A 57144-nucleotide genomic window follows, 5' to 3' on the forward strand; every position below is an offset into this window, starting at 1 on the left:
TTCCGGCGATGCTGACCCAGGGTTGGACGTATCTCCATCGGAGATGCCATAGGAGACTTCGACGGCGTCGACAACCACGAAACCCTCCGCCCAGCCCTGCTTGCATGTGGTGATCGGCATCGGGGCGCCAGTGGATGTGAAACTTGGTGGTGTCGAGGTCGGCTAGTTTTCGCTCCGGAGCGCCCGGCTTGGGAGTCGGCCGAAACTCGACTGGCGCCGGGTTTTGTTGTGACGCTTAATTTTTCTCCAAATTGCCCACGTGTAGGTCTGTTCGGGCGTGGTGTCGTAGTGCTCGATCATGGCCTGCCAGCGCTGCGGAAAGGTCATCGCGGAGCCCAGCGAATTTCTCTTCGCGTGGACACCGCAGGTGGCCGGACCGCCGAGCAGGCGAATACAGTAGATGATCCAACTGACAACGGTTCCTGGTCTATGACTCGTCCGACAGACAGGTGCCCTGACCGAGCCCGTCCACGACCGCAGACGGCGACCCCATCGCGACGGGACGATGTGACGGAGATCGGGAATGACCGCGACATACAATCGCGGTCAGAGCGAAGCGCCAGGCCGAGATTCCGGCACCGAGGTGAGGGAGGGGCAGGATGTTCGGTTGGAAGAAGAAGCGCCACGATTCGAAGATGACGCTCGACGATGTGATGTCAAAGCTCCGGCCTGACCTGAGTCGGGAATCGCTCGGCGTCGGGCCCGACTTTCCTGGCGTCGCCCCGAACCCGCTCATGAGCAGTGATGCACGCAAGCGCAATGCGGAACTACGTACGGGGGCGCTTGCGCTCGGCGTTCTCGTCGACTGGCGGGAGGTCAACAGCAATCCACGCGCGGTCCTGATGTTCGACGTGGAGACCTCCGACGGCATCTCGTTCCGCGGTATCGCAGACGAAGACCTCACGATCACCGAACTGACACGACTCGCCCCGGGACAGACGTTGCCCGTGCGCTACCGGCCGGCCGTCATGGATCACTACGTCGCCCTTGCCAGGGACGCGGACCCCGTCCACGTGCAGCAGCTCTCCGACGAGATCGCGAGCCGCAAGCGGACCCCTGCCAGCCATGCGACAAACGCGTGAATTCAGCTACGGCTGGAAGAGATTCCGGACGAAGGAGAGGCTTTCGGGGAGCGCTGCCCGCATCGTCTCGATATGACCGGTCGGATATGTGCGGAATGTGACTGGCTGGCGGTTGGCGGCGAGTTCGGCCGCGAGTTTCAAAGCCAGCGGTGCCGGCACCATCTCGTCCGTCAGCCCCTGCCCGAGGAACACTGGCCGGTCGTACCCGGTCGTCGGGATCTCCAGCATGCCGCGAGCAGCAGCCAGCACCGCAGGATCGTCGAGGGGCCGGTTCACCAGATCGCCGATCGTGAGGTCGCCGAGGCCCGATGCCATGTCCTGGTAGCAGTCGGTTTCGGCTCGGGCAAGGGCATCCGTGCCGCGTGGTGTCAGGTAGCGATCGATGTCGAGATCGGGTCGCGCCGCCCGGAGTCCGGCCAAGAGGTACGAGACGAACACGGTGCTGCCGGTCAGTGGCAAGCGGGGAAAGTCCGGCCCCACGAGTGGTGCAAGGTTCTCCAGATTGGACGGCGCCCCGGTCGCGACCGCGCCCCGGTAGTCCAATTCGGGTGCGTACCGTGTGGCCATCGCTGCCGTGACCATAGCGGCCTGCCCGCCCTGAGACTGTCCGAGTGCCAACCACCGCGGTGAGAGCGACGGTTCGACCGCACGCGCGGCACGCACCATGTCGATCACGCTGTGCGCCGCCGACGGTCCGTCCAGGTACGCGTGGATTCCCGGCGTGCCGAGCCCCACGTAGTCGGTCGCGACGATCGCGTAGCCCTGCGAGAGCCAGTTCGTGAGGTATGGACTGCCGACGGTCCCGGTCACGGTGGGAGCGCACTGGTCGGAAATACCTACAGTGCCGTGAGCCCACGAGATGACCGGCCAGCCGCCTTCGGGTGGATCGCCGGGGGGCAGGAAGAGCGCGCCCGTACTCAACGCGGGCTGGTTCAGCGGTCCTGTGGACCAGTACGTGAGCTTTGAGGCGTTGGCGGCGCCGGGAATCCAGAAGGAGTGCGGCAGGGAAGTTGCCGCGGTCACTGCGCCCGGCGTCGTGATTGGCGACGGTTCCTGCGCGTGGACGGGCGTGGTCGAGACGGCCGCGGAGGCGAGCGCGATCACCATCAATGCTTGGCCGAGCCGTCGTCGGATCATCGCATCGCTCCCGTGGTTCGTCGGTGTCTGCGCCGACTTCCATTCTGCGCGAACCGGCGGCGCCGGCGTACTGGTTCGACCATCTTCGGGTGCCGCTCCTGCAGTCGAGGGGCCAGCGGACCGTGCACGACGAAGAACTTACAGCCGAGGTCAGCCGTGCATACCGAGAACTATTCGGTCTACGGCGCCGCACAAGGTGTGGCTGGAAATGCGTGGTGAGGGCAATGATGTGGCACGGTGCACGATTGATGGTTGTCTTCGGGCTCGAATGCGCACGAAGAGGCATGCCCAAGGGCTACCTCGAGCATGATCGGTCCGTCGACGTTGAGCCAGTGAGGTGGGACTTTGATGCGAGGGTGCTCGAGGCTGCGGTTGGCGAGCGCTTCGCGGCGTTCGAGGCAGGGCAGGTGGTCGTCGACGTGCCGTCGATGTCGAGCTACCTACCGATTCGTTCGACGCGCCACGGGGGGATATCCCGCCGCGGCCTGACCTTGATCGCACGAAATTTGTATCCGTCCTGGTCGATGACCGGCTCCCATTCGAAGTCGACCTGCTCTCCGACGACGAGAGCGCTGATCCCTCCGCCGATGCTGAAACTGTCGCCCGGCCGAGCGTTGATGACTTCGTCGGGGTGTAGGGCGCTGTAGAAGGTCCAACAACCGCCCGGAGTGTCCGCGGAGTCGATGACTCCCCAGCCTTCCTCACCATTCCACGTGGTGACGACACCGATCGCTGGGGTGCCGATCGGGGGCGCGATCGTATCGTCGAGGTCGGTGATGTCTAGATCGGTGACCTCGTGAACGGTGCCGTCAGGATCGATATCCCAAGCCCTGAAACCGGGCGGTCCCGGCGGCGTGTGGTCCTCGCCGACTGGCCACGCCTGCACGGTGTGAAAGTCGTAACCGTCTGCCGCCTCGTCGAGTTGATTCCATTCGAACTCGACTTCCTGACCTTCGACCAAACCCGGGAACCCGTGGACCACTACAGATGTCCATGAGGTCCAGCTACCGCCCGGAGTGTCTGCGGAGTCGATCACGCCCTGCATACCCCCCACGTCCCAACTACGTACCACTCCTCGGCTCGTCATGACCTCAGTATGTCCAAGACCACGGTGGCTAATGAGCGGAACCCGAAAGCCTGTCCAGAACGGGCGGAACTGGGGTAACGAATCTGTGGGGCACTTGATCACCTATGCAACCCGGGCCCAAAATTGTTTTCCTGCAACACTTCTGAACTTCTTAACGCGGTTCTTTTCGGGAAGTTCGAGGGGGTGATCACGTTGGGTATAAGCATTTTTTCGATGCACGCGATCATCGAAAAATCCGAACGCGTGAACGACCAGGAAGGCGAATAGACATTCACCAACAAAGGCCCGAGGCAGTGGCGAGCATGTTGACCACGACCAGTGTCGACGATACGACCGACAGTGTCGCGAGCACGGCCGCAGTCACGGTGCGGAGACGAAGCGCGCACACGACGAATGCCCCAGACCATACGGACAACGTCGCGATCACCAGCCATCCGCCACCGGCCATGTCGCGTTCCGCAGGCCCGTCACAGCTCGTGTCGATTGAATCCCACAGACCGAACAACACCAAGGCCGCCGCCACGAGCGTCCAGACCAATGCAAGGAACAACACGCCGATCTTCCGCCAGATGGTCACATCCTGAGCCTGCACGCGCAGCGACACCCGCGAATCCGTACAACTACTCAACGTCGACCGCGGAACTGGTCTCTGCGCACTTTTTCGCAGCGAGCGCCCTATTAACGACCTTGGTGTTCGTTTTGAGCTTGCTGGTGATGGCGAGCCCGAGCGAGCAAAGCGCCTAGCTGGATACGGGCCGGCCAGAGAAGAAAGTCAGTCACGATCGGGTCTTTTCCCTCCAAGGGGTCCCGGTCTGGAGCCTCGCCGGTGGGGCTCCTGCGTTGTGTGGGTCAGCTCGTTACGCCGCGTTAAGAACCTGAAAACTCGGTGAGCAAACCTTCCTTTCCCAGGTGAAGCGGCGGATTATCGAAATGGTCGCGCATCTGGTTACCGCGCGGCATGTCGAGCGCGCCTGAAGGCACAACGGGCCGGGAGGTCACATGCTGCTACATCAATCGATCGGGTTGGAGCGCTTCAACGAACTACCGCGACAGAAGGCGGTTCACGCATTGTTCGAGTGCTGCTGCTCTCTGACGTGGGCCGGGTGGGTCAGCGACGGACGTCCGTTCGCCGATCACGCGGAGATCCTCTCGCGCGCCGAGGACGCGATTCTCAACCTCTCGGACGTCGACGTCGAGCGAGCATTGCAATGCCATCCACCGGTCGGCGTCCGTAGGAACAGCGTGCCGTCCCACCTCGAGCAATGCTCGATCTGGGTTCCGGACGACGCCGTCATGGCAACCATCTATCGCGCCGGCGAGGAGTACGAGCGGAACTTCGGCTTCCGGTATCTGTGGTGTTCGCACGGCCACGACGCCGACGACCTGCTCGAGAACATCGGCCAGCGCATGTCCAACGAGCGGTCCGTCGAGCGCAAGGTCTGCGTCGACGAGCTCGCCAAGATCACGCGGACGAGGATCGAGCGCATGCTGGGACCCGAGGACGGTTATCCCGAGTACTGAAAAGAAAAGCGGGTGCGGCGCTTTCGCGCCGCACCCGCTTTCATGCTCTGAATCGATCAGAGATCGAACTCGGCCGGAGAGATTCCGACTGCAAAACACATGTCGCGTACGACGCCGCGCTCGTGCTCGTCGAAGTTTCCGTCTGCGCCGCCGATGATGATGCCGATCTGGATGACCGCCCGGGCCTGATCCTGCTTCGACTTGAGCTTCGCGATGGTCGCGGTTGCCTCGACCTTGCCGAACTCGTAGTCCGAGGACAGCTTGCTGCAGTACCAGTCGAACTGCTCACGAAGCTCGTCCGGCGGGAAGACCGCGAGCGACTCGTTGCTCATGATCAGCGCGGCGGTCTTCTGACGCTCCGACGGATCGATCGAACCGTCTGCGGCGGCGATCAACGCGCACATTGCCATGCTCGCGTTCTTGAATTCCTTGTTCTGGAACTGGCTGGTCTTTGTCTTGAGCTGGCCGTTCATCTCCTGAGCCTTAGCCTTCAACTGATCCCAGAATGCCATGAGTCTCCTCGAGTATTGCCGCCACACACCGCGCGTGGTCGTACCACCACTCTGCCTGTGCGCTCGGCAATCCGCCATCGGCCACTAGGTGCGGTCGAACACTGCCAGAATTCGCGACTCGGAGATCGGGTCGAGCACGTCCGGGGTGAAGTGCCATTGCGTGCGGGTCCACGGATCGTGAACCTCCGTCTGCCCTGCTGCCGAAAGATGTTGGCACCCCTCGGACAGCGCGGCGACGGATTCTTCCGCGAAGTTCGACTCGTCCTCTCCGACAATCAGTATGGACAAACCGATTGCCGGCCCGCGTTCGGCGAGGAACATGATGGTCTGTGCGTCTTCGGCGGAGTATCCGTGCGGGAAATCGCTGAGGATCAACAGGCGCAGGGAACTCGGGCCATCTGCGACACCACTCATTCGCGCGAGCTCGCCCATGTCGACGGCCTCGGCCAGTGCCCGCAAGCGCGCCGAGATCTCGGTGTGAGCGGTGATGACCGGCCCCGCGAGCATCGGTGCCAGTCTGTCGGTCAGTGGCGTCAGCGAGCCGGTCAGATCGACGACGTCGAGTAGCGGCATCGGACCGGCGGCCATGACGCGCACGGTGACGGCACTGATCAGACCGAGCGCTGCTTTGCTCGACGTACTGTCCACCCAGATGGGCCGACGCAGTGGGAGCGGGACGCAGTAGGGAACGGTGAGCGTGCCGCGGTCCGGAGCCGAAAGCTCGCCCAGACGCATTCCGTCGCTGACGGCTGTGATCTGGGCCGGATCGGTTGTACCCGCCCACGACACCGACTTCCACGACGCCATCGACCGTGGGAGCACGCCGTCGATCACGCCGAGTTCGTGCGCAAGCTGAGCGCTGTCGCGGGCGTGATTGTCCCGCGCGAGTGAGACGAGGTCGTCGTGACGCTTCTGTGCGGCATCGCGCGCCGCCACTCCCGCTGCCGAGTTCCGCAACGACGGATCTGCGACGGCTGCGGTCAGATCCTCGTCCAAACGGGCAAGCGCGTACTCACTGCTGGAGACGAAGGAAGCGGCAGATCGCGAGGCGTCCTCGAAGATCATCCACGCACGCTCGAGGCCGCGGCCCACCTCCAACGGCTCCACCGCGGAGTCCCACGCGGGCGCAGCCGTCGGGGCTGGTTGTGCCGGCTCGTCGTCCACCTCGACGCCGTGCACCGAGATCAGTTCCGCCAGACCACCCGCATAGCCCTGCCCTACGGCCCGAATCTTCCAGGCACCGGACTTTCGGTACAGCTCCCAGCAGATGACCGCTGTCTCGGTGCCTGCGGTGGGGATCGCGAATTCGGCCAGGACCGAACCGGATTGATCGCTCAGGGTGGCGGAGAGCCCGGCCGTGCGAAAGGCTCCCGCGGCCGTCGCTGCCGGATCCACGCTGACGATGCACAACACTGCTGCGGCATCGGGGTGAAGTCGATCGAGTTCCACCCGGATGCCGCTCTGGTCGAGTTGCACTCCAGCGGTGGATGGTTGGTTGTAGAACACGAAGTCCGCGGACGTCAATGCCCGCAGGTTCGCGTCCGCTACCAGCGCCGACACGTCGAACGGCGTCTGGCTCTCGGCTCGAAACGTCACCACGGGCGCCTGCAGCGGCGCGTTCTGTCCGGGAACAAAAGTCATACCCACAGCAGCGAACTATGCCATGACCGGGCTCTCTCGGTCAGCCTTGCAGGTCCGCCACCACTAGATCGGCCACTGCGGTCATCCCGGCGTCCGTGAAGTGCAAGCGCTGCGCCGTCGACTCCGAGAACAGGCCTTCGAACCAACGCTGATCTGCACTCGCGCACGCGTCGTGCCCGCCGGCGATGCTCGCCGCCGCAATGTCGACAGTGCGCACACCGTGGGCGTGGGCGACCTCGTCGAACTTCGTGTTGTAGCGAGCGAAGTAGTCCATGAACCAGGATGCGTCGGCGTCTGAGAACGGGATGTTCGGCCAGCATCCGCGAGAGGAGATCATGCCGCCCTCTCCGATCAGGTAGATGCGAGCGTTAGGCGCGCGCTGCGTGACCGCGGTCAGGATGCGATCCAATTCTCCGGCAGCCCGGTCGATTCCGGACTGGGCGACGGAATTCGCGAGCGGGTCGTACCGACATCCACGATCGGTTCCCGGTCCCGGAGCGACGCACAGGGGGCCGAGGAAGATGCTGTTGGAGTCGTTGCCGCCGATCGAAATGGTAATCAGGTCGGTGTCCGGGTGAACAGCATCGAGCTGGACGGGCCAGTAGTTCGGAATCAGCTGTGGGGTGTCGATGATGTTCTCGGCGCGTGCCGCGCTGCAAGAGACGTCGGCGAACTCGGTCACGTCGAGCGCCCGCGAGATCTTGCCCGCGAAGTTCTCGTACGAACGCGAGCAGGCGTCGGGGTACATCGGTTCCAGCCTTGGACCGGAGGCGCGGGAGTCACCGAGGGCGACGTACTTGATCCCGGTCTCGGAAAAACCTGCCGGCGGTGCCGACTGGGGCACCGAAGCCTGCGCGATTCCGGTGCTCACGAGCGCCAGCACAACGCCTGCGACGGCCGCCGCCCGACCGAGAAGTTTCCCTCGAGTGATCATCTACTGTGCCAAGTCCTCTCGCGCACGGCCGCTCGACTGACGGCTCGACATGCCGCATGAGGTTAACGCACGGAGGGGACAACGATGTCCGGTTCGGCGGACGGCGATCGAAACCACCTACCGCCGAACCGGATTCATCTCGACTATGCAGTCTCGACTCAAGCAGTGAGGAAACGGCCCAGCTGCGGCGCAGCTTCTCCTGCGTGCTTGGCCTGGATACCTTCACCGATGGCCTGCAGCTTCCATTCGCCATTCGCGCGGTACACCTTTGCCATCACCATTCCGGTGAAAGCCATGCCGCCCTGGAGCGTGTATCGAGCGAGCTCGGAGTTGGTGGTGCTGTCCACGAGACGGCAGAAAGCGTTGGAGACCTGCTCGAACGTGTGTCCGCGGTACGAGGTCACCGTGAAGATCACGGTGGTCACGTGAGCCGGGACCCGCTGCAGATCGACGAGCATGACCTCGTCGTCGCCGTCTCCGTCGCCGGTGAGGTTGTCACCCATGTGACGGACCGAGCCGTCCTTGGACGTCAGCTGACCGTAGTAGCAGACGTCGACGAGGTTGCCGTCCGCGTACAGGAGCGCCGAAGCGTCGAGGTCGACGTCGGCGGTACGGCTTCCGAACAGGCCGCTCTTCTTGATCGGATCCCAACCCAGACCCATCTGGATCATGGTGAGCGCGACGCCGCCCTCCTTTCGGAGCGTGACCTTCTGGCCCTTGGTCAGGCTGACGGGGCGTCCCTTGACCAGGCTCACCTCGGGCTGCTGCGCCGGCGGCTGGTTCTGCACGGGAGGCGCCGGGGGTGCCTGGTTGTACGTCGGCTGCTGGTTGTACGCAGGCTGCTGCGCCGGCGGGTAGGCCGGCGGCGTCGGTCCCTGGTTGTAGGCGGGCGGCTGGTTGTATGCGGGCGGGGCCGGCGGAACCGGCGGCGCGTTGTACGAAGGCTGCTGCTGCGGCGGCTGGTTGTACGCCGGCGGAGTAGGAGCGACGGACGAGGGCGGGGTGATCGGAGCCGGAGCCGCGACCGGAGTGGGCGGCGGCGGCGCGGGCGCATCGTCGACGGACACACCGTGATCGGTGACCAGCGCGGCAAATCCACCCGCGTACCCCTGGCCGACGGCGCGCACCTTCCACGCACCCTGGCGTCGGTACACCTCGAGCGCGATGACGATGGACTCGGTGGTGAGACCGTCGATCACGTACTCGTACAACACGTTCCCGGCCGCGTCGGAGACCCGAGCGGTGGGTGCAGCGCTGCGCCCGAAGTTCGACGAAGCGTCGTCGAGCGTGATGACGGCGCGAACCTGCTCGATATCGGCAGGGACGCCGGCGAGCGAGACTCGGAGTGAGGCAATGCCACCCGGGTTGGGCACCAATTGCACGCCGGGTCCGGTCGGCTGGTTGAAGAAGACGAAGTCGGCGTCGGAACGAACTTTTCCGTTGCTCGTCACGAGGAGTGCAGACAGGTCAGCGGCTGCAGCCAGCTGAACCGACACAACTACATCCGAGACGTCCAGCGGGCCGTTCTGCCCTTTGGCAAGCGATACAGACAACTAAATCCCCTTCATAGAGAGCGTGTATTACCCGAGCGCGGAAGAGAACCACCGCAATATCTCCGCGCTCGCTGCGATACCGGACCTTTCTGTCACAGTAACGGTCGGCCGTTGCCAATTCAGTTCTTCCAGCTCACCGTGCCTCGGCCGGATCGCGAAATCGGAGTATTCGAGCATGTCCGCATCCAATGCGCCGTCACCTGCCGAGATCACGACTGCGGATTGATCCAGATCCCCCGACTCGACCAGTCTGCGGCGCACCTCTGCCAGCGCTCGTGACTTCGAGACCGCGTCGGGCATCGTGTAGATCTTCCGGCCTTGACGCGAAACGTTCCAGCCCCGCGTCACGCACCAGTGATTCCATTCGGTTTCGAATTCACTCGGCATCACGGCCAGATCGACGACCAGGTACGGAAACAGGTCGTCGGCAACACGAATGGAACTGACCCAGCTCGAGTCGATCCGCGATTCCAGTTCGGCCTGAACCTGCGGCAACTCGGCGCCGGACTTGCTGGTCCAACGGTCGATCTCGTTTCGCCACTCGCGATCGGCTTCGCCGTCCACCAGGATGTTTCCGCCGTTGCTCGTAATGGCGTACTTCCACGGTCCGCCGGGAAGATCGATCCGCTGGAACTGTGCGATGGTCCGGGTGGTTGTCGGAATCACCGGAACCCGCGAGCTCAACGCGGTCAGCAGTTCGATCGATTCGACGCTCATGTGCGAGAGCGGACCGCCGTTGTAGTACTCGACGCACAACGGGCTCGGCGCCGAATCCAGGTCGGAGCCACTGGGATCGCCGCCGATCGCGGCCTGCGAATAGATCATCGTGCGGTCCAGATCCGTAGCGATCAGGACCTGGGACGCAGCGGTGTCCGCACGGCTCACGTGATGTCCTTGATCAGCCCGACACACGAGTAGGCGAGGTCGGGTACCACCTCGACCGGAACCCCGCGGGCCTGCGCCAACAACCGGATGTGTGCATGCTCCGGGGCGTCGAGTTCACGCACCAGAACCTTCCAGGGGAGCCGGCGCAGCAACACCCTGGTTGTTTCTCCGACACCTGGTTTGACGAAGTTGACCGTCGAGATCCTGTACTCGGCTTGCACCTTCTCCACCGACTCCCAGCCGGCCCAGGTCGGCGTCCGATCGGAATCGAGCACTGCAGCAAGAGAATCCGCTGCGTCGCCGCGAACGGAGTCGAACTCGGCCGAGACCACGTCGAGCAACCTGTTGGAGACGTCGACGTCGGCGAGGTCGGCGTAGAACTTGGCGCCGTGGAAATCGCCGGGCCCGATAAGGGTGTCGTTGAGGACTGTTCGTGAGACCAAGCCGGACACCGTCGAATTGAGGCACGCCGACGCGATCAGGAAGTCGTCGCGGGTTCCGTACGTTCGCACGCAGTGCCCGGGGTCGGCGAGAACAGCCAGATCGGAGTCGAACTTGGCTCCACCCGCCTCGTGGTACTCCGTCAACGCTGCGTCGAGTTCGCGGGCGATAGCGCCCTTACCTGTCCAGCCGTCGACGAAGACGACGTTCTCCGAGTCGTGATGGTGCGCAAGATAATCGAGTGCGACGGAATCGATGCCCTTGCCGCGGACGATGGACACCGCGTAGTGCGGCAACGTCAGCCCGCGGGTCTGCTGGGCCCAGCGCCGCATCAGAATCCCGATCGGTGTTCCGGCCCGGGCGAGTGAGACCAGCGTGATGTCACTCCCCCGCTCGGCCAGCACCAGGTCCATCACGGTTCCGACAGCGCGCGCCAACCGTGGAGCACTCTCGGCGAGCACTGTCTCGAACAGATCCCGGTATGCCTGATCGGGTTGGTACTCGATGGGAAGAGACTCGGCATAGTGCGCCTCACCCGATTGAATACGCTTCTCGCGCACGGATACATCCGCTTCGAGATCCACGTGCGAAAGATCCTTGAGCAGCCACTTCACTTCGCCCGGCGCGTACGAACCGAATTCGGGCCCGACCAATGGTTCGTTCATGACGAGCCTCCTGCTCTGGATTCTCGCAGCGCCGACGGATCGGCCCCGCGAACGGTGGCGACCAGGACGTCGGTGCCGGAGTTCCGTAACACCTCGATCACCCCGTCCATCGCCGTCAACCGATCGGTATCGGCGGGCTCGTCCACGACGAGCAAGGCAAGGGCGTCGACCGCCGCGTCAGGCCACTGCGCGTTGTAGACGTATCGGGGTTCGTTCTCGCCCAGTTCCGGTGCCGGAAAGGTGAACCCGCGACGCAGCGGGTATCCCGGCACGTCGACGACGTAGGCGGGTGAACGCGTCGTGGTCTGGTACCGAACCGCTCGCCCAGAGCTTTCCAAGCCCGCGGCGATGCGCAGTGGCAGGTACATCAACTCCTCGTGACCGATCACGATCACAGCACGCGACGCGTCGATCGACGATCCGAGAATGGACACCGCTGCCTCGACGGCTGACTCGAATGCCGCGGTGTCGCCATCGAGAAAACCGTGCCGGCCTCCGTCGGGGACTTGCGCGGGCCACGGCAGATCCATCCGAGACAGCGTGCCGCGGCGATCACCGATCGGGTTGAGGTCTGGAGCATCCAGCGCCGTGACGCGCTCGGTCAGGCCGTCGGGCAGGACCGTCGAACCCGAAGCGAGAGAGACGTAGTCGATTCGTACACCCAGTTCCGTGGCAGCGGCTTCGCTGGCGGCTCGGTGTTCCTCGGTTCTCATGTCCACCAGCGAGGCCACGACATAGCGGCTGCGCGGGCATTGCCCGTGCAGTGCCCGGATGGCATCGATCGCGGTGGCGCCGGTGGAGATCTCGTCGTCGACGAGGACCAGTGGCAGGTCGTTCTCGAACAGCTCGGCTGACGTCGGCTGCATCAGATGGCTCGTGGCGTGCGAGTGTCCCTCCTCGAACCCGGCGAGCGTCGTAGCCCCGGGTACGTCGCGACGAGTCGAGTGCAGGTAGCAGTGAGCGCGCAGACGGGCCGCAACGCAATGACCCAAACCTGTTGCGGTTTCGGCAAACCCGAGAACGACGACGTCGACACCCTCACCGAGGGTTGTCCGCACCAGATCGCCGAGGTCGTCGGCAGCACCGATGACCACGGACGGCTCGGTGGGCACGTGCTTTCCCAGCACAGTGGACACCAGCAGGTGAGCGCGACGCGGATTCCGCCGAAGTCCCGGGATCACCAGATCGGGCACCGAATGCCCGAGCGACGAATCACCGTGAACGAGGTCCAAGCCGAATTCTGCTGTAGCCCAGGGAACGTCCCGGGACTGGACAACCTCTGTCATCGATCGACCAACGCCGTCAGCAACTCGACGAACGTGATGCCCTTGTTGGTCACACCGAACACGTGAGCGCGGAGCGCAGTCTGATGGGCCCAATTGCGATGCGGCTTCATCTCGTTCATCTTGTTCCGGTAGCCGGAGGCCTGAACTCCCCCGGCGTCGGCACCGAGAATGTCGAGGGCATCGTGATATTCCTCGTGCGTGACAGCGGACAATGCATTGACCGCTGCGACGTGCGACGGATGGATGACCGTCTTGCCCTGGATTCCGTTGGCTCGGTCCAGCGCGATCTCACGGAGCAGACCGTCGAGGTCGCGGCTGACGAGATGCTGACGGAACCGGACGGCGTCGTGTTCCTCGAACGGGGTGGCGCGCAGCATCGGCCGGAACATGCGTTCGTGATCGGCGAAGTACTCCCACACCGGCCCGGTGATGACAAAACCTGAACCGTCGGCACGCCCGAGGTAGTTGACGATGTCGGCGATGACATCGACCACCACGCGCACGTCGTAGATGGTCAGATCGCGGTCGCGGCGGATACCGAAGGTGCTGCACATGTCGGTGGCGCCGATACGGACGGCAAGGATGCGCTCGCGGTGTTGCGCGAGAATCCCACTGATGGTGCGCAATTCGAGATCACGTGTATCGCGGTGAACCAGCGCGGGTGATTCGAGTACCGGCATCGCGTAGAGATGCTTACCCAGCAGCTCGGATGCGTCCGCGACGGCGTCGAGAAACACGGGGCCGGACTCGCTGCCGAACTTCGGGATGACGAACCCGGTGAGCGCGGCGCGCCCCTCGGTCAACGACGCGGCGACCTTGTGGATGTCCGCGACTTCACGAACCCGCACGAACAGCAGCATGCCGACGGCGTCGGTGGACGCGATCTTGTCGAGAGCGTCAACCGCGTTCGCTCGCGCTGACTCCACCTCGTGATCCGCGACGGCGTCCTCGAGATCGAGCACCATCGAGCTGACGCCCTCGGACGCACGCTTGACCACGATGTCGGCCAGCCCGGCTCGGGTGGCAGGAACGTAGAGAGTTGCACCCAGAGCAATCGCGAGCAGATCCCTCTCGTCGGAATCCGCGAACGATCGAGGCGCATGCAGGAACAGTTGCTCCCGCACGTCGTCCTCGAGATGTTGAAAGTGCTGCATTTCTCTTCTCTCTGTAACCGCAATCAAGTCCATGAAACGACCCCCTGTGACAACGCGTCGAGCAACTCCGATCCCCCGATCGGCCCGACCATTCAGTTTTTGCCGGCTCGCGCCCGCATCTTCTCGACAACTTCGGTGATGAACGTCGATACCGAGTCCAGCTGTAATACATACGACCAGTAGTCCGGATGAGTTCCCGACAGTGACGCACTCGCTCGCTCGATCCTTGCTAGTTGAGCATCGAGTACGGAGCCCCACTCCGCCACCAACCCTTGGTTAACAGCGAACATCTGGGCGTCTTTCAGCCGGAAACGAACCTCACGTTCCTTTTCGCTCGGATCTGCCCGAACTGCACGCAGAGTAGCGAGACGGTCCGTCACGGCATCGGCGCACGCTTCGGCGTCGGCGAGGTGAACACGTGCTTCGGCCATCAAAGCCAGTGCGTGTTCGGGGTTTCCCGCAGCCAACGACTGCTTCGCTTCCTTGAGATCGATGTCGGCCTGATCGATATGCGCTCGGCTGCGACTGCTGTTGTCGACGAGGTCAGCTGAACTCGCGGCGTTGAACTCGCGCAGCAATGCGGAGTACGCCGGATCCAGCCGGTCCACTCGTGTGCGCACTGCCGACAACCTGGTCGAGACCGAGGAGATCGTCATCTCGGCACGGTGCTGGGTCGACGGGGCGTCTGCCAATGCTTCCTCGAGCGCCGATACCGCTTCGCGGACACTCTCGGCCCGCGTGCGGACTGCGTCGGCGCGACCGGAGGATCGCGCATTGTCGAGCGCTGCAACCGCGTCGTCGAGGTGTTCGGAGGCCGTCACCACCGACGGGTACTCGCGATAGCGCTGATCAGTGGCAGCAAGTTTCTCCCGGACGGCATGTGCCAGGGTTCGGGCCTGTTGGCCGAGAACGGGAATGGCGGACATCGTGACCGTCGCCTGCTCGAGATGCGCTCGATGTCCGTTGTAGAAGGCGTCGACGCCCTGCGCTGCCTCGACAAGTGCAGCTACCGACTTCTCGAACGCCACCCGAGCACCGTTCGGGTTCTGGTGAAGTACCTGATCGTTGCCATAGCGCTCGGAGGTGTCGAGGTAGTCCGACGCAGCCTGGAAGCACCGATCTCGAACGGGTTCCCACGCGGCGCGCAGCCCGCGCTCGGGGTACAGCTCGGCGGAAGCGTCGACTGCTGCCGACGCGATGGTCTGCCGCTTGTCCATGTCGAGGAACGCCGAAACCATGGCCGTCTGCGCCTCCCGCGCACGACTGACCGACTCCCCCACTCTTGCCCCCCGATTGAAGCGCTCCGACCATCTTCCCACCACGATTGAATCCTACGGGTCCAGCACTTCGCTTCTCGGTTCGTAATTCTGCTGTTACGGCGAACACACCGGAACTGCGGTTAGGGTGGTGGAGGTAAACACACTCCCAAGACGACTTCGCGTCGTAGTGGGCCTTGTCTCTCCTCTTGAAAGGACCCCTGAATGGGCGTCAGCTTGACCAAAGGCGGCAATGTCTCTCTCACGAAGGAGGCCCCGAACCTGACTGCAGTGGTCGTCGGCCTGGGCTGGGACGCGCGTTCCACCACCGGAGCTGCTTTCGACCTCGACGCCAGCGCAATCGGCGCAGGCTCGAACAAGAAGGTCCTCTCCGACCAGCACTTCATCTTCTTCAACAACCTCCGCTCGCCCGACGGCTCGATCGAGCACAAGGGTGACAACACGGACGGCGAAGGCGAAGGCGACGACGAGCAGATCGACGTGAACCTCGCTGCGGTTCCCGCCGAGATCGAAAGCGTTGTCTTCCCCGTCTCGATCTACGACGCAGAGGCTCGCTCGCAGTCCTTCGGCCAGGTCCGCAACGCGTACATCCGCGTCGTCGACAAGGCGAACGGCAACGAGCTCGCTCGCTACGACCTCTCCGAGGACGCTTCCACCGAAACCGCCATGGTCTTCGGTGAGCTGTACCGCAACGGTGCAGAGTGGAAGTTCCGCGCAATCGGCCAGGGTTACGCATCCGGCCTGTCCGGCATCGCGCGCGATTACGGCGTCAACGTCTGATCTTCGCTCTCGACGAGCTGACTCGGGGAAGGTTCCGCAGTAGTCTGTGGAACCCTCCCCGTTTTCACGTTCGGATGCGGTGAGAGACCGCTTGCAGTAACCACTCTGCATTGACCAACTAGAAAGGGCCACGCTCCGTGGTACTGCGAATATTCGGTTTATCCATCGCGATCTCCATCATCGCGATGATCGTCGCGTTCATCTACGGCGGACCCGAGGCACTGTTCCTCGTCATCATCCTGTCGATTCTGGAAATCTCGCTTTCCTTCGACAACGCCGTCATCAATGCCACCGTTCTGCGAAGAATGAGTGACTTCTGGCAGAAGATCTTCCTTACCATCGGCATTGTCATCGCCGTCTTCGGTATGCGTCTGGTGTTCCCGCTCGTGATCGTCTGGGCTGCTTCCGGGCTCGGACCTGTAGCTGCGCTCGACCTCGCGCTCAACCCGCCTGCAGACGACGCCGCTTACTTCGCCAACGGCGAGCCGAGCTACGAAACCATCCTCACCGACGCTCACCCGCAGATCGCTGCCTTCGGTGGCATGTTCTTGCTGATGCTCTTCCTCGGCTTCATCTTCGAAGAGCGTGAGATTACCTGGCTGTCCTGGCTGGAGAAGCCCCTCGCTCGCATCGGCAAGCTCGATCAGCTCTCCGTCGTCGTAGCCGGCATCGTCCTGGTTCTCAGTGGTTCTTTCCTCGCCGCTGACGACAAGGTCTCCACCGTCATGATCTCGGGCGTTCTGGGCATGATCACCTACATCGCGGTCAACGGATTGGGTGAACTGTTCAACTTGCCGGAAGAAGGCGAAGAAGAGGAGACCACCAAGTCCGGTGGTCCCACCGAATTCGCGAAGGCAACCGGCAAGGCCGGCTTCTTCCTGTTCCTCTACCTCGAAGTCCTCGACGCGTCCTTCTCCTTCGACGGCGTCATCGGCGCATTCGCCATCACTGCAGACCCGATCATCATCGCCCTCGGCCTCGGCTTCGTCGGCGCGATGTTCGTCCGTTCCATCACGGTCTTCCTGGTCCGCAAGGGCACGCTCTCCGATTACGTCTACCTCGAACACGGTGCGCACTGGGCCATCGGCGCTCTGGCCGTCATCTTGATGGTGTCCATCGGCATTCACATCAACGAGATCATCACCGGCCTGGTCGGTGTCTTCTTGATCGGCGCTGCTTTCATCAGCAGCCTCATTCGCAACAAGCGAATCGCGAACGAAGATCCGAAGTTGGACGAGAACACTCCGGCAACTGTCTGACGTTCTTTTTCGAAACGCCCGCGACCAATTGGTTGCGGGCGTTTTGTTTGTAATGCCTGAATTGAAACTCTCTGCATTCACAGCCGCGCGCCAATTGTTCAGCCGCGCGCCAAATTCAGCCTGCGGGTGAACAATTGCCCTGCGGGTGCGAAGAACCTATTTGTAAGGGAAACCATGAACGAGATAGTCATAGAGCGCGCAACGGACGAGGACGCCGCGGAAACCCTTGTTCTACAACGCTGTTGCTGGGTCTCGGAAGCAATCTCCAACAACAGCATGGACATACCCCCGCTCCACGAGGACCTACCCACGGTCCGAGCCTGGGTTCAGGAGTCGACTGTCTGGACCGCACGACGCGGCGGCCGACTCGTCGGGGCCGTCCGCGGCACAGCCGACGGAACCGCATGGCAGATAGGGCGCCTCATGGTGGCACCGGACTTGGCGGGCAACGGCCTCGGCCGACGCCTCTTGCAGCACGTGGAACAGAACGCTCCGGAGCACACCACAAGTTTCGAGCTGTTCACCGGAAGCAAGAGCGTGCGGAACATTCGCGTGTACACCCGAGCGGGCTACTCCCAATTGCCGCCGGACCCCAGCCACATCCCCGGAGTCGTCTACCTGTCCAAGCCGAACGCCATCAACTCCGACTGAACGGCGATACTGACTTCTGTGGTGAACATTCGCGTCGCAGCGCAGACAGACTTGCCGTTCTTACGTGAGCACGACTCACACATCGCAGCCGAGGAACTCGCGTCAGTGATCCAACGCGGCCGGATACTCGTCGCCGAGGACAGCGGGAAACCAATCGGATGGCTGCGCTGGGGCTTGTTCTGGGACGAGATTCCGTTCATGAACATGCTGACCGTCCTGTCTTCGAACCGCGGCCAAGGCATCGGGCGCGCTTTGGTCACAGATTGGGAAAAACGCATGAGCCGCGCGGGACACTCGCAGGTCCTCACCTCCACACTCGCCGACGAATCAGCCCAGAACTTCTATCGCGCAATGGGATACACCGACGCGGGAGTTCTGTTACTCCCAGGCGAGCCCTCCGAAATCTTCCTACGCCGAGACCTCGAGCCTGCGCCCGATCTGACCGATCCCCACATTACCCGCGAGTAATATATGGTGGTCGTCACACCGCGATCTCAGGGTGGGGCGTGGCACACCAATGTGGAGGACGAGTATGTCGTCAAGGGTCTTATCTCGCACAGTTGTCGGAGTACTCGCGGTTGCACTGACAGGCGTCGGTGCACCGGCAGCACTCGCGCAGCCGGCTCTTGCCCAGTCCCCTGATGACAGTTTCTACAGCTACGAGGGCGCGGCGCCTCTCTCGTCGTACGCTCCAGGCGCGGTCCTCGAGACTCGCACCGTGCCGTACACCATTCTCAACATCCCGACCCCGATACAGGCAGTGCAGGTTCTCTACCGATCAACCGACGCCCTCGGTCAGCCGTCGGCCAACGTCACCTCGATCCTGCGCCCGGCCAACGCTCAACCGGACAAAGTTGTTTCGTACCAATCCTTTTACGATTCACTGAACCCCGACGACAGTCCGTCGCGGGCTATCGCGGGCAACACCCCGATCGGAGATTGGACGCCGAGTGGGCGTAATTTCAACGTCGGCGGAACCTTCACGTCCATCGAGGCAGCCTTGTTCGGGCCGCTCTTCGCCCTCGGCTACACGATCGTCGTCCCGGACACCGAAGGCCCGGATGCAAACTTCGCTGCCGGACCCGAATACGGGATGATGACGCTCGACGCTCTGCGTGCGGCCAAAGATGTCCCGGAAACCGGAATCACCGACGACGCAGAGATCGCGCTGATGGGGTACTCCGGCGGAGCGATCGCCACCAACTGGGCTTCGATCCTCGCTCCCGCGTACGCACCGGAGATCAACGACAACTTGATCGGTGCCGCGCAGGGCGGCGTGCTGGTCAATCCGGCTAACAACCTTCGCTACGCGAGCGGAAGCATCGGGTGGGGCGGCGTCGTCGGCATGGCAATCGTCGGCGTTGCGCGTTCGTACGACATCGATTTCGGAAAGTATCTCAGTGACCGTGGACGCGACGTCATGGCTCGACTCGAAGACGCGTCCATCGGCAATGTGCTGGCACAGTACCCCGGTCTGACCTGGCAGGAACTGGTCAAGCCCGAGTACGCCGATCCCAATACGGTTCCCGAGTACGTCGATGTCGTGAACAAGATCAACATGGGCACCGCAGCCACACCGACGATTCCGATGTTCATCGCCCAGGCAGCCAACGGCACTATCGAGGGCACCCAACCCGGTGGCCCCGGCGTCGGAGCAGGCGACGGCGTCATGATCACGGGCGACGTCCGTACCCTCGCACGCAAGTATTGCGACGCCGGCCTGCCGATTCAGTACGACCAGTACGACACCATCAGCCACTTCCTCGGCGCCATGCTCTGGCTCCCCGGTGCGCTCACCTGGATCGACGACCGATTCACCGGCAAGCCTGCTCCGTCGAACTGCGCGAATATCGCACCGGGGAACTCTCTTGCGCCGCAGGAACATGCACGCTAGCTGACCGAGACCTCGAATCTACTTCGACGGCTCCACCTCCCAGCGAACGTGAGTTACCAACGGTTCCAAGCTCAGCCGGCTGACGGCGGATTCCAGGAGTCCGTCGTCACGCTCCGCTGCGGCCAATTCCGCGACCACTCGTACGCGGTCGCTGTCCGGGATGTCGAAGGACTGCACTGACCGGAGCTGGAACTCCGGCCTCGAAATGGACTGCACGGTAAGCCCTCTGATGTGAGCTTCGGCGTCACCGTGGCAGGTCACCTCGAAGGTGTAGTCAGCCGGCGGTTCCTCGCGTCCGGTGCGGGCAGGCTGGTGATCCATCATCCGGCCCAACGGCCTCAACAACGTATTCGCCAACATGATTGCACCGGCACCGAACACCGCCACCCAGTACATTCCGCCGCCCGCCAGCGCGCCGACGGCGGCCGTGGCCCACAAGGTTGCGGCGGTGTTCAGGCCGGTGACGGAGGCTCCCTGCTTCATGATCACCCCGGCACCGAGGAAGCCGATCCCCGAGACGATCTGCGCTGCGACGCGCGTCGGATCAGCGTCCGGCCCCTGAAACCCGTACGCGCCCATGATGACGAAGAGCGTCGCACCCAAGCTCACCAACGCGTTGGTTCGCAAACCCGCCATCCTTGCGCGCCATTGCCTTTCGATCCCGACGGCAGCGCCGAGGACGAGTCCGAGCGCTATCCGCACAAGGATGACGTGGATTTCCACGGTGAACTCCTAGAGCCAAGTCGCGAATCGACGGATGAACATTCCCTTGGCCACCTGCGTGACGACGCAGTAAGCCGCGAGAGTGAGGACCAACCACGGGAAGTAGTTCCACGGCAGTGAAACCAACCCGAGGGAATGGCCCCAGGACGTGAACGGGAACACCAGCGCGAAGACGCAGGCGGCGCCCGTGCTGAGCAGTACCGGAAGCGAAGCACGCGACTGGATGAACGGGATCTTGCGGGTGCGGATCATGTGAACGATCAGCGTCTGCGAGATCAACGACTCGATGAACCAACCCGATTGGAACAGCGCTGCATGCTCGGGAGAGTTGGCAGCGAACACGAACCACATCAGCGCGAAGGTCGAGATGTCGAAGATCGAACTGATCGGGCCGATGAACACCATGAACCGGCGAAGGCTCTTGGTCTCCCACTTGCGGGGCTTCGCGAGGAAGTCGTCGTCGACGCGGTCCCACGGGATCGTGAGCATCGAGAGATCGTAGATCAGGTTCTGCAACAACAGAACTACGGGAATCATGGGGATGAACGGCAGCAAGGCACTGGCGACGAGCACCGAGAAGACGTTCCCGAAGTTCGACGACGCAGTCATCTTGATGTACTTCTGGATGTTTCCGAAGGTACGACGCCCTTCGATGACTCCTTGTTCGAGTACGCCGAGGTCCTTCTCCAGCAAGATGATGTCCGCGGATTCGCGGGCGATGTCCGCCGCTGTGTCGACGGAGATGCCGACGTCCGCCGCCCGAAGTGCGGGTGCGTCGTTGACACCGTCACCAAGGAAACCAACCGTGTGGCCGACCCGGCGCAGCGATTCGACAATGCGTGCCTTCTGCATCGGATCCGTCTTCGCGAAGACGGTTGTCCGCTGCACCAACTCGTCGAGGGCGTCGTCGTTCAACGCTTCGATCTCGGCGCCGGATACAACAGTTCCCACGTCGATACCGACTTTGCCGCAGACGGTTTCGGCGACCAGTTCGTTGTCACCCGTCACTACCTTGACCGCGACTCCGTGGCTCGCGAGGGCTTCGATCGCCCCGGCCGCAGATTCCTTCGGCGGGTCGAGGAAGGCCAGCAGTCCGACCAGGGTCATACCCTCTTCGTCGGCCGTCGAGTACTCACGGCGCTGCTCTTCGACGACTGTCTTGGTTGCCACCGCAAGCACTCGCTTGCCCTGACCGTTCAGTTCCGCGACCAGACGGTCGACTCGGGCCAGCCATCCCGGCGTCAATTGGTGGGTCACCCCGTCCAGTTCCACCGATTCACAGACCGAAAGGAGCTCTTCCACTGCACCTTTGGTGACGATCAGATCGGCGTCGCCGTGGTCGACCACCACGGAGAGTCGACGGCGCTTGAAGTCGAAGGGAATCTCGTCCACCAACCCGTGCCGACGCGAGATCTCCTCGACCACTTCGGGACCGGCGGCCTCGATCACCGCGTCGTCGAGAAGACTGCGCAATCCGGTCTGATTCACGGAATTGACTGCCGCTAGCCGCAATACGTCCTCGGACTTGCGTCCGGCAGTATCGAGATGCTCACCGAGAACGATGCGGTCCTCGGTGAGAGTTCCGGTCTTGTCCGTGCACAGAACGTCCATGGCGCCGAAGTTCTGAATCGCGTTGATCTGCTTGACGATCACCTTCTTGCGCGACATGTGGAGCGCACCCTTGGCCAGGTTCGCAGTCACGATGAGCGGCAACATTTCGGGGGTCAACCCCACTGCGGTGGCGACGCCGAAGAGTAGTGCTTGGCTCCAGTCCTTGGTCAGTCCGTTGATGATGAACACCGCGGGAACCATGATCAGCATGAACTTGATCAGCAGGTAGCTGACACTGCGCACCCCGACGTCGAAGCTGGTTTCGGGTCGCTTGGACGCCAATTGTGCTGTCATGGCGCCGAAGTAAGTCCGCTTGCCGGTGTGCACCGCGACGGCGGTGCCGCTGCCCGACACGACGGAAGTACCCATGAACCCGATGTTCTCGGCCTCGAGCAGCCGATCGACGTCGATCCCCGTCGACGGTTCCGCCGACTTCTCGGCCGGCATCGACTCACCGCTGAGCATTGACTGATTGACCTGTAGATCCTTGGCCCGGATGATGCGGACATCGGCCGGGATCATGTCGCCTGCGGCAAGCTGGACTACATCACCTGGCAGTAGCTGCTCGATCGGAATCTCAGCCGTGACCACGGTGTTGTTGATCTTGCGGGTGGCCGCGACAGTTGTCGTGACCATGGCCTTGAGTGCCTCGGCAGCCCGAGTCGAACGGTATTCCTGCCAGAACCTCAGGGACACACTGACAAAGATCATCAGCCCGAGGGTGATGATGCCCTCGTAGGAGGGACCGTCTTCCGGGTCTGCCCACACCACGTCGGTCCCGACCATGATCAGGGCGAGGAACACCAGGATCAAGATGAACGGATTCTTGAAAGCTTGCGCGAACTGCACGATCGCCGGTGCCGGGCGGTCGTGGCGGACATCGTTGCGCCCGTATCGCCGACGAAGATCGTTGATCTGATCGTCACGAAGGCCGTTGGCCGTCGTAGTCAGATCTGCGAGAACGGTGCGCGTGTCCGAGGCCGAGTAGTCGACCAATTCCTGTGCGCTTTCTTTTGCCAGGACCGTTGAAGGTGTTTGTTGTGCACTGTTTCTCGTGGGCCGTGGCCGCAATGCGAGAACGGAAAATGACATGACGAATCTCCTCGACTGCCAGCGTGCACGGGACAGCGCCAGTGCATGAGGGCAGCAGAATGCGCTGAACGACAACGGAAGTCGTCAGCGGACGCGACAAAGCCGCGCAGATGAAACCGAGGGTGCGAAGGTCAGAGACTGACGAGCAAAGTGCCGGGGTGAGCACCGTCGGTAAGAACAGAAGGATGGGTCGAATATCGACTCGGCGGGTCGTCCACGATGGTCACCTCCTGAAAGTTCGGGGCGTCCTATGACGCCACACAAGTACATGCGCACAGCACACGCCAGGAGAACCGAATATCGACGTACTCTCGCCTTCGCCGGAAGAAACCGGCATCAAGCTGCGAAAACACCTCCACGTCCGAGTTTTGGCACTGCACGACGTGTCCCGATCAAGACCGGGAAGCCACTTTGGATCACCCCTTAAGCCGGGGAGATCTGTCCTAACCTTGGGCGTCTCTCGACGTCGTGAGATCAGTGGCCTGTGTTCGTGCAGAAGCCTCACCTAACGAGGTACTGCACCCAGAGGGTAGTTCTCAAATCTGTTGCCTGTCAACCGAGCAACTCAGACGGCGGGCAATCCTGCCCGTGCGACGGCGCCGGCGAAGAGTGCCGTCACGGCGGCACCCATGACGCTCTGATCAACTTCTTCCGGATCCACCGAGTGCTCGAGAACGAGCCCGGATATCAAGGCCATCAACGAGATTGCAGTGGTCCGCACATCGAAGGAATCGTCCACTCCCCATTCACGGGCACGTTCGCCGATCAACTCCACGAGTTGACTGCGCAAGTGGCGACGCTCACGTAAGTACGCCTGAGCGATCTGCGGATCACGTCCGGCGAGCACTCCGAATTCGAGGACGAGCAGTGACCACCCCGGGTCGTCGACCATCCACGTTGCAATGGCCTCGCCACCTTTGCCTGCCGCGTCGGCCGGGTTCATCCCGGCGATCTCGGCAAGCACACGGCCGGCCAGTTCGAGAGACCGTTGCGCGAACAGTTCGGCGAACAGATCCTGTTTCGACTCGAAGTTGGAGTAGACAGCCCCCTTGGTGAAGCCCGCTCGGCGAGCAACTTCAGTGAGACGTGCAGCACTGAATCCGCGCTCCGCAAACTCTTCCGCCGCAGCGTCGAGCAGTCTTTGCCGCACCACGTCACGTCCGGGGCGGGTTACCGGCGTCCAGTCCGGTTGACGAGATTCAGTCACGATACCTAGAGTATTCAATACCTCGGGTATTGACAAGCTCTTTACTTTCGACAAGATCAGGACTCTTTCGTGACCACTACGCATCCGGCACACGCCGCACCAGACAACAGCTCCACCCACGACGAACACCACCACGACAATCTGCTGGTGAAATACGGCGCACCCAAGGTGATGGCCGCGCTGTTCGTCGGCGTGCTCCTGCTGCAGATGGGCTTCATCCTCAGCTACGTCGCCGCCTTCCATCAGCCGACTCCGCGAGACATCGAAATCGCGGTCATCGCCGATCAGGGCACACCGGACGGCATGGATCAGCAGATCGCCGACAAACTCAACGCCATCGACGGCAGCCCGCTCGACGCTCAGGTGGTCGACAGCACGGCGACCGCTCGCCGCATGATCAACGACCGCGAGATCCAGGGCGCGTTTGTCATCAACCCGGCCGGACCGGACACCCTGATCACCGCGAGCGCGGGAGGCAGCTCCATCGCGACATCACTCGAAGCGGTGTTCACGAAGGTCGAGGCGACGCAGGACCGACAGTTCGTCGTCCGCGACGAGATCCCCGTCGGAGCACACGACAACCGCGGACTCTCCGGCTTCTACCTCTCGGTCGGCTGGGTCGTCGGCGGCTATCTCCTTGCGGCAGCCATCGGACTGTTCATCGGTGCGCCGAAGACCCTCCGCCAGGCAAGCGCACACACGGGCGTGATCGCGATCTACTCGATCATCTCGGGAGCCCTCGGCGCACTCATCACCTCACACGTGCTCGGAACTTTCGCGGGCCACTGGTTCCCACTCTGGATCCTGGGAACAGCCGTGGTGTTCGGCACCGCCATGTTCACACTCGGATTGCGCGCTGCCATCGGCGTTCTGGCAGTCCCGCTGGCTATCGCCGTCTTCGTGATTCTCGGCAATCCCAGTGCGGGAGGCGCATTCGGCTCCAACGTGATTCCCTCGTTCTATGCCGCCATCGGCCGATGGATCACACCCGGCGCCGGCACCGAAGGCGTGCGGAGCATCGTCTACTTCAACAACGTCGGCGTCGGCCAGCCTGCTCTGACGCTTTTCCTGTACGCGCTGATCGGTGCGGTCATGCTGTTCGGCTTCACGATCCGTCGCAACCGAAAGTCCACCGACACGACGCCGACTCCAGCTGTGGCGAACGCCGACTAGTCCTAGTCTGAACTCATGACGAGCCTCCTCCACCCCAACGCCTCGCACGTCGCCGAAACACTGATCTCACGGGGTCACCACGGCGTCATCGTCACGCAGCCCGAAGCCACGCACACCGCGGCCGAGGCAGCGGCGGCCGTCGGGGTGGAGGTAGGCGCGATCACCAAGTCGCTCGTGTTCCTTCTCGACGACGATCCGGTCCTGCTGCTGGTCTCCGGCGCACATCAGGTCAATCTGAAAGCCACCGGCGAACGCCTCGAAGGCAAGCTCACGCGGGCGCCGCTGGAAATGGCGAAGTCGGCAACGGGCCAGCCGATCGGTGGGGTCGCTCCGCTCGGGCATCCCACCAACCTGCCCACCTACATCGATACCGCCCTCGAGCAGTACCCCGAATTGTGGGCTGCTGCCGGGCACCCGAACACGGTCTTTCGCACGACGTACTCCGAACTCCTTCGAATCACGGCCGGCCTCGCCGTCGACATGGACTGACGCACTTCAGCCAACCCGGTCCGAACCCACTCAGACGTGCGTCCACCTATAGTTGGACGCACCATGTGCACTGCAACCAGGACCCCGGCCGGTAACCACTGGCGTCGACGACACGTAGATCTGTGCCGCACCGACGCATGTCTGTGTATGCCGAGCGCAGTCACCTCGACCACACCGCACACCTCGAGTTCCAGCCGGAGAGTTCCCGTTGTCTGACAAGCCGAATGCCGTTTCCAGCCACACCACCCCCGACGTCCCCGAAGTAGCAGCGACGCCCGAGTTGTCCACCGGCATCTGCGCCGGTGACTACCGTGCAGCGCTTCGCCGCCACCCCGCAGGTGTCACCGTCGTGACCCTCGATTCGGGTACCGGCCCGGTGGGTTTCACCGCCACCTCGTTCTCGTCCGTCTCCCTCGAGCCGCCGCTCGTCTCGTTCAACATCGCGGAGACGTCGTCGAGCATCAATGCGCTCAAGGCAGCCGAGTCCTTGGTGATCCACCTTCTCGGCGAACATCAGCATCATCTGGCCCAGCGCTTTGCGCGTAGCGCCGATCAGCGTTTTGCAGACGAGTCACTGTGGGCAGTGCTCGACACCGGGGAGCCGGTTCTGCACGGCACCCCCAGCTGGATGCGCGTCAAGGTCGACCAGTTGATCCCTGTCGGCGACCACACGCTGGTCATCGGACTCGTCACGCGGGTGCACGCCGAAGAGGACGACGAATCCGCTGCCGCACCGCTGCTCTACCACGAGGGCAAGTACTACCGCCCCACTCCGTTAGGTCAATAGACAACTGTGCGCCTTTATTAACCGCCCGCGGTTAATAAAGGCGCACAGCAAGTTACAGCGCTACGTACTTGGTATCGAGATACTCGTCGATACCCTCGGTTCCGCCTTCACGGCCGAAGCCCGATTCCTTCACGCCACCGAACGGCGCCGCAGCATCGGAGATCGCGCCCCGATTGACGCCGACCATGCCGGTGTCCAGCTTGGCCGAGACGCGCATCGCCCGGTCGATGTCGCGGGTGTAGAAGTACGCCACGAGGCCGTACTCGGTGTTGTTCGCAGCCGCGATCGCTTCGTCTTCGGTGTCGAAACCGACCACTGCCGCAACGGGTCCGAAGATCTCTTCCTTCAGCAGGCGCGCATCGGCGGGCACCTGATCCAGAACGGTCGGGGTGAAGAAGAAGCCAGCTCCTTCGGGCGCCGATCCACCGGTGCGAACGCGAGCGCCCTTGGACACGGCGTCGTCGACGAGTCCGGTGACGGTTGCGAGCTGCTTGGTGTTGATCAGCGGGCCGATGTTGGTGCCCTCGGCGTCACCGGCGCCCACCTTCAAGGCCGCAACCTTGGCGGTGAACTTGTCGGTGAACTCCTCGCGCACCGAGTTGGCGACGTAGATGCGGTTGGCCGCGGTGCAGGCCTCGCCGCCGTTACGCATCTTCGCGAGCATTGCGCCGTCGACAGCTGCGTCGATGTCGGCGTCGTCGAAGACGATGAACGGTGCATTGCCACCGAGTTCCATCGACGTACGGAGCAGCTTGTCAGCAGCGTTGCGCACCAACAACTTTCCGACGCCAGTGGAGCCGGTGAAGGTGACCTTGCGCAGACGCGCATCTTCCATCAGCGGTCCACTGATGGAGGCCGCGTCGGACGTCGGGAGGATCGAGAGCACACCGTCGGGCAGACCGGCATCGGCGAACACCTGACCGAGGAGCTGCATGGTCAGCGGCGTGTCCTCGGCGGGCTTGACGATGATGGTGCAACCGGCAGCCAGCGCCGGTCCGATCTTGCGTGTGCCCATGGCGAGCGGGAAGTTCCACGGGGTGATCGCAAGGACCGGTCCGACGGCTTCCTTGGTGACCAGGATGCGACCGTTGCCGGCCGGAGCCTGCGTGAAACGTCCGCCGATGCGTACTGCTTCCTCGCTGAACCAGCGCAGGAATTCGCCGCCGTAGTTGACCTCACCGCGGCTCTCTGCCAACGACTTACCCATTTCCAGGGTCATCATCAGCGCGAAGTCCTCGGCGCGGGCGTGCAGCAATTCGAAGGCGGTGCGCAGGATCTCGCCGCGTACACGTGCCGGCGTGGTCGCCCAGTCTTCCTGCGCCGCAGCGGCGAGGTCGAGCGCACGGATACCGTCGGCAGCGGTGGCGTCGGCTACCTGGGCGAGTTCCTCACCCGTTGCCGGGTTGTAGACCGCAAAGGTCTTCTCGGCCGGGACGAGCTTGCCGCCGAGCCAGAGACCCTTGGGTACCGAGTCGAGAAGATCCGAGACGTTGGACATGTCAGTTCCCCTGTGCTGCAGTGCGAATAGCGGTCTCGAGGACGGTCAACGCGTCGTCGAGCAGCTCTTCGGAGATGACCAGCGGCGGGAGCAGACGGATGACGTTGCCGTAGGTACCGCAGGTGAGGATCACGACGCCGGCAGCGAGGCATTCGGCGGCGATCTTCTTGGTGATATCGGCGTCCGGCTCCTGCCCACCGGGCTTGACCAGCTCGATGGCGAGCATGGCGCCGCGACCGCGAACGTCACCGATGACGTCGAGTTCCTTTGCCAGTGCGTTCATTCGGCCGACGACGGTCGACTCGATGGTGCGTGCGCGGCCACAGAGGTCGAGCTCGCGCATCTGGTCGATGGACGCCAATGCAGCGGCGCAGGCGACGGGGTTACCGCCGTAGGTGCCACCGAGGCCGCCGGGGTGGACGGCGTCGATGAGCTCGGCGCGGCCCGTGACAGCGGCGAGCGGCATGCCGCCTGCGATGCCCTTGGCGAGAGTGACCAGGTCGGGGACGATGCCCTCGTGATCGCTGGCGAACCAGGCGCCGGTACGAGCGAAGCCTGCCTGAACCTCGTCGGCGATGAAGACGACGCCGTTCTCCTTGGCCCACGCGACGAGCGTCGGGAGGAATCCTTCTGCGGGAACGATGAATCCGCCCTCGCCCTGAATGGGCTCGATGAGGATGGCGGCCGTGTTGGCAGCACCGACCTGCTTCTCGATCATCGTGATGGCGCGCTGTGCGGCCTGCTCACCCGTGATCTTGGAGCCGTCGACGTTGAGGCCCTCGCGGTACGGGTAGGACATCGGGACGCGGTAGACCTCGGGGGCGAACGGACCGAAGCCGCTCTTGTACGGCATGGACTTCGATGTCAGTGCCATCGTGAGGTTGGTGCGGCCGTGGTACGCGTGGTCGAAGACGACGACTGCGTCGCGACCGGTTGCGTGACGGGCGATCTTGACGGCGTTCTCGACGGCTTCTGCGCCGGAGTTGAACAGCACGGAACGCTTCTCGTGGTCACCGGGGGTGAGCTCGGCGAGACGCTCGGCGACCTCGACGTAGCCCTCGTACGGAGCGACCATGAAACAGGTGTGGGTGAAGTGCGCGACCTGATCCTGAACTGCGGACACGACGGCCGGGTTGGAAGCACCGACGCTGGTCACCGCGATACCGGCACCGAGGTCGATCAGCGAGTTGCCGTCGACGTCGACGATGACTCCGCCGTCTGCGTCGGCGACGTAGACCGGGAGGGTGGATGCGACGCCGGCGCCGACGACCTTCTTACGGCGTTCGGCGAGCGCAGCCGAGCGCGGGCCCGGGAACTCCGTGACGATGCGACGCTCCTGCGGAAGCCGGTATTCGATTGCACTCATGTGACCACCCTCTCGGTTGTGTATTGCATTCGAGTATGCGACGCGCGAAGCATCGCAAGCACTGCCGAAATGGATACCCGAAGCTCCAGGGCTACTCCATATCGGCAACGACAGCTAGCCTTGATCAGGTGACGGTTCCGATCTCGTGGCTCTTGCGCCAGAAACACCTCTCGCTGGCTCTGCTCACCGACCGAGCAGCTGCCACCCACCCCGTCACGTTTGCGCAGGCCACAGAGCTGACGGACCCCACCCCGTGGCTTTCCGGCGGCGAATTGGTGCTCACCACCGGGCTGGCACTGGTGGGCGCGGACGCCACCGACTACAGCGAGTACATCGACCGTCTGGCCGCCGCAGAAGTATCGGCTCTGGGTTTCGGGACCGGCCTTTCCCACGAGAGTGTGCCCGCAGACCTGATTGCCGCCGCCCGCAGTCGCGGGCTCCCCCTGCTGGAAGTGCCGTTCACGACCCCGTTCGCGGCGGTCACGCGCGCGGTGATGACCCGTCTGAGCCAGCAGGAATACGAATCGGTACTCCGCGCGGCAGAAGTACAGACACGCATCACCCGCGTTGCGCTGCGCGGAGGCGTGTCTGCCATCGTGCGTGAACTGGCCACGGCCACAAAAACTTCGGTGGCGTTTGTCGGAGATCGGATCACCGCGGTGCATCCGGCAAACCAGAAGTCGTTGATCACCGAGGTTCGCGCGGTCGCGGCGACCACCCGCGATCCCAACGCTCCGGCGTCGATCTCGCAGAGCACACCCGAACGGACGCTGACACTGTCCCCCGTCGGCGTCACCGACAGCTGGCACGGCTACCTCGCCATGGCGGGCGCCGGGCCCCTGAGCAATATCGACAGAGTGTTGCTCGGGCATGCGGTCTCGCTGCTCACTCTCGAACTCGAGAAACCGGTTCGACTACGGGCCGAGCGAACTCGACTCAACGCCATGGCTTTCGGGCTCTTACTCGACGGCCGAATCCCCGAGGACGGTGTGCCGTCGTACTTGGACGAAGCGAGCGATACGCACGGCAACGTCCGTGTCGTCCACGTTCGCGGATCCGGACTCGGCCCTGTTCTTCGCGAACTCGACAACGCTCTCGCGCGAGCAGGCCGGCCGTTGTTCGCGCAATCCGAGGACGGTTCGCTGACCGTCCTCCTTCGCGGAACCGACACAATCGACACTGCCAAAACACTACTGGCGCAGCTCTCCCCCACCGAGGCGAAGACGGTGCGGGCCGGAATCAGCACCCCTCACCGTCTTCTGGACGCACCGCGCGCACTCGTCCAGGCCCGCGCCGCGGCCAATCTCACGACGGCCACTGCCCGCATTCTCGAGTTCGACGCTCTGAGTGGTTCGACGATTCTGGCATCCGAGCCTGCCCGTGAGGCACTGATCGCAATGGCAGCGGACACCATCCCGGTGCTGACCGAACACGACCAGGCACACGGGACCGCACTGGTCGCGTCATTGCGCGCCTATCTCGAGGCAAACGGCCAATGGGAATCGGCCGCAGCCGAACTCGGTGTTCATCGGCACACCCTCCGAGGTCGCATCGCACGCATCGAGGAACTGCTGCAATGCGACCTCGGACAGGCCAGAGTCAGAGCCGAACTGCTGCTATCGCTACTCGCCTGGGAGGGTCGCTGAACGCTCCGCGGCGTGCACCGAAGCGATACCGGACGCACCGCGAACGAGTAGTTCGAGTTCGGCGTCGACCGTGCAGAGACGGGCGGTGTCCAGCGCTCCACTGCGGCTCACGCTCGACATCAAAGCCGTGAACCGGCGCACCGCTTGCGGATTGGCGGCGGTCCACAACTCGACGACCTCCGGAATACCTTCTCCGAGCGCTCCGGACACGAGGTCCGCGAAACGCGCCGTCAACCTGGCGTGGACGGCAGCGCTGCCCATGACCTCCCAATGCGAGGCACCGACGGCAACGTCGACGCCCCCGAGAACGTCGCCCAGATCGAGGGTGTCGGAGAGTTCCCGGTAGATCGCAGCCGCGGCCTGAACCGTCGTATTCTCCTGCAACGCAATGTCAGCCAGGGCGAGCGCCCCGAAAGACGCCTCGATGCGGTCGCTGGCCGACAGCCCTTCGGTGAGAGCCCGCACCGGCGCGGCCCATCGATCGATGTCGGCTCGCGGGTTCACGGTGAACCGGCCGGCTGCTCCCGGACGACGCAACACCCAGCTCATCTCGGATTCCAACAACTGCTGCAAGCGATCGAGAGCCTGCAACTGCTCGGTGGCGCGAAGCTCCGAGTTCAAGATCTCGCGCCGAAGTTCCTCGGTGCCGAGCACTTCGCTGACCACTGCGTAGGCCAGAGCCGCTTCCGGACTGTGGACTCCGAGGTGTTCCTCCAGCCGGAACAGCACGCCGGGGCCGACGCGGTTGACCAGTTCGTCGACCACCGAGGTGATGATGATGTCGCGGCCCAACCGATGTGCGCGGACCGCGTCCGGTGCTGCCTCGACGACGGAGAGCGGGAAGTACTGCGGGAGACGATCGGCGAAGATCTGATTGTCCGGGACGGTCGACGCCCCCAATTCCGCCGTCAGCACGTTCTTCGACTGCGCCACCAGCACAGCAAGTTCCGGACGGAGTAGGCCCTGCCCGGCTCGCGCCCTGACCGCCAGCGCCTTGGCGTCCGGCAATGATTCTTCGAGGCGCTTCATCGCGCCCGCCGAGACCAGGTTCTCGATCAACCGTTCGTGCTGATCGAGTAGGGCGGGAGCGCGGTGCTCGGCCAGGCTGATCGCGAGGGTCTGATCTTCGCTGGCCTCGAGTACCGATGCGGCTACCTCGTCCTGGGCCGCCGCAAGTAGTTCATTGCGCGAGGTCGCGTCCAACTCTGCGAGTGCGATCTTGATGTTGACCTCACGGTCCGAGGTAGCCACGCCGGCCGCGTTGTCGATGAAGTCGGCGTTGATTCGTCCTCCGCCAGCGGCATATTCGATGCGGGCACGCTGGGTGAAACCCAGGTTGCCGCCCTCACCCACCACGGTTGCACGCAACTCGTCAGCGCTGACGCGAACTGCGTCGTTGGACGGATCGGCCGCGTCGACGTTGCTTTCGGTCGACGCCTTCACGTAGGTACCTACGCCGCCATTCCACAACAGGTCCACCGGAGCGCACAGGATCGCTCGGATCAGTTCCTGCGGAGTCAGCTTCTCCTCGGTGATACCGAGAACCTGACGCGCTTCGAGCGGAAGACGGATCGACTTCGCGCTACGTGGCCAGACGCCACCGCCAGGCGACATCACGGTGCGGTCGAAGTCGTCCCAGGACGAGCGCGGCACGGTGAAGAGACGAGCGCGTTCGGCAAACGTCGTCTCGGTGTCGGGGTTCGGGTCGATGAAGATGTGGCGGTGATCGAATGCCGCGACCAAACGGATCTTGTGCGAGAGCAACATTCCGTTACCGAACACATCGCCGGACATGTCACCGATGCCCGCGACGGTGAACGGATCGGTGTCGACGTCGAGGTCACGCTCGGCGAAGTGGCGTCGAACCGCTACCCAGGCGCCGCGAGCGGTGATGCCCATCGCCTTGTGGTCGTAGCCGGCCGAACCGCCGGAAGCAAAAGCGTCGCCGAGCCAGAAACCACGTTCGACGGCGATGCCGTTCGCGACGTCGGAGAACCGTGCGGTCCCCTTGTCCGCCGCCACGACGAGGTAGGAGTCTTCACCGTCGTACTCGATTACTTCTGCCGGGTGCACCGCTGCGCCGTCGACGATGTTGTCCACCACGTCCAGCAAGCCGCGGATAAAGGTGCTGTACGACTCCTGCACCTGCGACGGGGTCGGTGACGACGTGCCCCGAACCACGAACGCACCCTTGGCTCCCGAGGGAACGATCGGCGAATTTTTCACGCTCTGGGTCTTCATCAGACTCAGAGCCTCGGTGCGGAAGTCCTCGTATCGATCCGACCAACGCAGGCCACCACGGGCGACGGAGGAGCTACGCAAATGCACGCCTTCGACATTGGGTGCGCTGACGTAGATCTCGCGGAAAGGAACTGTCTTCTGCGGGGTGGAGAGCAACTGCGAGTCGATCTTGAACGACGCGTACGGCAGCGGCTCGCCGGCCTCACCGCGCAGGTACCAGTTGGTGCGCAGAGTCGCCTGCAAGAATGAACGCACACCGCGCAAGACGCGATCCTCGTCGAGAGTGTCTGCACCGTCGACTGATTCGTCGATGGCCGCCGCCGCGGTGGCCACGGCCGTCTCACGCGAACCTGCTACTGCGGGATCGAAACGCGCGGTGAAGAGTTCGATTGCCTGCCGTACGAAGAGCGGCTTCGCTGCCAATACTCCGACGATGTAGCTCTCGGACAACCCGATACGAGCCTGAGCGAGGAAACGGCACGCAGCGCGCAGCAACTCTGCGTCGCGCCACGTGATGTCTGCTCGTCCGATCAGACTGGAGAATGCGTCCATCCGGGTCTGTCCGGCGATGACGGCTTCGAAGGCGTCCGCCATCTTCTCCAGCGCACTGCCGTCGAAGGTGCTCGGCTCGAAGGTGAAGTAGTGTGCCGAACCCAGAACGGTCGGAAGCGGGCGGTGCGTCGAAACTCGGAGTCCGAGGGACTCGAAGTTCTCGCACAGATCGGAGAGGGAGGGCTCTCCGGACGGCCACAGCACCACACAGGTCAGATCGTCACTGTTCAGGGCATCGCTGTTCAAGTCGTCGCTGTTCAAGTCGTCGCCCTGACGGAAGACGAGTCGCTGGCCCGCTGCTGCCAATTCGGCGACCAGTTCGAGCGCCGGGTCACCGGATCGATCACCGCCCGCGGGTCTCGATTCTGCAGCTGCGGTCTTGGTCGCCGATGATGTGCTCGCCATTGAACACCCTCCTGGAAATTATTGGATCCGAACACTTTCCAGTGTTGCGTGGATCACCGGAAAGCGGTCGTGCCCGATAGGAGTACCAACCCCTATCGGGCACGACATTTCGGCAGTTGCGGTGAGCTCAGTCGCCCAACCTGATCGGAGCGAGCTCCTCGAACACGTCGCCGGGTCCGGGATTCTCGGTAGGTGCAGCGCCGCCGAGATGGTTGACGACGCCCCATACCGCGTTGATCGCGGTCTGGATCGCGCCCTCGGCCCAGCCGGCAGTCCACGACACGTCGTCTCCGGCGAGGAAGATTCCCCGATGACGCGGTTCGAGATCATTCTGCACGAAGTGAGAGAACAGGCGCTCCTGGTACCGGTAGTGCCCCGGAAGGTTCGCCTTGAATGCACCCATGAAGTCTCGCTCGGTTTCCCACGACAGCGTCACCGGGCTCGAGATGATGTGGCTGCGGAAGTCCACGCCTGGGTAGATCTCTTCGAGCGAACGCAGCATGATGTTCATGCGCTCGGTGGCGTCGAGCGCCAGCAGCTTCAGCGAATCGTCCGACCAGGTGTACGACAAGCAGATCAGGCCTGGCTTGCCCTCGCCCTGATCGAGCAGGTAGGTGCCGCGACTCATACGGTCGGTCAGTGTCATCGACACCGAATCACGGCCGGTCACGGGGTCCTTGTCCTTCCAGAACGGGCGGTCGACGAGAACGAACACCTTGGTCGAACCCATGTAGTGAGTTCGCTCGATCGCAGTCCAGTGGTCGATCGGGAACAGATCGTCGTCACACCTGATGTTGTTCAGCAGCATCCAACTCTGCACTGTTACAACGGCACTCGCATACGTGCGAATGAAACCTTCGGAGTCCGTCACCGTGATGTTGCCGGGCTCGGTACGCCGGAGTTCGGTGACGCGGGGACGCGTCTCGCCGTCGTTGAGCGAAGCGACCGTCGTACCGGCAGGCCAATGCGCCATGTGCTCCGGGGCGCGGTTCCACAACCGCATCGGCAGTTGCTGCGATCCACCCACGATGCCGCGGTGGTCGTCGTCGGCGGCCGTGATGACCACACGAAGGATTTCGAGGATCGAGTTGGGGTAGTCGGTATCCCAACCACCCGTACCGAATCCGACCTGCCCGAACACTTCCCGCATATGGAAGGACTTGAAGTGCTTCGACGCGGCGAGGAATCCGTAGAACGTCTGGTCGTCGTAGCGCACCACGAGGTCGTTCCAGATCCGCTTGATCTCTGCGGTGTCGCGGTCACGAATGGCCTGCTGCAACGGAATCAGATCGGCGTGCTCTTCGAGAGTGCGCTGCCAGGCCTGCGCCACCTCGGTGTAGATCGGAGGCAGATCCTCGAGAGTGTGCGCGTAGTGGCTCTCACCCTTGAGATCGATGACCGTGCTCGGCGTGACCTCGGCAAGGGGATTCGGGAACTCCTCGGTCTGCAGACCCAGTTCGTTCAGGTAGTGGAACAACGTCGTCGACGACGGTGGGAAACGCATTGCGCCCATCTCGGCGACAACCCCGGGGTGCCCGTCGAACTCGACCGACCGCATCCGGCCACCGATCTGATCAGCTTCGTAGACAATCGGTTTGAGACCGACCTTGAGCAACTCGTAGGCCGCGATCATGCCGGAGAGTCCACCACCGATCACGGCAACTTCTGTACCCAGTGCCAGATCGGGCACCGAGCCGAGTCCCGCCGGACTGGAAACGTAGTCGTCGTACGGGAACGGAAAATCCGGTCCGAACATCGTGAGGGGCGGCTGCTTGCCGGGTTCCGAGGAACTGTCCGGAGCTACTGGGATGGTCATCTACGGTTCTCCTTGGAGACAGTCGTGACAGAAAGGTCTGGATACAGATCGAGGCGTCGATCGTCGAGATGCGTGTTGAGGGTGCGCGATTGCGAGACGGTGGCGGCGGCGATATCCGCGAAGAGTAATTCCTGGCCGCCCCCGGCCCGCGCCAACTCGGCACCGTCGGGTGCGATGGCGCACGAGAGACCGCAGTAGGTCAGCTCGGTTTCGGCGCCGCAGCGGTTGACGTAGGTGACAAACATCTGACTCTCGTATGCGCGGGCCGGAACCACTTGCTGCGCAATGTGTTCGTACGGAGTCATCAACCCCGTCGGCACGATGAGCCATTCGGTACCGGCGTCGGCATGGGCCCGAACCGCTTCCGGAAATTCCACGTCGTAGCAGATCAACAATCCGCAGCGGATGCCCTCGAAATCGAACCCGACCACCAGGGTCTCACCTGGCCGGAAATGTTCGCGGTCGAGCGTGCCGAACAGGTGCGTCTTGCGGTAGTGCGCAAGCGAAGTGCCATCGCGGTCCACCACCTGCACGCTGTTGTAGACGTCTCCCCCGTCGAGTTCGGGGTAGCCGTAGACGACGGCGATGCCTGCACTTCGAGCAATCTCGGCGACGGAATCGAAGATAGGGCCGTCGGCCGGTTCCGCGCGCAGCGACACCAGTTCGCCGATGTCGTAGCCGGTTGCGGACATCTCCGGCGTCAGCAGGATCTTCGCACCGGATGCCGCAGCCTCGCGGGCAGCGGTGTCGATTGCAGCGAGGTTGAACTCCACCGACGCAAAGGTGTCCGGGGTGGTGAGCGGACCTTGGAACAGGCCAACTCGAACTGAATCGACATGCATGGTGCGCTCCTTCAGGAGTTCCGTGACGCCAATTTTCGACGGTGTGTGTGACGGGGACAACTACCAGCGTGACGGGTGCCGCCAATCATGTCAACTCTTGTTTCCTAAGAATCAACATTCACAGATTCGGGTCTCACGAAGGCGACGCGCGTGGCCCTTCCGGCAATGCCGGATTCAAGACCCACAGAACCTTCGCCAGAACCGAGCCTTCGGCCTGAAAACTATGGTTGTGCGTCGGCGTGAATGTGAAGGAATCGCCCGCCGCAAGCACGACGTCCTCGGCATCGACGGCCTCACCGTTCGGATCCGTCCGACCGCCCTCGAACGAGACCCGCAAGCCGCCCTCCAGCACGTGCACGAAGTTCACGTCGATCGGCAGACTGTAGAACTCCTGACCACTTCCGCCGCCTGGTTCCAGCTCGCCGAGCAGCACCTGAATTCGACGCTCGTTGGTAGGCGTGAGCAGGTACTCCGTCATCTTTTCGCCACCGAAGCTGATTTGCGGCATGGCGTCGGCGCGGACTACTTCACCGGCGGACGCATTCTCGAACAGGGATCCGACGGGGATCTCGAGCACCGCGCACACCTTGATCAGGGTCGCCACCGACGCGTTGACGTGATCGCGCTCGAGTTTCGAAAGATACCCCTTGGTCACACCACAGGCCTCGGCCAGGTCGTCGAGGGTCAACCGCTTCGATTGACGTGCCGCCTTGAGCCTCGCCCCGATGCGCGGTCCGACCGGCTCGACCGCTTCCTTCGCCTTGGCCACTGAACCCACTCCTTCACGACCGCCGTGTCCCTTTCAGGAAACAGGGGTTGACAACCGAGCCTCTTGAAGAAACCATACTTGCTCAGAGAGCTACATCACTGAAGGGCGCCCGGTGTGCGCCGAATCGAGAGCAGGGACCTCTGCACATGGCTACCAACAACCCCGGATCGTTCATCGGACCCGTCGACGCCACGCGCGTCCCCCGCTACGCCGAGCCGACCACTTTTGCGCGTCTGCCGCGCCTCGATGAGGTCTCGCGCGCCGACGTGACAATCCTCGGCATCCCCTTCGATTCGGGTGTCAGCTACCGACCCGGCGCTCGGTTCGGTCCGGGGCACATCCGCGCTGCGTCGAAGCTGCTGCGTCCGTACAACCCCGCGCTCAAGGTCTCGCCCTTCGCCAACCAGCAGGTAGCCGATTTCGGCGACATCGGCGTCAACCCCTTCGACATTCAGGAAGCTCTCACGACGGTTCAGTCCGCCGTCACCGACCTGCGCGCCGACGGTTCCTCCGTGCTCACGCTCGGCGGCGACCACACCATCGCACTTCCGATCCTGCGCTCACTGGCCCGCGATCACGGCCCGATCGCCGTCCTGCACTTCGACGCTCACCTCGACACCTGGGACACCTACTTCGGTCAGCCTTTCACTCACGGCACCCCCTTCCGTCGCGCCAGCGAAGAAGGCCTGATCGACATGGAGCGTTCCCAGCACATCGGTATCCGTGGACCGCTCTACAGCGAGAAAGACCTCGAAGACGACCGCGTCCTCGGCTTCCAGGTGATCCGCAGTGACGACTACGAGGTCGACGGCGTCGCCAGCATCGTCGAGCGCATGCGTAAGCGCCTCGACGGTGGCCCGGTGTACGTCTCCGTCGACATCGACGTGCTCGATCCCGCCCACGCTCCGGGTACCGGAACACCCGAAGCGGGCGGCATGACCTCTCGCGAATTGTTGAACACACTGCGCGGGTTGGTGGGACTCAACGTGGTCGGCGCCGACATCGTCGAGGTAGCGCCGGCGTACGACCACGCCGAGATCACCGGTATCGCAGCGGCTCACGTCGCTTACGAGTTGCTGTCGGTGCTCGCACTCAATCGCTGAAGCAGCACAACGGTATCCGTCGTGTGATGCATCTCGGGGTTCGCGGGAAGATCACGTTCCCGCGACTCCGAGACCAACACCTTCCAACCATCGGTGAACAGCGACTCCACGTATTCGGGTGTATGGAGCATGGCCCGATGGTGCTCGGTCGGCGACTCGTGGGGCGAGTGGCCCACGATCAGCAAATGCCCGCCGGGCGCGACCAGATCTCCGAGAGCACGGAACAATTCCCCGCGCGCGGGTTCGAGCATGTGGAAGAACTGCGCGGACACCAGATCGAACGAGCGCCCCTGCGGATCCCACTTCGTCAGGTCGGCTTCCAGCCATTCGATCTCGACGCCCTCGCCCTCGACGTGAGCCTGGGCGCGGCTGAGCGCAACCGACGATATGTCGGTGCCGGTGACCTTCCACCCGCGACGTGCCAACCACAAAGCGTCGGCGCCTTCGCCGCAACCGACGTCGAGTGCAGTGCCCGGTTCGAGGTCGGAGGCTTCGGCAATCAACTGTGGGTTGGGATTTCCGCTCCAGCGCGCGGGACGTTCCTCGTACAGCGAGTTCCAGAACTGTGCGTCCGCCTTGGCGTACGGATTCTCGGTGGTTTCAGAGTTTTCGTGGTGATTGTGGTGTTCGTGGCTCATGCACCCAGGATGAACGACCTTCCACAATTCACGCAACCATCTTTGCCGAAACAGCAACTTCTCCATTTCGACGCTCTGCTAACGTCACGCTTCGTGGCAGGTGGATTTCCCGTGTTTCGTCTCTACTGCAACTCAGAGGGCTCGCACGTTTTGTGTTGTGCGCATTTCCCCGAGTTCAGCGGTTCGAACGCGGACGAAGAGTTCACCACCCAGCAGAGTTTCGACCGCACAGTCGAGAAGATGCTGCGCGAGGCGTCCTTCGAACCGACAACCCTGACGTTGGTGGGCGAGCAACAGGGATATCCAGTCGGAGCCCACCTGTTCGATGCGACGGTTCCGCGAACCGGCAGCGTCTCCTTTGCCTTTCAAGAAGCCGGACCGCCGTGGATCGTTCTCGGCCTCGATGTTTCTTCTGAAGAATTCTGGTCCGAGATCGACGAAGACGAAGATCTCCTCGCCCTCGGCCCGATCTCTCCGTTGACGTCGGTCCCTGCCGTTGTACTCACTGCAACCGGGTGGCCACGGCAAAATGACCTCGACTCACCGTGACCTGAACTGGTTCATCACCCCGGTTCTCGTGAGATCGAACAAAAATCGGCATGATTTTCGTGAAGATCGACCGAGATGCCCGTCACGTCCTACGCCAAGATTTAGCGGTCACACTCGACCGCGCCCTCTCGAACTTCGCTCGGGCCCTGGCTCCTTCACGGAGGCACAATGAAACACCGCTCTTATCCGGCACTTGCAACGGCCGCGGGGCTCGCACTCGTGTTGTCGGCTTGCAGCTCGGGAGGCACGTCCTCGGGCTCCGACGGCGGTGAACCTCTGACAGACGGAACCTTCCGTTATGCGTTGCAAGCCGATCCGGGTGCACTCAACCCGATCATGTCCGGCTCCGCGGCAACCGCTGACATCTCGAGGCTGGCCTACGACTCCCTGGTCTACCAGGATCCGGACACCAGTGAATTCAAACCGTGGTTGGCAGAGAAATGGGAAGAGACGCCGACCTCCGCATCCTTCACCATCCGCGAGGGAGTGACCTGTACCGACGGGTCGACGCTGAACGCGCAGACCGTCGCGAACAACATCAACTTCGTGGCCGATCCGGCCAACGGTTCACAACAACGCGGCACTACGGTCCCCGTAGGCGCTTCGGCCACTGCCGATCCCGCGACCCGCACCATCACGGTCACCACTCCGGCGCCGAGCCCCTTCCTCCTCCTCACGGTCAGTCGCCTCCCGATCATGTGCGACGCCGGACTCGCGGACCCGACCGCCTCGAACAAGAAGTCTCTCGGTTCCGGGATGTTCGAAGTCACCGAAGTCGCCGCCAACGACCACTACACGTTCGAGCGTCGTGACGGCTACAACTGGGGCCCCGACGACACCACCTCCGACACACCAGGTGTCCCCAAGACCGTCATCGCTGTCATGGCACCCAATGTCAGCACCGCCGCAAACCAGCTTCTCTCCGGCGAACTCAACGCATCTCCGATCGCCGGTCCGGACAAGGACCGGATCGAAGCCGCCAATTTCGCCTCGATCAATCGCCCGATGCCGTCCGGTCAGATGTACTTCAACCAGATCGCGAACAATCCCACCAGCGATCCCGCCGTTCGCAAAGCACTCATCCAGGGAGTCAATCTCGACGATCTGGCAGAAGTTATCACTGCCGGCCAGGGCACCCGCGCAACAAGTCTCGTCGGTGTAGAGCCCCGCGCCTGCGTGTACGACTCCGTCACCGGCAACATTCCGGACTACGACGTCAGCGCAGCGAAGGCAACCTTGGACGCGGCCGGCTGGACCGCCGGGTCGGACGGAAAACGAAGCAAAGACGGAAACCCGTTGACACTCCGCCTCTTCTACGCAGGAGGCGAAGAGGCTCGCAGCGCAGCAGCCGAACTCGCTCAATCTGCATGGTCGGATCTCGGCGCAAACGTCGAGGTAACGGGAGCCGACCAGACCAAAGTTGTCGACGTCATGCTCAGCGGTAAAGACAACAATCAGTGGGACATCGCATGGATCCAGATCAACAATTCGATTCCCAGCGGGTTCACCCCGTTCTTCACCGGACCTGCTCCGGCAGCCGGTAAGAATTTCTCTTCGATCAACAACCCCGCCTACGAAGCAGCGGTGGCCAAGGCTTCCGGGTTGACCGGCGACGCAGCGTGCGCAGAGTGGGCAGACGCCGAGTCGCAGATCACCAAGACGGTGTCCGCGGTGCCGTTCGCGAATACGAACATGAGCTTCTACTTCAACAAGGCCGGGCTCGCATTCGGTAAGTCCTTCATCGGGTCTGCACTGCGTCTCTACCAGTAGTCCGATCGATCGAAACCCCTGTGGCAACGAGATATGTCAGATCAGTGCGATCTGACGTATCTCGTTGCCACACCTATCGTCTCGTTGTCCAGCTCGACGTAGGTCAGCTGAGGAATCGTGGACGCAAGTTCCGTGAAAGACCACTTCGCAACATTCTCGAATGACGGACGGAAATCGAAAATCTCCGGCCAGACACCGCTCGCCAATCGCTCGGCGCACCGATCGACGGACTCGTCCAGAGCGTCCGTGTCGACAAACCATCCACGTTCTCCGAGTTGGTCGTCCTCGAACGAGAACGCCACTCGCATCGTCACGCGAAAACCCTCGGCAGGCATCAGCGGCGGCAAGTTTTTCGCGTCCCGCACCGGTGCCGGAAGCCCCTGCCTCACAGCGAATGTACGACGGATCTCGATACTGAACATGCGCACCAAGGTATCAACATTCATCACAATTCTATGAGCGGACCAATCGCGCAATCGCCTCGTTCGCTTCTTTGATCTTCGCGTCCGCCTCGGGCCCACCGGCAACAGCGGCTTTGACGACGCAGTGGCCGATGTGGTCCTCGAGCAGGCCCATGGCCACCGCCTGGAGGCCCTTGGTCATCGCCGACACCTGCGTCAGGATGTCGATACAGTACTTGTCCTCGTCGACCATGCGCTGCAGGCCGCGAGCTTGACCTTCAATGCGACGCAGACGCGCCAGGTAGTCGCCCTTGGCGGTGATGTAGCCGTGCGAATCTCCCGTGCAGCACACATCGCCGGTCGCATCACTGCCTTGGGCACTGTTTGGAGCACTGCTTGGCGCACTGCCCACTTCTGTCGCTTCCGACATTCGATGTCCTCCTGTTCGTCAACGCGTGACTTCGCAACAATTCTCGTTACCGGGGCGATGTGCGGATACTCTTCGACTTCCGTTGTCTTGCAGAGCAATCACTGCGCACATCGCCACGCATTTCGCTACGGCACGAACAGATGGATGCATGGCGATTGCCCATGCCCGTTTTCCCGTTGCTGCGAAACTCATTCGGTCTCAGTGCCCGTGGTGCGCGTGGCTCGAGTGTTCGGCCCCAGGCGTGGTCGCATTGTCGGCAGTCAGAGTGAATTCCGCCGTACGCACCACTTCGCCATGTTTGAAGTCCAGGAACAACCGGTAGTCCTCAGCGCTCGGCATGTTGGCGTAGAAGATGATTGCCGGTCCAGCCGGCGTGACACCGTCACCCGGATGACCATCCGGATGCACATGGAGATAGGCGAGGTCGGAGGCACGCAACGCGACCAGATGCCCGTACGCGGCAAGGTAGGGCTGCAAGTCTGTGACCGGGATTCCGTCACGACTGACCGAGAGCGTGAGCTTCGATGTCTGGCCGGCATGGGCCGCGCCTTCGAGAGAGACGGTATAGCCGTCGACCGTCGTGACGGCAGCAGCGGCGGGCAACGGCCGAGGATCATAGGACCCGGCGACGCGTACATCCGCACTCAGCGTCATTCCGTCACCCCCGTCCAGGGTGAAGTCAGCGAAGACTCGGTAGTCTCCCGCGTGATCGAAATCGACTGACACACGCCAGTTTCCGTTCTCGTCCAATTCGGGATGCACGTGCTGGAATCCGGTCAGGTCCAGACCGACCACGATCAGATGCAACTGCTTGTCGTGGGTGTCGGTGTACCTGGTCAACGGAGTTCCAACCGAATCCAGGATCCGGAACTGCAAGGGGACATGGCTGCCGACGGCCGCCTCCGACGTTGCCAATTCCAGTGTGTAGCCGTTGCCGCTGAACATCTTGCCCTCCAAAGTTTGGGTCGGCAGCACTTCCGTTGCCGTCTGCGTCGGGTTCGACACTCCTTGAATTCGAACCTGTTGCAATTTGTACCATACCCCCCTAGGGTATGCAACGAACTACTCGAACACCATGAATTCACTCGAAGGAGATCCGATGCGCATCTACGCAGAGCGCCGGCCGAATGAGTTCCAAGAACAGCATTTCCCCGCGCACCTCAACGAAGCGCTGCGCCGATGTCGCCCAGGCTCGCTTTCGACACCCCCTGACCACACGAGCATCACCTATACCCCGTAGAGGTAAGGAACTCAGAATGTCCACACAACCGAAATCCACCCGTAAGTGGTGGGCGTTGGCGTTGATCGCCGCCGCTCAGTTCATGGTCATCATGGACACCTCGATCATCGGTGTCGCTCTCCCCCAGATGCAGAGCGATCTCGGCTTTTCCCAGGAAGGCCTGACCTGGGTCTTCAATGCGTACGTCATCGCATTCGGCGGGCTACTCCTCCTCGGCGGCCGCCTGTCCGACCTGTTCGGCGCCCGCAGAGTGTTCTCCGCTGGTTGGCTGATCCTGCTGATCGGTTCCGTTGTCGCCGGTGCCGCCGGTAACGTTGCCGTCGAACTTGCGGGCCGCGCCGTTCAGGGTGCCGGTGCCGCACTCATCGCACCATCGGCGCTCACCTTGCTGATGATGCTGTTCGGCAGCACGCAGAAAGAGATGACCAAGGCGCTGTCCATCTACGGCGCTGCCGCCCCGGCAGGCGGTACGGCCGGAGTGTTCCTCGGCGGCGTCATCACCGAATACACCAGCTGGCCTTGGGTGTTTTACCTCAACATTCCCATCGCCGTCATCGCGCTGATCGCTACTCCCCTCCTGATGCCGAACGCACCGGCACGTACCGGGTCGATCGACTTCCTCGGCGCACTCGCTGTCACCGCAGGTCTTGCTGTCGGAGTCTTCGGCATCGTCAGAGCACCTGATGTCGGATGGGGATCCGGGCAGACGTGGCTGGCGCTCGCCGTTTCGGCCGCTCTGTTGGGTGCATTCGTGTTGATCCAGTCCAAGCGTCGGGAACCTCTGGTGCGTCTGGGAATCTTCAAGGCGCCCAACCTCGGTGCCGCGAACATCGCTCAGCTCGTCCTCGGCGCTGCCTGGATACCGATGTGGTTCTTCCTGAACCTGTACCTGCAGCAAGTGCTCGGATACAGCGCCTTCCCGGCCGGTGCGGCGCTGCTGCCGATGACGATCTTCGTCATGCTCGGCATGGTCGTCGTGGCACCACGGGCCATGGCACGCTTCGGTGCAAAAGCGATGATCGTGACCGGATTGCTGGTACTGGGAATCGGTTTGGGTTGGATGTCGTTGATCCGGCCCACCGGCAACTTCTGGGTCGACGTACTGCCAGCGTCGCTCGTGGCTGCGGCAGGTATGACGCTGGCGTTCATTCCCTCACTCGGTACGGCGATTTCGGCTGCACGCCCGGAAGAGGGCGGATTGGCTTCCGGCATCGTCAACGTCAGCTACCAGGTCGGCTCGGCTGTCGGCCTCGCGGTGATGACCGCGATCGCAGCAGTGTTCGGCGCTGATCAACTCGGTGACCTGACGGAGTTGACGAACGGTTTCTCCGCCGTGTTCCTGGGAGCAGCCGCCATCGCAGTGGTGGGCGCAGCAATCACCGCGGTCGTGATGCGGTCGACCAAGGTCGACGATCCTCGAACCGTTCAATCCACCGTCAATTCTTGACCAACTCCGGTGGTGGGTTCGGCCGGCTGTCACCAGCCGAACCCACCACCGGCGGAACCACTTAGGACTCGTTATGTCGCGCCTTGCATCTCTCACACCCGCCACCGCTGTCGGTGCATCGAAAGACCTTCTCGCCGAACTCGTCAACCGTCATGGACAGGTCGGTGACATGGTCGCGGCGATGGCTCATTCGCCCGCCGTACTGGGTGGCTATCTGCAACTCAGCCGGGCAATGAAGCGAGCGAAACTGAGCCGCAAGATCACCGAGCGAATCTCGATCGCCGTGCAGGTCCAGCAAGGTTGCGCTGTTTGCCTCGAAGCCCACGTTGCCGCCGCGCACGCCAACGGCGTCGAGGCGGACGAGATCGAGCGTGCCCGCGCGGGCACGTCCGCCGATCCCGCCATCGCGGCAATGATCGACCTCGGACTTCGCGTCTATCGGGAGCCTGCCTCGATTTCAGACGAACACATCGCGGGCCTTCGAGCGCACGGCTACGGTGATCGCGAGATCGCTGACGTCGTCGGAATCGTCGCCCTCAATGTCCTGACCGGAGCTTTCAATCTTGTCGCGGGAGTGAAACCAGATGAACCGGACCGCTAGGACCGCACCGGAACGGAACAGCATGCGTCTGTTCTTGATTCGCGACTATCGCCTGCTCTTCAGCGCCCAGATCATCGCGCTGTTCGGCACCGGATTGGCGACGGTTGCGCTGGGTCTACTCGCCTACGAACTCGCTGGGCCGAGCGCCGGAGCTGTGCTGGCCACCGCGCTGACGATCAAGATGTCCCTGTACGTCGTGATCGCTCCACTCGCGGCGGCGTACGTCGACCGGTTGCCGAGACGGGCTTTCCTCGTTGCCCTCGACGCCCTTCGTGCAGCGGTCGTGATCGCATTGCCCTTCGTCAGCGAGATCTGGCACATCTACGTGCTGGTAGGCGTTCTCCAAGCTGCGTCGGCAGCGTTCACTCCCACGTTCCAAGCGGTCATCCCTGACATCGTGACCGACGAGGCCGATTTCACCCGCGCACTGTCTGCATCGCAGGTCGCTTACACTATGGAAAGCCTGCTCAGCCCTGTTCTTGCCGCAGTCGCACTGTCCTTCATGACATTCAACCTGTTGTTCGTCGCCACCTCCGTGGGCTTTGCGGTCTCGGCACTGCTCGTGCTGGCCACCCGAATCCCCAACGCTCGCCGGAGTACTCACCGCAAGGCGTGGGATCGGATCGCGTCGGGGGTGCGAATCTTCGTGACCACACCGCGACTGCGCGGCATCATGGCACTCAATCTCGTGGTGGCAGCAGCCGGTTCGATCGTCGTGGTCAACACCGTCAACTACGTCCGCGACGAGCTCGGTGGAACCCAATCCGACGTGGCGTGGATGCTTGCCGCGTCAGGCACCGGCACGTTGGTGACCGCGCTGCTTCTTCCACGCGTTCTCGACAGAACCGCTGAACGCACTGTGATGACAGCAGGTTCCGTTGTCCTGGTCGTCAGTGCCAGCGCGGCAGCAGCCCTCGCCGTGGTCGGTGTATTCACGTGGATGCTCACTGCCGCAGTGTGGGCACTCGTCGGCGCCGGGATGGCCATGATCGTCACGCCGACCGGAAAAGTACTTCGGCGCTCCGTCGAGCCCGCAGGTATACCGGAGGTGTTCGCAGCCCAGTTCTCCCTGTCGCACCTCGCCTGGCTTGTCACCTATCCGATCGCCGGATGGGTTGGTTCGAGCGCGGGATTTGCGGTCACCTGGAGCATCCTCGCTGCGCTTGCCGCAGTGGGAGCCGTTGCAGGATTTGCACTTTGGCCTCGGGAGACAGTTGCTGAATTGCCCGTACAGGCGGCGTACGAAACCACGCGAGGCGAATGCACCTTGGCGGCTACCCAGTGCGCGTGCGCTCGCACCGTCTGATGTCGACGGTCTGCCCGAACCCCGATTGGGCCTCAACGAAAGTGGTGGTGCAGCCATCGCCTGCACCACCACTTTTCACTCAGCTCACGTCAGCGTACTTCCGCGGATTTGCGTCGAATCGAGGACCACATCCCTTGCAGCAGAACCAGTACCGATTTCCTTCGAAGTCACGGAACAGGCCTTCCGCTTCGGCACGCGCCTTTTCGATCACACTGCCGGGCATGACCCGACATTCGACGAGTTCACTACTGCCAGAGTTGAGTAGGTCTTTCCCACCGGTCGGCATCGCCGTACCGACAGTGCCTACAGCGCCATTGGCGTCGGCCTTCGGGGTATTTCCACAGCCACAACTACTCATTGGGATTCCTGTTCTTTTGCTGGACGGATGTGGCCCGGAAAGCGAGCCCGACACAACCACCAATATACCCCCTATAGGTATATTGAAGATAACTTGAAGGTCTGCGCGTACAGCATCTCGACACATAAACCATTGCAGGAGAACGAATAATGCGTCCCAGTCTCGGATCACCTACAGCATCATGACACAAGGAGCATTATACCTACTGGGGGTATAGGGTAGGTCTGGCATCGGCCATCCATGTCCGCGAGGTCGTCGACGAAGAGGCGCAATGAAGAACTGGAAAGCAATCGGCAGCAGCCGATTCGCCGTAGTTGGAGCTTTGCTGTTGGTCGGCGCGCTCTGGGGAAGCTCGTTCCCCCTCGTTGCGGTGGCAGCACCAACACTCGGCGCCGTCGGCACGACGCACGGCCGCTTCATTGTTGCAGCGTTGGTTCTCGCACTGATAACGGCTTCCAGCAGATCGACCTGGCGCGCGGTCGGTCACCGGTTTCCTGCATTCCTACTGCTGGCAGCCCTCAACGTCGCTGGGCCCCTGACGCTTGTCGCAACTGCGATCGTCGGCCTCAACTCGTCGACGGCGTCGATCCTGAATGCCACGACGCCGATGTTCACCGTATTCGTCGCCGCTTTCTGGCTTCGACAAAAGATCACCTGGCGAAAACTCTCGGGGGTCGCGATCGGCATCGTCGGCGTCTCGGTGCTCGTCGGTGGAATTCCTTCAGCGATCGACAGTCACGCAATGCTGGCCATTGGCGCATCTTTGACCGCGGCGCTGCTGTACGCAGTCGGAGGTGTCTACGCACGAAAGTCGTTCCAGGACACTCCGCCGATGACACTGGCCCTCGGACAACAACTTGCCGCGGTTGCCCTATTGGTTCCCGTGTCCGCCGTCGCTCCCCCACCGGGGCCCATAACCGTCGGTCCACTCATCGCCGTGGCAGCCCTGGGGCTGGGGGCTACCGCCGGTGGCTACCTGGTCTACTTCTGGATAATTCGTCAGGCGGGTCCAGTCGCGGCATCGGCCGTCACTCTTCTCGTTCCGATTTCGGCATCAGCCATCGGAGTGCTGTGGTTGAACGAGCCTGTTACCTTCGCGCTCGTTGGCGGTCTTGTCATCATTCTTGCCGGAGTGGGCTTGCTCCTGGATCTTCCGCCGACGCGAGATCCATTGCGCAGGGTTGCCCCGGGGCGGGCGGCTAGCGCGGACAAACGGCCGGTCAGCGGCTGATCGGAGCCGTCCAAAGTCCGACCAGCGCGTCGACGAGGTCGGTCGTGAAGTCCTCCCATGACGTGACCGCGTCCGGCCCCTCTTCGGCAAGCGTGCGCTCACGCTCGGCGAACATGTGCACGATCGCATTGCGTCCGATGTCCGCGCGGGCGCGTCGAACACTCATCGGCATGTCGGCCAGACAGTCAGAGAGTCCCCGAAGCGTCTCCTGCAGGGTGGGCGAGGCCAATACCTCGTCGTAGACGATTTTCCGCAGGACCGGGTCGGTGAGAATCTGTGCACTGAACCGCGCGTACCAAGTCGGGCCACCCATTTCGGCGTAGTGATCGGTCGACGCCCGAACCAGACACGAAATCCAGTCACGAACGTTTGTGGACCCTTCGATCTCACGCAGCAGTTCGCCACGCTTCTTCTCGACCTGCTGGGAATGCTTGTTCACGATCGCGCGGACCAGATCGGTCTTGGTCCCGAAGTGGTATCCGACGGCTGCATTGTTGCCCTGACCTGCCGCTTCACTCACCTGGCGGTTCGAAACCGCGAAGACTCCGTGCTCGGCGAACAGCTGCTCGGCGACGGCGAGAATGCGGTCTCGGGTTGCAGCAGAGCGCGCGGAATTTGCGGCGCCGCCGACGTCGGCCGACGCGTCCTCAGTCCTCGTAGTCATGGACACCATCATCCTCGACCATCCGAAGCTGCTCGGCACCGGAGATATTCGTCACGATCGGAGGCGCACCCTTCCGTTAAGTCAGTCACTTGATTTAACTTTAGTTCAATCAACTGACTTAAACCATTATTCGTTCTTCCTCCGATGGAGTTACCGCAATGTCGTCAACCACTTCTCCACCACCGACAACGCCGCCACAGACAACGAAGTCGCCAGCCACCACCGCAGTGGTGGCTGTTCTGGCGTTTTCCGGCATCGTCGTCTCGCTCATGCAGACGCTGGTCATCCCGATCATCCCGCATCTGCCCGAGTACCTGAACGCGCCGGCGTCCGATACCGCGTGGGCTGTGACCGCCACGTTGCTCGCCGCCGCCGTCGCCGTCCCGACCATGGGCCGCTTGGGCGACATGTTCGGCAAACGCCGTCTGCTCCTGATCAGCATGGCGCTGTTGGTAACCGGTTCCGTGGTCGGAGCCCTCAGTTCAAGCGTTATCCCCCTCGTTGCCGGCCGAATCCTGCAAGGCCTTGCTGCCGGTGTCATTCCGCTGGGTATCAGTGTGATGCGCGACGTGCTTCCACCCAAGAAGCTCGCCGGCGCTGTTGCGATGATGAGCGCTTCGCTGGGAGTCGGTGGCGCTCTGGGGCTTCCGATCGCGGCTTTGATCGCCGAGTACGCCGACTGGCACGTCCTGTTCTGGGCGTCAGCCGTGCTCGGCGCGCTTGCGGCCGTTCTTGTTGTCGTCCTGGTCCCCGAATCGGCGGTTCGCACAGGAGGCACGTTCGATTTCGGCGGAGCAATCTCACTCTCAGCCGCCCTCATCGCTCTTCTACTCGCAATTTCCAAGGGTGGCGACTGGGGTTGGACGAGCACGCTCACGCTTTCCCTGTTCGGCGCCGCGATCCTGATATTCGGATTCTGGGCATGGTGGGAACTACGCACCCCCAAGCCGCTGGTGGATCTACGCGTATCCATCCGCCGCCAGGTGCTCTTCACCAACCTCGCATCCATCGTGTTCGGATTCGCGATGTTCGCCGCCAGCATGGTCTTTCCCCAGGTAGTCCAGCTGCCTGAAATCACTGGTTACGGCCTCGGCGGTTCGATGCTCACCGCAGGTCTGGTCATGGCTCCCTCCGGCATCATCATGATGCTGATCTCTCCGCTGTCCTCACGCATCACCAATTCGCACGGCCCCAAGGTGACGCTCATGCTCGGCGCCATTGTGGTCGCAATCGGTTACGGCATCGGCATTTTCGCCATGCACTCGATTTGGGAACTGATCGTGATCGCAGTAATCATCGGCGCCGGTACCGGTATGGCTTACGGCGCAATGCCCGCTCTCATCATGGGGGCTGTTCCTCCGTCCGAGACCGGAGCGGCCAACAGCTTCAACACTCTGATGCGCTCCCTCGGTACATCATTCGCCAGCGCCATCGCGGGTGTCGTCATCGCCCAGATGACCATGTCCGTCGGTGGGGCAACGCTGCCGTCGGAGAACGCTTTCCGCGTCGTCATGGCCCTCGCTGCCGGATCCGCCGTCATCGCACTCGTCCTGGCCGGTTTCCTCCCTCGGTTCAACGGCTCGAACTCCCGCAAGGAGATTGGTAGCCAGCACACCGATACGTCCCCGACCACGTCGAAGGAATCCGTCCCGACGCACTGAGCAAGTGCGCAACACACACAGCACGGCCCCGGCGGAGTCCAACTCCGCCGGGGCCGACGCGTTTCACACATTTTGCGGTTGATACACCTGCAGACGACCGTTTCGTGACATGCTCCGTTGAGATGGGTGCTCGTTCGATACTCGGGGAAAGGATGCCGCGATCGCCGCTCCTCGTGCTGACGTCGCCCTTGCCGTCGCCGCTGCTGCCGTCCTGGGCATAGGCGTCGGTGTTCTTCTTGCCGATGTCGTCGCCGGCCTGGCTGCAGGTGCCGGTGCTGCAGTGGTATTTCGGTTTGCACTTCGGATGATCAATACCCGAAAGTGAGCGTTTGCCGAGGGTCCTACTTCAGGACACGGATCGCCGAGCCCGGAAGGATTCCGCTCGACGGCGGGTAGATCGACGTTGCGCCGTTGAAGAACATGTGAGCGGGAGTCGTGGATACCGGCAGCAGGTCGATGTCGTTGAACAACGCGCGCTCACTTTCCTCCCAGACCTTGCAGGACTCGTCACCGGGAAGAAGCGAAGCCTCAGTGGACAATTCGATGTACTTCTTGTTGTCGAGGGAAGCGAAGTTCACTCCTTCAGGTTTGGGCGGGCCGGTGAAGTACTTCGCAAAGATGCTCGGCGTATCACTCCCCAGCGTCAAACCGATGGAAACGTCCCACGACGACAGGTCGGTGGTGCTGAATGTGTTGGCAATGACGAAACTGTAGTCGCCGCCAGTCAGTTTCACCTTCGCGCCCAGTCCTTCCCACTGTGTTGCTACGTATTCCGCGGCGGCAGAGTTTGTATCGCGTGAGTTGTTGAAAATTACGTTGAGGGCAAGCGGTCGACCGTCCTTCGTCAGGAGGCCGTCGGGACCCGCCTTCCAACCTGCGTCGGACAGCGTTTTCTTTGCTGCATCGACGTCGAAATCGGGGATCGTCCCTTCGACACTGTTGTAGTCGCAGGCAAGGGGTTCCGAAACCGCGAGGGCGCGTGCACGGGTTCCTTTACCGCCGGTGGTGATCTCGGTGTAGTCGTCCAGGTCTACTGCCTGCACGAGGGCCTGCCGTACAGCACGGTCTGCCGTGGGTAGGGCCGCGAAATGATTGAAGATGAACTCGCCGGACAACGTGGTGTAGGTCTTCGAATCCAGACCCGCTGCCAAGACTCGTTCCTCGTCCGAACCGGTCACCGCCGCGGCATTCACTCCACCGGTGAGAACAAGATTCGCCGTCGTACTCGGATCGGTGACAATCTTGATCGTCACTGTCTTCGGCACCCCGAGAGTGTCGGAAGTGGTCTCACCGTTCGGACTCCAGGTGTAACCGTCGCGGCGTTCCATCGTGATGTGATCGTTGGGAACAACTTCGGTGACCTTGAACAGACCCGTTCCGTTACTACTCGAACGGATACTGGCCGGGTCTTCGAGCGTCGCAGCGCACGGAAGCCGCATCGAGCCTATTCGGGAGAGCAAGAAGGGTGCCGGTTCGGCTGTAGTGACCGTCAGTTCGTCACCGTTCGCGGACGCGACCGTCGACGACGGCACGGTGGATCCTCGTAGCGGTGAAGCGTTTTCAGGGTCCATGACCCAGTTGATGTCATCGGCTGCGGTCTGCGCGGTGAAGGAAGTGCCGTCGGCACAAGTGACGCCCTTCTTGAGCACGAACTTCAGCGTGTTTCCTTCTTCACGCCAACTCTCCGCCAGATACGGACGCACCGTGCGGGTTTGCGCATCGATGTCGATCAACGAATCGTACGAGTACGCGTTCACGATCTGAGTCGACGTAAGGTTTGTGATCAGAGGGTGCAGATTTCCGGGATCGGCGTTGATGACAGTCGTGAAACTGCCGTCCTTTGCATACTCACCGACCGAACCTTCGGGACTGGATGCGCCGCCACACCCGGCCAGAGTGAATACGCCAACGCTGATAACTGCTGTCGCGGAGACAGAACGGGCTTTCATACGAGCCGCCATCTACTAGGAGTTGCCATGGCGACAATCGTGCGGGACTGACGTGGTCTGTATCTCGTTGAAGTTCCCCATACAGTCGGCCGTACGCTGTTCGATTGTCACTATCGACCGGGCAATCGCAGACGCTAAGTACGACGCCATCGTTGACGACTAAGTACGACGCTGCCGTTGACGGTGATTCGCGACGTTGATTCGGTTGCCGCACAACGCCGGCATGCAGTAGCGGCGTCGCCCTCCCCGGCTCGTATCGACAAACACCCCGTTGCACGTCGGCGACGCGCATGGGCGGAATCGTTCGTACCCCAATGTGCGCAGAGTCCCCAGCAACGAGAAGCCGATCAACAACGCAAGCTCACCCGCAAGATCGATTCTTCTGTCCGGTACCGCATTCCATCGATAGTCGAACTGGGCATCAGGCACGAGTCGAACGTGATGCGGGACAGTCTGCAGGAGTCGATCAGTGCGATCAACGAGTTCGTCGGAGGTCGAAGCATCGAGAATCGAACGAATCGCCTCTCTGAGTGCCTGCACGTCGGCAAGTTCACCGCTGGTAAGCCGACGCCCGTTGCGGAGCGCATCCGGCGAGAGTCCATGTTCATCCAGTAGATCGTGAAGCGCCTGAGGGTCAGCCAACGCGTCACCTGCCTCCACCCAGACCCGGGGCGAGGTGTTGACCAGGTCGGTCGCGAACGACGCACCGACGACGTAATCGTCTAAAACTACTTGCATCCCTTACCGCCCTGCCTTACCGTAATTGAATAACCCAACTTTACACCTTACGGAGGCAGCGGGATGGAACATTGCGCAGACCACAGACTGCCCGAGATACTCCGAGACACTCATCACCGATTGCGCCGCGCCGGCACCGTGGCATCGGAGACGCCTGTCGTCGCTGCCGATCTCTACTGGTCGATCGGCGCGCTCGCCCAGTGCCTGACCGCGATGGACGAGGTCATTTCACAACTTGGAGTCAATGCCCGAAAGCAGTTGCGAGCTGGAAAGTTCGACGTCCAGAGCGGACCGTTCGAAGGAGAGCCCGACGCCGCCTTACTCACCGCAGTTCTTGCGCTCGCCAGAGCATCGAGTAGTTGCGAACCGGTTCAGGCGGCAATCGGCAACGCTCAGATCGCGGTGAGCGATCTCGTCGTCGCGAGGACTACCAGCGCCTGACACTCGGGCGGGCCACCCGTCCCAGTAGAGACTGTATGGTTGGTTTTCGGCATCCGCCGAGACCGTCGAACAGCAGGGACCGGGTTTTCACTGTGAGTACAGGGACATCAACGATCTACGAGGACAGGACCGTCCGGATCGACGATCAGGGCGTCACGATCCGCCACTATTACTTCCCGTTTGTCAGCAAGTTCGTTCCGTACTCACAGATCGAATCCGTCGACCTCGGAGTCATGTCATGGCTGAGTGGACGCTTACGAATTTGGGGAACAACAGATTTCAGCTCGTGGTACAGCCTGGATCTTTCACGCCCGTGGAAGGAGACCGCGGTGGTACTCACCCTCGCCGGCCGCGGAGCGCCTTCATTCAGCCCAAAGGACGCAGATCGCGTCGAGACCGAAATCCGCAGTCGCATCGGATCGCACGCCGCGAACTGACTAGCGAAACTCGGATTCGACGGTAACGATGTCACTCCAGTCGGTTCGATCGAACAACCGCGACAGTGCAGTGAACAGAACTTCCGGGTCGATGACGCTCTCGGCTGAGTGCACACCGACCCGATCCCGAATCGTTCCGTCGGCCAGCCTGGACACCACCTGAGCAAGGCCGAGCGCCAAGGGGATTCCGGTTGCACCGGCCATGTCCGACAGTAACGCCGATACCGGTGAATCGTCAGCGATCCGTGCCACGACGCGCATCTCTCGACCTTCGCGCACCCCGGTCGCCGAGGCGAAAAACAACGGCAAGGATCCATGACCGGCACGCGTGAGCATTCGAGGCGCAGCACGGATCATCCGCCGGAGCGAGGGCTTGCCCAATTCTTCAGCAGCCGAGTCGAGATCAATTCTCCCCTTGTCGATATCTGAGCGGAGAACGTCGAGAAACGCCACGGTTTCCGGTGAGATCACCATCAGATTTGCCGAATGCCCTGCAGGATTGATGGTCCGATGAAACATCACCGGCTCCGGATGCCCGACCACGTAAGCGTTCCCCCGACGTCCGCCGGGCAGTTCGAGTGCGATGGAACGCAACGGTTCTTCGTTGACGATTCGCCCCGCACGAACCACTGGAACCGTGCCGCTGATCTGCTGCATCCAGTGAACGGCCGCTGCACTCAGTGTGTCTACCGACTCGTCCTCGCCCTCGACATCAACCGGCCAGGCTGTGTACAGATCGTCGACCACGTCCAATCGCGAGACTGCCATCGCGGCCAGGAGGTTACTCATCCCGGGACTTGCGCCCATGCCGACTACCGCGCAGATTCCGGCTTCCCTGGCAGCACAGTCCAATTCCAGCATGTCGACGGCAGGTTCCCAGTCGTCGCAGATGTCGAGATAGTGCGTCTCGGTCTCGATCGCTGCCTGGAGAACGCCGACACCGAAACGGAAGAACGGGCCGACGGTATTGATGATCACGTCTGCGCCATCCAACAATTCACGTAGCGTGCGACCGTCCGTGACGTCGATGCTGCGCGCCTCGACTTGCGCTGACGCCTGAGCCAGTTCAACTGAAAGACGCTTCGCAGCATCGATATCGCGATCCGCGACTACTACCTTGCCGATTCCCGGCAATGTTGCAGCAAGACGAACTGCTGCCGAGCCCATGGCACCGGCACCGCCCAGTGCGACAACCGTGATTCCGTCAGCCATGAATTCCCTCCAAAAATGCAGTCTGATCCGCTAGATAACCGGGAGCGAAGATAGAACGGGGAGCAAGGACGGCCACCAGAGCCGACATCACTTCCGAGTCTTCGAGGTCCTTCTCCACAATCGAGTGAGTGGCGTCGGGATACTTCTTGACCACCAGTTGCCCTGGCGAGTCAAGTAATTCGCGATACACCCTTTCGGTATCGGCCACGTCGACGTTGACGTCTTGTCCGCCGATGATCAAGAGCACCGGAACCCTCACGGATTCGAGATCGGCTCGCGCATCCGATCGGTAGTTCTTTCGAATGAAGTTCCACCGGTCTTCGGTGAGACCGTCGGCCTCGCCGGAGGCCACGAGATCGTCGTACGATGCATCACGGGCCAACTGATCCAAGTTCTTCGCACGATCGACCCGCGCTTTCTCGAACTCGTCGGCCGACGCATTTCTCTCGGAAAGTTCTGCAAGGGTATTGAATTCGCCTTGTTGGAGCCAGTTGATCGCGGGACCCACGGCAATGACGAACGCTACGTCCGGGTCGAGGTTCACCACCTTGGGCATCACCCACCCTGCCTGGCTTGCACCCCACAGACCGATACGAGACGGATCGATATCCGAACGTCCCCGTGCCCACTCGATTGCCGCTTCCGTTTCTGCCGCGCGATCGTCCATGCTCTGATCGAGCCAATTGCCCGGTGCCCCATTCACCCCCGACTTGTCCCAGGAGAGTGACGCGTACCCCGCCTTTGCGAACGCCTCCCACACCGGTCGATAGAACGTCTCATGTGTTGCATCGACCGGGCCGTCTCCGTGGACGAAAACCACGAGGCCGAAGGGACCGTCACCGTGTTCGGGCAGTGCAAGGACTCCCTGGAGCGGCACCGATCCCCCGGTGATCGTCACTTTTTCCTCACGGATGTCATAGGTGTTCTGGTACAGCGTCCAGCCCACCAGAGTCGCGATCAGAACAACGACCCCCGTCAGGGAAGTAACCATC

At 62.5% G+C, this 57144-nt stretch carries 52 protein-coding genes and 1 riboswitch; of the genes, 21 read left to right on the plus strand and 31 right to left on the minus strand.

The features are described 5' to 3' along the window. Positions 1 to 599 precede the first annotated feature (599 nt). Positions 600 to 1082 (plus strand): hypothetical protein, encoded by a 483-nt coding sequence (locus ACKAMS_RS09350; RefSeq protein WP_222671660.1) that lies wholly within the window; start codon positions 600 to 602, stop codon positions 1080 to 1082. Positions 1083 to 1088: 6 nt separating this feature from the next. Here ACKAMS_RS09350 and ACKAMS_RS09355 read toward each other — a convergent pair whose 3' ends face one another. From ACKAMS_RS09355 to ACKAMS_RS09365, 3 genes are all read right to left on the minus strand, one after another. Continuing rightward, on the minus strand, positions 1089 to 2219 hold the full coding sequence (locus ACKAMS_RS09355) for a lipase family protein (protein WP_222671659.1): 1131 nt from the start codon (positions 2217 to 2219) through the stop codon (positions 1089 to 1091). 436 nt (positions 2220 to 2655) lie between these two features. Next, positions 2656 to 3306: a hypothetical protein gene (locus ACKAMS_RS09360; RefSeq protein ID WP_241895995.1), complete on the minus strand. Its 651-nt coding sequence runs from the start codon at positions 3304 to 3306 to the stop codon at positions 2656 to 2658. 271 nt (positions 3307 to 3577) lie between these two features. Then, positions 3578 to 3883, minus strand: a complete 306-nt coding sequence (locus ACKAMS_RS09365; RefSeq protein ID WP_127159962.1) for a hypothetical protein — start codon at positions 3881 to 3883, stop codon at positions 3578 to 3580. Positions 3884 to 4305: 422 nt separating this feature from the next. Between ACKAMS_RS09365 and ACKAMS_RS09370 the strand changes: the two genes are divergently transcribed. Beyond that, positions 4306 to 4827, plus strand: a complete 522-nt coding sequence (locus ACKAMS_RS09370; protein ID WP_003941084.1) for a 2-oxo-4-hydroxy-4-carboxy-5-ureidoimidazoline decarboxylase — start codon at positions 4306 to 4308, stop codon at positions 4825 to 4827. A gap of 56 nt (positions 4828 to 4883) precedes the next feature. Here the strand turns inward: ACKAMS_RS09370 and ACKAMS_RS09375 are convergent, their stop codons facing one another. From ACKAMS_RS09375 to ACKAMS_RS09415, 9 genes are all read right to left on the minus strand, one after another. Then, on the minus strand, positions 4884 to 5339 hold the full coding sequence (locus tag ACKAMS_RS09375) for a tellurite resistance TerB family protein (RefSeq protein ID WP_003941110.1): 456 nt from the start codon (positions 5337 to 5339) through the stop codon (positions 4884 to 4886). Positions 5340 to 5423: 84 nt separating this feature from the next. After that, positions 5424 to 6980: a TerD family protein gene (locus ACKAMS_RS09380; RefSeq protein WP_021342751.1), complete on the minus strand. Its 1557-nt coding sequence runs from the start codon at positions 6978 to 6980 to the stop codon at positions 5424 to 5426. A gap of 40 nt (positions 6981 to 7020) precedes the next feature. Further along, on the minus strand, positions 7021 to 7914 hold the full coding sequence (locus tag ACKAMS_RS09385) for an SGNH/GDSL hydrolase family protein (protein ID WP_029254393.1): 894 nt from the start codon (positions 7912 to 7914) through the stop codon (positions 7021 to 7023). 158 nt (positions 7915 to 8072) lie between these two features. Further along, positions 8073 to 9467 (minus strand): TerD family protein, encoded by a 1395-nt coding sequence (locus tag ACKAMS_RS09390; RefSeq protein ID WP_019746739.1) that lies wholly within the window; start codon positions 9465 to 9467, stop codon positions 8073 to 8075. 27 nt (positions 9468 to 9494) lie between these two features. Then, a complete protein-coding gene (locus ACKAMS_RS09395) occupies positions 9495 to 10292 on the minus strand; it encodes an HAD family hydrolase (RefSeq protein ID WP_408988931.1) in 798 nt (265 codons plus the stop codon). 56 nt (positions 10293 to 10348) lie between these two features. Beyond that, a complete protein-coding gene (locus ACKAMS_RS09400) occupies positions 10349 to 11458 on the minus strand; it encodes a cysteine protease StiP family protein (RefSeq protein WP_142006362.1) in 1110 nt (369 codons plus the stop codon). Beyond that, a complete protein-coding gene (locus tag ACKAMS_RS09405; protein ID WP_080908871.1) occupies positions 11455 to 12744 on the minus strand; it encodes a phosphoribosyltransferase family protein in 1290 nt (429 codons plus the stop codon). The genes ACKAMS_RS09400 and ACKAMS_RS09405 overlap by 4 nt, the downstream gene beginning before the upstream one ends. After that, positions 12741 to 13898, minus strand: a complete 1158-nt coding sequence (locus ACKAMS_RS09410) for an HpcH/HpaI aldolase/citrate lyase family protein (protein WP_021342746.1) — start codon at positions 13896 to 13898, stop codon at positions 12741 to 12743. The genes ACKAMS_RS09405 and ACKAMS_RS09410 overlap by 4 nt, the downstream gene beginning before the upstream one ends. 92 nt (positions 13899 to 13990) lie before the next feature. Next, positions 13991 to 15136, minus strand: a complete 1146-nt coding sequence (locus tag ACKAMS_RS09415) for a hypothetical protein (protein ID WP_142006732.1) — start codon at positions 15134 to 15136, stop codon at positions 13991 to 13993. 243 nt (positions 15137 to 15379) lie between these two features. Between ACKAMS_RS09415 and ACKAMS_RS09420 the strand changes: the two genes are divergently transcribed. The 5 genes from ACKAMS_RS09420 to ACKAMS_RS09440 all read left to right on the plus strand — a co-directional run bounded on the left by ACKAMS_RS09420 (position 15380) and on the right by ACKAMS_RS09440 (position 19759). Next, complete coding sequence (locus ACKAMS_RS09420) at positions 15380 to 15955, plus strand: TerD family protein (RefSeq protein ID WP_020906049.1); 576 nt, start codon at positions 15380 to 15382, stop codon at positions 15953 to 15955. Positions 15956 to 16092: 137 nt separating this feature from the next. Continuing rightward, positions 16093 to 17214: a DUF475 domain-containing protein gene (locus tag ACKAMS_RS09425; RefSeq protein ID WP_408988916.1), complete on the plus strand. Its 1122-nt coding sequence runs from the start codon at positions 16093 to 16095 to the stop codon at positions 17212 to 17214. Positions 17215 to 17388: 174 nt separating this feature from the next. Next, positions 17389 to 17865, plus strand: a complete 477-nt coding sequence (locus ACKAMS_RS09430) for a GNAT family N-acetyltransferase (RefSeq protein WP_030534833.1) — start codon at positions 17389 to 17391, stop codon at positions 17863 to 17865. Positions 17866 to 17883: 18 nt separating this feature from the next. Next, positions 17884 to 18333: a GNAT family N-acetyltransferase gene (locus ACKAMS_RS09435; protein WP_019746731.1), complete on the plus strand. Its 450-nt coding sequence runs from the start codon at positions 17884 to 17886 to the stop codon at positions 18331 to 18333. A gap of 64 nt (positions 18334 to 18397) precedes the next feature. Next, positions 18398 to 19759 carry a lipase family protein gene (locus tag ACKAMS_RS09440; protein WP_041814613.1) on the plus strand — a complete coding sequence of 454 codons (1362 nt, stop codon included), beginning with the start codon at positions 18398 to 18400 and terminating at the stop codon, positions 19757 to 19759. An 18-nt stretch (positions 19760 to 19777) separates the two neighbouring features. Here the strand turns inward: ACKAMS_RS09440 and ACKAMS_RS09445 are convergent, their stop codons facing one another. The 3 genes from ACKAMS_RS09445 to ACKAMS_RS09455 all read right to left on the minus strand — a co-directional run bounded on the left by ACKAMS_RS09445 (position 19778) and on the right by ACKAMS_RS09455 (position 24335). Continuing rightward, the gene (locus ACKAMS_RS09445; protein WP_003941187.1) at positions 19778 to 20482 is read right to left on the minus strand and encodes an MgtC/SapB family protein; all 705 of its coding nucleotides are present in this window, start codon (positions 20480 to 20482) and stop codon (positions 19778 to 19780) included. A gap of 9 nt (positions 20483 to 20491) precedes the next feature. After that, positions 20492 to 23185: a magnesium-translocating P-type ATPase gene (mgtA, locus tag ACKAMS_RS09450; RefSeq protein ID WP_142006358.1), complete on the minus strand. Its 2694-nt coding sequence runs from the start codon at positions 23183 to 23185 to the stop codon at positions 20492 to 20494. Between the two features lie 346 nt (positions 23186 to 23531). Continuing rightward, a riboswitch (M-box (ykoK) riboswitch) is annotated at positions 23532 to 23705 on the minus strand. A gap of 45 nt (positions 23706 to 23750) precedes the next feature. Then, positions 23751 to 24335 (minus strand): TetR/AcrR family transcriptional regulator, encoded by a 585-nt coding sequence (locus ACKAMS_RS09455; RefSeq protein WP_029254386.1) that lies wholly within the window; start codon positions 24333 to 24335, stop codon positions 23751 to 23753. A 126-nt stretch (positions 24336 to 24461) separates the two neighbouring features. Here ACKAMS_RS09455 and ACKAMS_RS09460 point away from each other — a divergent pair, with 126 nt between their 5' ends. From ACKAMS_RS09460 to dszD, 3 genes are all read left to right on the plus strand, one after another. After that, positions 24462 to 25565, plus strand: a complete 1104-nt coding sequence (locus tag ACKAMS_RS09460) for a membrane protein (RefSeq protein ID WP_003941129.1) — start codon at positions 24462 to 24464, stop codon at positions 25563 to 25565. A 15-nt stretch (positions 25566 to 25580) separates the two neighbouring features. Further along, positions 25581 to 26054, plus strand: coding sequence for a YbaK/EbsC family protein (locus ACKAMS_RS09465; RefSeq protein WP_019746727.1), 474 nt, complete (start codon positions 25581 to 25583; stop codon positions 26052 to 26054). 208 nt (positions 26055 to 26262) lie between these two features. Continuing rightward, positions 26263 to 26841, plus strand: coding sequence for an NADH:FMN oxidoreductase DszD (dszD, locus tag ACKAMS_RS09470; RefSeq protein WP_142006354.1), 579 nt, complete (start codon positions 26263 to 26265; stop codon positions 26839 to 26841). 52 nt (positions 26842 to 26893) lie between these two features. On the opposite strand, the gene ACKAMS_RS09475 is transcribed toward dszD, so the two are convergent. Further along, positions 26894 to 28339, minus strand: coding sequence for an NAD-dependent succinate-semialdehyde dehydrogenase (locus ACKAMS_RS09475; RefSeq protein ID WP_408988917.1), 1446 nt, complete (start codon positions 28337 to 28339; stop codon positions 26894 to 26896). A 1-nt stretch (position 28340) separates the two neighbouring features. Then, positions 28341 to 29705 carry a 4-aminobutyrate--2-oxoglutarate transaminase gene (gabT, locus tag ACKAMS_RS09480; RefSeq protein WP_007727077.1) on the minus strand — a complete coding sequence of 455 codons (1365 nt, stop codon included), beginning with the start codon at positions 29703 to 29705 and terminating at the stop codon, positions 28341 to 28343. Positions 29706 to 29833: 128 nt separating this feature from the next. Between gabT and ACKAMS_RS09485 the strand changes: the two genes are divergently transcribed. Then, entirely contained in the window at positions 29834 to 31351 is a 1518-nt protein-coding gene (locus ACKAMS_RS09485) for a PucR family transcriptional regulator (protein ID WP_019746725.1), read from the plus strand. Here the strand turns inward: ACKAMS_RS09485 and ACKAMS_RS09490 are convergent. The 4 genes from ACKAMS_RS09490 to ACKAMS_RS09505 form a co-directional block, all read right to left on the minus strand. After that, positions 31328 to 34549, minus strand: coding sequence for an NAD-glutamate dehydrogenase domain-containing protein (locus tag ACKAMS_RS09490; protein WP_408988918.1), 3222 nt, complete (start codon positions 34547 to 34549; stop codon positions 31328 to 31330). The two genes, ACKAMS_RS09485 and ACKAMS_RS09490, sit on opposite strands and share 24 nt — an antisense overlap. A gap of 127 nt (positions 34550 to 34676) precedes the next feature. Further along, entirely contained in the window at positions 34677 to 36365 is a 1689-nt protein-coding gene (locus ACKAMS_RS09495) for an NAD(P)/FAD-dependent oxidoreductase (protein WP_020906039.1), read from the minus strand. After that, positions 36362 to 37207, minus strand: a complete 846-nt coding sequence (locus ACKAMS_RS09500; protein WP_021342734.1) for a carbon-nitrogen hydrolase family protein — start codon at positions 37205 to 37207, stop codon at positions 36362 to 36364. Before ACKAMS_RS09500 ends, ACKAMS_RS09495 begins: the two co-directional genes overlap by 4 nt. 133 nt (positions 37208 to 37340) lie before the next feature. After that, positions 37341 to 37976, minus strand: a complete 636-nt coding sequence (locus ACKAMS_RS09505) for a helix-turn-helix domain-containing protein (protein WP_020968310.1) — start codon at positions 37974 to 37976, stop codon at positions 37341 to 37343. A gap of 146 nt (positions 37977 to 38122) precedes the next feature. On the opposite strand from ACKAMS_RS09505, the gene speB reads away from it, so the two are divergent. Then, positions 38123 to 39079 (plus strand): agmatinase, encoded by a 957-nt coding sequence (speB, locus tag ACKAMS_RS09510; protein ID WP_003941134.1) that lies wholly within the window; start codon positions 38123 to 38125, stop codon positions 39077 to 39079. On the opposite strand, the gene ACKAMS_RS09515 is transcribed toward speB, so the two are convergent. Continuing rightward, complete coding sequence (locus tag ACKAMS_RS09515) at positions 39043 to 39717, minus strand: class I SAM-dependent methyltransferase (protein ID WP_408988919.1); 675 nt, start codon at positions 39715 to 39717, stop codon at positions 39043 to 39045. The two genes, speB and ACKAMS_RS09515, sit on opposite strands and share 37 nt — an antisense overlap. Positions 39718 to 39828: 111 nt before the next feature. Between ACKAMS_RS09515 and ACKAMS_RS09520 the strand changes: the two genes are divergently transcribed. Beyond that, entirely contained in the window at positions 39829 to 40266 is a 438-nt protein-coding gene (locus ACKAMS_RS09520; RefSeq protein ID WP_408988920.1) for a hypothetical protein, read from the plus strand. 168 nt (positions 40267 to 40434) lie between these two features. Beyond that, complete coding sequence (locus tag ACKAMS_RS09525) at positions 40435 to 42036, plus strand: ABC transporter substrate-binding protein (RefSeq protein WP_029254380.1); 1602 nt, start codon at positions 40435 to 40437, stop codon at positions 42034 to 42036. 41 nt (positions 42037 to 42077) lie between these two features. On the opposite strand, the gene ACKAMS_RS09530 is transcribed toward ACKAMS_RS09525, so the two are convergent. The 3 genes from ACKAMS_RS09530 to ACKAMS_RS09540 form a co-directional block, all read right to left on the minus strand. Then, positions 42078 to 42482, minus strand: a complete 405-nt coding sequence (locus ACKAMS_RS09530) for a 6-carboxytetrahydropterin synthase (protein ID WP_408988921.1) — start codon at positions 42480 to 42482, stop codon at positions 42078 to 42080. A gap of 7 nt (positions 42483 to 42489) precedes the next feature. Beyond that, the gene (locus ACKAMS_RS09535; protein WP_003941137.1) at positions 42490 to 42867 is read right to left on the minus strand and encodes a metal-sensitive transcriptional regulator; all 378 of its coding nucleotides are present in this window, start codon (positions 42865 to 42867) and stop codon (positions 42490 to 42492) included. A gap of 198 nt (positions 42868 to 43065) precedes the next feature. Further along, positions 43066 to 43872, minus strand: a complete 807-nt coding sequence (locus ACKAMS_RS09540) for a hypothetical protein (RefSeq protein ID WP_408988922.1) — start codon at positions 43870 to 43872, stop codon at positions 43066 to 43068. A 251-nt stretch (positions 43873 to 44123) separates the two neighbouring features. On the opposite strand from ACKAMS_RS09540, the gene ACKAMS_RS09545 reads away from it, so the two are divergent. From ACKAMS_RS09545 to ACKAMS_RS09555, 3 genes are all read left to right on the plus strand, one after another. Further along, on the plus strand, positions 44124 to 45554 hold the full coding sequence (locus ACKAMS_RS09545) for an MFS transporter (RefSeq protein ID WP_020968303.1): 1431 nt from the start codon (positions 44124 to 44126) through the stop codon (positions 45552 to 45554). 73 nt (positions 45555 to 45627) lie between these two features. Continuing rightward, a complete protein-coding gene (locus ACKAMS_RS09550; protein WP_021333740.1) occupies positions 45628 to 46155 on the plus strand; it encodes a carboxymuconolactone decarboxylase family protein in 528 nt (175 codons plus the stop codon). Further along, complete coding sequence (locus tag ACKAMS_RS09555) at positions 46139 to 47461, plus strand: MFS transporter (RefSeq protein WP_408988923.1); 1323 nt, start codon at positions 46139 to 46141, stop codon at positions 47459 to 47461. Before ACKAMS_RS09550 ends, ACKAMS_RS09555 begins: the two co-directional genes overlap by 17 nt. A gap of 79 nt (positions 47462 to 47540) precedes the next feature. Here the strand turns inward: ACKAMS_RS09555 and ACKAMS_RS09560 are convergent, their stop codons facing one another. Next, positions 47541 to 47819, minus strand: a complete 279-nt coding sequence (locus ACKAMS_RS09560; protein ID WP_058227977.1) for a YHS domain-containing protein — start codon at positions 47817 to 47819, stop codon at positions 47541 to 47543. Between the two features lie 271 nt (positions 47820 to 48090). On the opposite strand from ACKAMS_RS09560, the gene ACKAMS_RS09565 reads away from it, so the two are divergent. Then, entirely contained in the window at positions 48091 to 49050 is a 960-nt protein-coding gene (locus ACKAMS_RS09565) for a DMT family transporter (protein ID WP_070796419.1), read from the plus strand. On the opposite strand, the gene ACKAMS_RS09570 is transcribed toward ACKAMS_RS09565, so the two are convergent. Next, positions 49040 to 49714 (minus strand): TetR/AcrR family transcriptional regulator, encoded by a 675-nt coding sequence (locus ACKAMS_RS09570; RefSeq protein ID WP_080909042.1) that lies wholly within the window; start codon positions 49712 to 49714, stop codon positions 49040 to 49042. The genes ACKAMS_RS09565 and ACKAMS_RS09570 overlap by 11 nt on opposite strands. A 158-nt stretch (positions 49715 to 49872) precedes the next feature. Here ACKAMS_RS09570 and ACKAMS_RS09575 point away from each other — a divergent pair, with 158 nt between their 5' ends. Continuing rightward, entirely contained in the window at positions 49873 to 51375 is a 1503-nt protein-coding gene (locus ACKAMS_RS09575; RefSeq protein ID WP_019746694.1) for an MFS transporter, read from the plus strand. A 341-nt stretch (positions 51376 to 51716) separates the two neighbouring features. Here the strand turns inward: ACKAMS_RS09575 and ACKAMS_RS09580 are convergent, their stop codons facing one another. Both ACKAMS_RS09580 and ACKAMS_RS09585 read right to left on the minus strand, forming a co-directional pair. Next, a complete protein-coding gene (locus ACKAMS_RS09580; protein ID WP_080908862.1) occupies positions 51717 to 53324 on the minus strand; it encodes an ABC transporter substrate-binding protein in 1608 nt (535 codons plus the stop codon). A 159-nt stretch (positions 53325 to 53483) separates the two neighbouring features. Next, the gene (locus tag ACKAMS_RS09585) at positions 53484 to 54062 is read right to left on the minus strand and encodes a CGNR zinc finger domain-containing protein (protein ID WP_080908861.1); all 579 of its coding nucleotides are present in this window, start codon (positions 54060 to 54062) and stop codon (positions 53484 to 53486) included. Positions 54063 to 54125: 63 nt separating this feature from the next. Here ACKAMS_RS09585 and ACKAMS_RS09590 point away from each other — a divergent pair, with 63 nt between their 5' ends. Both ACKAMS_RS09590 and ACKAMS_RS09595 read left to right on the plus strand, forming a co-directional pair. Beyond that, complete coding sequence (locus tag ACKAMS_RS09590) at positions 54126 to 54503, plus strand: hypothetical protein (protein ID WP_080908860.1); 378 nt, start codon at positions 54126 to 54128, stop codon at positions 54501 to 54503. A 92-nt stretch (positions 54504 to 54595) separates the two neighbouring features. Then, on the plus strand, positions 54596 to 54940 hold the full coding sequence (locus ACKAMS_RS09595; protein ID WP_019746690.1) for a hypothetical protein: 345 nt from the start codon (positions 54596 to 54598) through the stop codon (positions 54938 to 54940). On the opposite strand, the gene ACKAMS_RS09600 is transcribed toward ACKAMS_RS09595, so the two are convergent. Further along, positions 54941 to 56152 (minus strand): saccharopine dehydrogenase family protein, encoded by a 1212-nt coding sequence (locus ACKAMS_RS09600; RefSeq protein WP_080908859.1) that lies wholly within the window; start codon positions 56150 to 56152, stop codon positions 54941 to 54943. Beyond that, positions 56145 to 57143 (minus strand): S9 family peptidase, encoded by a 999-nt coding sequence (locus ACKAMS_RS09605; protein ID WP_198538384.1) that lies wholly within the window; start codon positions 57141 to 57143, stop codon positions 56145 to 56147. Before ACKAMS_RS09605 ends, ACKAMS_RS09600 begins: the two co-directional genes overlap by 8 nt. Between the last annotated feature and the right edge of the window lies 1 nt (position 57144).

Origin of the sequence: Rhodococcus sp. 5A-K4, from assembly GCF_046097995.1 — a bacterium.
Classification (GTDB): domain Bacteria; phylum Actinomycetota; class Actinomycetes; order Mycobacteriales; family Mycobacteriaceae; genus Rhodococcus_F; species Rhodococcus_F erythropolis.

What these genes read in the sequence shown, in the direction of transcription:
- ACKAMS_RS09350 (WP_222671660.1), top strand. Translation starts at nt 600, where the DNA reads ATGTTCGGTTGGAAGAAGAAGCGCCACGATTCGAAGATGACGCTCGAC.
- ACKAMS_RS09355 (WP_222671659.1), bottom strand. Translation starts at nt 2,219, where the DNA reads ATGATCCGACGACGGCTCGGCCAAGCATTGATGGTGATCGCGCTCGCC.
- ACKAMS_RS09360 (WP_241895995.1), bottom strand. Translation starts at nt 3,306, where the DNA reads ATGACGAGCCGAGGAGTGGTACGTAGTTGGGACGTGGGGGGTATGCAG.
- ACKAMS_RS09370 (WP_003941084.1), top strand. Translation starts at nt 4,306, where the DNA reads ATGCTGCTACATCAATCGATCGGGTTGGAGCGCTTCAACGAACTACCG.
- ACKAMS_RS09375 (WP_003941110.1), bottom strand. Translation starts at nt 5,339, where the DNA reads ATGGCATTCTGGGATCAGTTGAAGGCTAAGGCTCAGGAGATGAACGGC.
- ACKAMS_RS09380 (WP_021342751.1), bottom strand. Translation starts at nt 6,980, where the DNA reads ATGACTTTTGTTCCCGGACAGAACGCGCCGCTGCAGGCGCCCGTGGTG.
- ACKAMS_RS09385 (WP_029254393.1), bottom strand. Translation starts at nt 7,914, where the DNA reads ATGATCACTCGAGGGAAACTTCTCGGTCGGGCGGCGGCCGTCGCAGGC.
- ACKAMS_RS09395 (WP_408988931.1), bottom strand. Translation starts at nt 10,292, where the DNA reads ATGATCTATTCGCAGGCCGCGATCGGCGGCGATCCCAGTGGCTCCGAC.
- ACKAMS_RS09400 (WP_142006362.1), bottom strand. Translation starts at nt 11,458, where the DNA reads ATGAACGAACCATTGGTCGGGCCCGAATTCGGTTCGTACGCGCCGGGC.
- ACKAMS_RS09405 (WP_080908871.1), bottom strand. Translation starts at nt 12,744, where the DNA reads ATGACAGAGGTTGTCCAGTCCCGGGACGTTCCCTGGGCTACAGCAGAA.
- ACKAMS_RS09410 (WP_021342746.1), bottom strand. Translation starts at nt 13,898, where the DNA reads ATGCAGCACTTTCAACATCTCGAGGACGACGTGCGGGAGCAACTGTTC.
- ACKAMS_RS09415 (WP_142006732.1), bottom strand. Translation starts at nt 15,136, where the DNA reads ATGGTTTCGGCGTTCCTCGACATGGACAAGCGGCAGACCATCGCGTCG.
- ACKAMS_RS09420 (WP_020906049.1), top strand. Translation starts at nt 15,380, where the DNA reads ATGGGCGTCAGCTTGACCAAAGGCGGCAATGTCTCTCTCACGAAGGAG.
- ACKAMS_RS09430 (WP_030534833.1), top strand. Translation starts at nt 17,389, where the DNA reads ATGAACGAGATAGTCATAGAGCGCGCAACGGACGAGGACGCCGCGGAA.
- ACKAMS_RS09440 (WP_041814613.1), top strand. Translation starts at nt 18,398, where the DNA reads ATGTCGTCAAGGGTCTTATCTCGCACAGTTGTCGGAGTACTCGCGGTT.
- mgtA (WP_142006358.1), bottom strand. Translation starts at nt 23,185, where the DNA reads ATGTCATTTTCCGTTCTCGCATTGCGGCCACGGCCCACGAGAAACAGT.
- ACKAMS_RS09465 (WP_019746727.1), top strand. Translation starts at nt 25,581, where the DNA reads ATGACGAGCCTCCTCCACCCCAACGCCTCGCACGTCGCCGAAACACTG.
- ACKAMS_RS09475 (WP_408988917.1), bottom strand. Translation starts at nt 28,339, where the DNA reads ATGTCCAACGTCTCGGATCTTCTCGACTCGGTACCCAAGGGTCTCTGG.
- gabT (WP_007727077.1), bottom strand. Translation starts at nt 29,705, where the DNA reads ATGAGTGCAATCGAATACCGGCTTCCGCAGGAGCGTCGCATCGTCACG.
- ACKAMS_RS09490 (WP_408988918.1), bottom strand. Translation starts at nt 34,549, where the DNA reads ATGGCGAGCACATCATCGGCGACCAAGACCGCAGCTGCAGAATCGAGA.
- ACKAMS_RS09495 (WP_020906039.1), bottom strand. Translation starts at nt 36,365, where the DNA reads ATGACCATCCCAGTAGCTCCGGACAGTTCCTCGGAACCCGGCAAGCAG.
- ACKAMS_RS09500 (WP_021342734.1), bottom strand. Translation starts at nt 37,207, where the DNA reads ATGCATGTCGATTCAGTTCGAGTTGGCCTGTTCCAAGGTCCGCTCACC.
- speB (WP_003941134.1), top strand. Translation starts at nt 38,123, where the DNA reads ATGGCTACCAACAACCCCGGATCGTTCATCGGACCCGTCGACGCCACG.
- ACKAMS_RS09515 (WP_408988919.1), bottom strand. Translation starts at nt 39,717, where the DNA reads ATGAGCCACGAACACCACAATCACCACGAAAACTCTGAAACCACCGAG.
- ACKAMS_RS09525 (WP_029254380.1), top strand. Translation starts at nt 40,435, where the DNA reads ATGAAACACCGCTCTTATCCGGCACTTGCAACGGCCGCGGGGCTCGCA.
- ACKAMS_RS09530 (WP_408988921.1), bottom strand. Translation starts at nt 42,482, where the DNA reads ATGAATGTTGATACCTTGGTGCGCATGTTCAGTATCGAGATCCGTCGT.
- ACKAMS_RS09535 (WP_003941137.1), bottom strand. Translation starts at nt 42,867, where the DNA reads ATGTCGGAAGCGACAGAAGTGGGCAGTGCGCCAAGCAGTGCTCCAAAC.
- ACKAMS_RS09545 (WP_020968303.1), top strand. Translation starts at nt 44,124, where the DNA reads ATGTCCACACAACCGAAATCCACCCGTAAGTGGTGGGCGTTGGCGTTG.
- ACKAMS_RS09550 (WP_021333740.1), top strand. Translation starts at nt 45,628, where the DNA reads ATGTCGCGCCTTGCATCTCTCACACCCGCCACCGCTGTCGGTGCATCG.
- ACKAMS_RS09555 (WP_408988923.1), top strand. Translation starts at nt 46,139, where the DNA reads ATGAACCGGACCGCTAGGACCGCACCGGAACGGAACAGCATGCGTCTG.
- ACKAMS_RS09560 (WP_058227977.1), bottom strand. Translation starts at nt 47,819, where the DNA reads ATGAGTAGTTGTGGCTGTGGAAATACCCCGAAGGCCGACGCCAATGGC.
- ACKAMS_RS09565 (WP_070796419.1), top strand. Translation starts at nt 48,091, where the DNA reads ATGAAGAACTGGAAAGCAATCGGCAGCAGCCGATTCGCCGTAGTTGGA.
- ACKAMS_RS09570 (WP_080909042.1), bottom strand. Translation starts at nt 49,714, where the DNA reads ATGACTACGAGGACTGAGGACGCGTCGGCCGACGTCGGCGGCGCCGCA.
- ACKAMS_RS09575 (WP_019746694.1), top strand. Translation starts at nt 49,873, where the DNA reads ATGTCGTCAACCACTTCTCCACCACCGACAACGCCGCCACAGACAACG.
- ACKAMS_RS09580 (WP_080908862.1), bottom strand. Translation starts at nt 53,324, where the DNA reads ATGAAAGCCCGTTCTGTCTCCGCGACAGCAGTTATCAGCGTTGGCGTA.
- ACKAMS_RS09585 (WP_080908861.1), bottom strand. Translation starts at nt 54,062, where the DNA reads ATGCAAGTAGTTTTAGACGATTACGTCGTCGGTGCGTCGTTCGCGACC.
- ACKAMS_RS09590 (WP_080908860.1), top strand. Translation starts at nt 54,126, where the DNA reads ATGGAACATTGCGCAGACCACAGACTGCCCGAGATACTCCGAGACACT.
- ACKAMS_RS09600 (WP_080908859.1), bottom strand. Translation starts at nt 56,152, where the DNA reads ATGGCTGACGGAATCACGGTTGTCGCACTGGGCGGTGCCGGTGCCATG.
- ACKAMS_RS09605 (WP_198538384.1), bottom strand. Translation starts at nt 57,143, where the DNA reads ATGGTTACTTCCCTGACGGGGGTCGTTGTTCTGATCGCGACTCTGGTG.